This window comes from Polynucleobacter sp. AP-Nickl1-40-C4, assembly GCF_035012665.1.
Lineage (GTDB): Bacteria > Pseudomonadota > Gammaproteobacteria > Burkholderiales > Burkholderiaceae > Polynucleobacter.
Window position 1 is genome coordinate 57,672 of sequence record NZ_JAYGQR010000005.1, and the last position, 55,297, is coordinate 112,968.

Annotated in this window: 64 protein-coding genes, 7 tRNA genes, 3 rRNA genes and 1 pseudogene (1 of these 75 running past the window's edge); 61 read left to right on the top strand and 14 right to left on the bottom strand. The window is 46.4% G+C overall.

Annotation, left to right across the window (positions count from 1 at the left end; genetic code table 11):
- Nucleotides 1-300, top strand: the end of a protein-coding gene (priA, locus tag VC182_RS06915; RefSeq protein ID WP_323484929.1) for a replication restart helicase PriA. It extends 1,827 nt beyond the left edge of the window; 300 of the gene's 2,127 nt are visible here — the last part of the coding sequence; its start codon lies off the left edge, out of view; its stop codon occupies nt 298-300.
- A 13-nt stretch (nt 301-313) separates the two neighbouring features.
- Here priA and gcvH read toward each other — a convergent pair whose 3' ends face one another.
- Entirely contained in the window at nt 314-706 is a 393-nt protein-coding gene (gene gcvH / locus VC182_RS06920) for a glycine cleavage system protein GcvH (protein ID WP_323484930.1), read from the bottom strand.
- A 79-nt stretch (nt 707-785) separates the two neighbouring features.
- Between gcvH and VC182_RS06925 the strand changes: the two genes are divergently transcribed.
- Entirely contained in the window at nt 786-1,430 is a 645-nt protein-coding gene (locus VC182_RS06925) for an MBL fold metallo-hydrolase (protein ID WP_216860748.1), read from the top strand.
- A 40-nt stretch (nt 1,431-1,470) separates the two neighbouring features.
- On the opposite strand, the gene VC182_RS06930 is transcribed toward VC182_RS06925, so the two are convergent.
- The 3 genes from VC182_RS06930 to VC182_RS06940 form a co-directional block, all read right to left on the bottom strand.
- A complete protein-coding gene (locus VC182_RS06930) occupies nt 1,471-1,656 on the bottom strand; it encodes a hypothetical protein (RefSeq protein ID WP_041396810.1) in 186 nt (61 codons plus the stop codon).
- A gap of 40 nt (nt 1,657-1,696) precedes the next feature.
- The gene (locus VC182_RS06935; protein ID WP_323484931.1) at nt 1,697-2,839 is read right to left on the bottom strand and encodes a fatty acid desaturase; all 1,143 of its coding nucleotides are present in this window, start codon (nt 2,837-2,839) and stop codon (nt 1,697-1,699) included.
- Between the two features lie 82 nt (nt 2,840-2,921).
- A tRNA-Arg gene (locus VC182_RS06940) sits at nt 2,922-2,997 on the bottom strand.
- 104 nt (nt 2,998-3,101) lie between these two features.
- Between VC182_RS06940 and VC182_RS06945 the strand changes: the two genes are divergently transcribed.
- Nucleotides 3,102-3,329, top strand: a complete 228-nt coding sequence (locus VC182_RS06945; protein WP_236638845.1) for a hypothetical protein — start codon at nt 3,102-3,104, stop codon at nt 3,327-3,329.
- Between the two features lie 52 nt (nt 3,330-3,381).
- Here the strand turns inward: VC182_RS06945 and rsmI are convergent, their stop codons facing one another.
- Nucleotides 3,382-4,275, bottom strand: a complete 894-nt coding sequence (gene rsmI / locus VC182_RS06950; protein WP_071464425.1) for a 16S rRNA (cytidine(1402)-2'-O)-methyltransferase — start codon at nt 4,273-4,275, stop codon at nt 3,382-3,384.
- Between the two features lie 104 nt (nt 4,276-4,379).
- Between rsmI and VC182_RS06955 the strand changes: the two genes are divergently transcribed.
- Genes VC182_RS06955 through VC182_RS06965 form a run of 3 tightly spaced genes read left to right on the top strand, consistent with a single transcriptional unit; the run spans nt 4,380 to nt 6,039 of the window.
- Nucleotides 4,380-4,982 (top strand): phosphoheptose isomerase, encoded by a 603-nt coding sequence (locus tag VC182_RS06955; RefSeq protein WP_071464426.1) that lies wholly within the window; start codon nt 4,380-4,382, stop codon nt 4,980-4,982.
- Nucleotides 4,983-5,016: 34 nt separating this feature from the next.
- Nucleotides 5,017-5,667 (top strand): BON domain-containing protein, encoded by a 651-nt coding sequence (locus tag VC182_RS06960; protein ID WP_323484932.1) that lies wholly within the window; start codon nt 5,017-5,019, stop codon nt 5,665-5,667.
- Between the two features lie 18 nt (nt 5,668-5,685).
- Nucleotides 5,686-6,039 (top strand): c-type cytochrome, encoded by a 354-nt coding sequence (locus VC182_RS06965; protein WP_071464428.1) that lies wholly within the window; start codon nt 5,686-5,688, stop codon nt 6,037-6,039.
- 9 nt (nt 6,040-6,048) lie between these two features.
- Here VC182_RS06965 and VC182_RS06970 read toward each other — a convergent pair whose 3' ends face one another.
- Nucleotides 6,049-6,705: a GNAT family N-acetyltransferase gene (locus VC182_RS06970; protein ID WP_071464429.1), complete on the bottom strand. Its 657-nt coding sequence runs from the start codon at nt 6,703-6,705 to the stop codon at nt 6,049-6,051.
- Nucleotides 6,706-7,189: 484 nt separating this feature from the next.
- Between VC182_RS06970 and VC182_RS06975 the strand changes: the two genes are divergently transcribed.
- The 53 genes and pseudogenes from VC182_RS06975 (at nt 7,190) to dsbD (ending at nt 47,283) form a co-directional block, all read left to right on the top strand.
- Nucleotides 7,190-8,722 (top strand): 16S ribosomal RNA (locus tag VC182_RS06975).
- A 58-nt stretch (nt 8,723-8,780) separates the two neighbouring features.
- Nucleotides 8,781-8,857, top strand: a tRNA-Ile gene (locus VC182_RS06980).
- A gap of 30 nt (nt 8,858-8,887) precedes the next feature.
- Nucleotides 8,888-8,963 (top strand) — tRNA-Ala (locus tag VC182_RS06985).
- Between the two features lie 267 nt (nt 8,964-9,230).
- Nucleotides 9,231-12,104 (top strand): 23S ribosomal RNA (locus tag VC182_RS06990).
- A 106-nt stretch (nt 12,105-12,210) separates the two neighbouring features.
- Nucleotides 12,211-12,324: ribosomal RNA gene (rrf, locus tag VC182_RS06995) — 5S ribosomal RNA — on the top strand.
- Together the 16S, 23S and 5S rRNA genes with 5 tRNA genes alongside form the textbook arrangement of a ribosomal RNA operon.
- 105 nt (nt 12,325-12,429) lie before the next feature.
- A tRNA-Tyr gene (locus VC182_RS07000) sits at nt 12,430-12,514 on the top strand.
- Between the two features lie 5 nt (nt 12,515-12,519).
- Nucleotides 12,520-12,593 (top strand) — tRNA-Gly (locus VC182_RS07005).
- Between the two features lie 21 nt (nt 12,594-12,614).
- Nucleotides 12,615-12,689, top strand: a tRNA-Thr gene (locus VC182_RS07010).
- 64 nt (nt 12,690-12,753) lie between these two features.
- The gene (gene tuf / locus VC182_RS07015) at nt 12,754-13,944 is read left to right on the top strand and encodes an elongation factor Tu (RefSeq protein WP_071464430.1); all 1,191 of its coding nucleotides are present in this window, start codon (nt 12,754-12,756) and stop codon (nt 13,942-13,944) included.
- Nucleotides 13,945-13,971: 27 nt separating this feature from the next.
- A tRNA-Trp gene (locus VC182_RS07020) sits at nt 13,972-14,047 on the top strand.
- A gap of 20 nt (nt 14,048-14,067) precedes the next feature.
- Nucleotides 14,068-14,445 carry a preprotein translocase subunit SecE gene (secE, locus tag VC182_RS07025; protein WP_323484933.1) on the top strand — a complete coding sequence of 126 codons (378 nt, stop codon included), beginning with the start codon at nt 14,068-14,070 and terminating at the stop codon, nt 14,443-14,445.
- Between the two features lie 7 nt (nt 14,446-14,452).
- Nucleotides 14,453-15,025, top strand: coding sequence for a transcription termination/antitermination protein NusG (gene nusG / locus VC182_RS07030; RefSeq protein WP_072582060.1), 573 nt, complete (start codon nt 14,453-14,455; stop codon nt 15,023-15,025).
- Nucleotides 15,026-15,172: 147 nt separating this feature from the next.
- On the top strand, nt 15,173-15,604 hold the full coding sequence (gene rplK / locus VC182_RS07035) for a 50S ribosomal protein L11 (RefSeq protein ID WP_068320088.1): 432 nt from the start codon (nt 15,173-15,175) through the stop codon (nt 15,602-15,604).
- Nucleotides 15,605-15,606: 2 nt separating this feature from the next.
- Nucleotides 15,607-16,308 carry a 50S ribosomal protein L1 gene (gene rplA / locus VC182_RS07040; protein ID WP_071464433.1) on the top strand — a complete coding sequence of 234 codons (702 nt, stop codon included), beginning with the start codon at nt 15,607-15,609 and terminating at the stop codon, nt 16,306-16,308.
- Between the two features lie 238 nt (nt 16,309-16,546).
- Nucleotides 16,547-17,065: pseudogene (gene rplJ, locus VC182_RS07045) on the top strand (50S ribosomal protein L10); the annotation flags it as partial.
- Nucleotides 17,066-17,224: 159 nt separating this feature from the next.
- A complete protein-coding gene (rplL, locus tag VC182_RS07050; RefSeq protein WP_011901893.1) occupies nt 17,225-17,599 on the top strand; it encodes a 50S ribosomal protein L7/L12 in 375 nt (124 codons plus the stop codon).
- A 226-nt stretch (nt 17,600-17,825) separates the two neighbouring features.
- Nucleotides 17,826-21,926, top strand: coding sequence for a DNA-directed RNA polymerase subunit beta (rpoB, locus tag VC182_RS07055; protein ID WP_323484934.1), 4,101 nt, complete (start codon nt 17,826-17,828; stop codon nt 21,924-21,926).
- A 1-nt stretch (nt 21,927) separates the two neighbouring features.
- Nucleotides 21,928-26,190, top strand: coding sequence for a DNA-directed RNA polymerase subunit beta' (gene rpoC, locus VC182_RS07060; RefSeq protein ID WP_323484935.1), 4,263 nt, complete (start codon nt 21,928-21,930; stop codon nt 26,188-26,190).
- 177 nt (nt 26,191-26,367) lie between these two features.
- Complete coding sequence (gene rpsL, locus VC182_RS07065; protein ID WP_072582063.1) at nt 26,368-26,748, top strand: 30S ribosomal protein S12; 381 nt, start codon at nt 26,368-26,370, stop codon at nt 26,746-26,748.
- Nucleotides 26,749-26,909: 161 nt separating this feature from the next.
- Nucleotides 26,910-27,380: a 30S ribosomal protein S7 gene (gene rpsG, locus VC182_RS07070; protein ID WP_011901897.1), complete on the top strand. Its 471-nt coding sequence runs from the start codon at nt 26,910-26,912 to the stop codon at nt 27,378-27,380.
- Nucleotides 27,381-27,407: 27 nt separating this feature from the next.
- On the top strand, nt 27,408-29,510 hold the full coding sequence (gene fusA / locus VC182_RS07075; protein ID WP_323484936.1) for an elongation factor G: 2,103 nt from the start codon (nt 27,408-27,410) through the stop codon (nt 29,508-29,510).
- Nucleotides 29,511-29,560: 50 nt separating this feature from the next.
- The gene (gene tuf, locus VC182_RS07080; protein WP_071464430.1) at nt 29,561-30,751 is read left to right on the top strand and encodes an elongation factor Tu; all 1,191 of its coding nucleotides are present in this window, start codon (nt 29,561-29,563) and stop codon (nt 30,749-30,751) included.
- Between the two features lie 119 nt (nt 30,752-30,870).
- Nucleotides 30,871-31,182, top strand: coding sequence for a 30S ribosomal protein S10 (rpsJ, locus tag VC182_RS07085; RefSeq protein WP_011901899.1), 312 nt, complete (start codon nt 30,871-30,873; stop codon nt 31,180-31,182).
- A 197-nt stretch (nt 31,183-31,379) separates the two neighbouring features.
- Nucleotides 31,380-32,036 (top strand): 50S ribosomal protein L3, encoded by a 657-nt coding sequence (gene rplC, locus VC182_RS07090; protein ID WP_072582122.1) that lies wholly within the window; start codon nt 31,380-31,382, stop codon nt 32,034-32,036.
- An 11-nt stretch (nt 32,037-32,047) separates the two neighbouring features.
- Nucleotides 32,048-32,668: a 50S ribosomal protein L4 gene (gene rplD / locus VC182_RS07095; RefSeq protein ID WP_011901901.1), complete on the top strand. Its 621-nt coding sequence runs from the start codon at nt 32,048-32,050 to the stop codon at nt 32,666-32,668.
- Nucleotides 32,665-32,979 (top strand): 50S ribosomal protein L23, encoded by a 315-nt coding sequence (rplW, locus tag VC182_RS07100; protein WP_072582065.1) that lies wholly within the window; start codon nt 32,665-32,667, stop codon nt 32,977-32,979. Before rplD ends, rplW begins: the two co-directional genes overlap by 4 nt.
- A 2-nt stretch (nt 32,980-32,981) precedes the next feature.
- A complete protein-coding gene (rplB, locus tag VC182_RS07105; RefSeq protein WP_215321274.1) occupies nt 32,982-33,812 on the top strand; it encodes a 50S ribosomal protein L2 in 831 nt (276 codons plus the stop codon).
- A gap of 20 nt (nt 33,813-33,832) precedes the next feature.
- Nucleotides 33,833-34,111 (top strand): 30S ribosomal protein S19, encoded by a 279-nt coding sequence (gene rpsS / locus VC182_RS07110; protein ID WP_046329379.1) that lies wholly within the window; start codon nt 33,833-33,835, stop codon nt 34,109-34,111.
- 7 nt (nt 34,112-34,118) lie between these two features.
- Nucleotides 34,119-34,451, top strand: a complete 333-nt coding sequence (gene rplV / locus VC182_RS07115; RefSeq protein ID WP_202816811.1) for a 50S ribosomal protein L22 — start codon at nt 34,119-34,121, stop codon at nt 34,449-34,451.
- A gap of 8 nt (nt 34,452-34,459) precedes the next feature.
- Complete coding sequence (rpsC, locus tag VC182_RS07120) at nt 34,460-35,287, top strand: 30S ribosomal protein S3 (RefSeq protein WP_072582068.1); 828 nt, start codon at nt 34,460-34,462, stop codon at nt 35,285-35,287.
- Nucleotides 35,288-35,289: 2 nt separating this feature from the next.
- Entirely contained in the window at nt 35,290-35,703 is a 414-nt protein-coding gene (gene rplP, locus VC182_RS07125; protein ID WP_011901907.1) for a 50S ribosomal protein L16, read from the top strand.
- 14 nt (nt 35,704-35,717) lie between these two features.
- On the top strand, nt 35,718-35,912 hold the full coding sequence (gene rpmC / locus VC182_RS07130; protein ID WP_068320118.1) for a 50S ribosomal protein L29: 195 nt from the start codon (nt 35,718-35,720) through the stop codon (nt 35,910-35,912).
- Between the two features lie 12 nt (nt 35,913-35,924).
- On the top strand, nt 35,925-36,194 hold the full coding sequence (rpsQ, locus tag VC182_RS07135) for a 30S ribosomal protein S17 (RefSeq protein ID WP_011901909.1): 270 nt from the start codon (nt 35,925-35,927) through the stop codon (nt 36,192-36,194).
- Between the two features lie 183 nt (nt 36,195-36,377).
- Nucleotides 36,378-36,746, top strand: a complete 369-nt coding sequence (gene rplN, locus VC182_RS07140) for a 50S ribosomal protein L14 (protein ID WP_072582069.1) — start codon at nt 36,378-36,380, stop codon at nt 36,744-36,746.
- Between the two features lie 9 nt (nt 36,747-36,755).
- Nucleotides 36,756-37,064, top strand: coding sequence for a 50S ribosomal protein L24 (gene rplX / locus VC182_RS07145; RefSeq protein WP_011901911.1), 309 nt, complete (start codon nt 36,756-36,758; stop codon nt 37,062-37,064).
- A 16-nt stretch (nt 37,065-37,080) separates the two neighbouring features.
- Nucleotides 37,081-37,623: a 50S ribosomal protein L5 gene (gene rplE, locus VC182_RS07150; protein ID WP_323484937.1), complete on the top strand. Its 543-nt coding sequence runs from the start codon at nt 37,081-37,083 to the stop codon at nt 37,621-37,623.
- 9 nt (nt 37,624-37,632) lie between these two features.
- Nucleotides 37,633-37,938: a 30S ribosomal protein S14 gene (gene rpsN / locus VC182_RS07155; protein ID WP_011901913.1), complete on the top strand. Its 306-nt coding sequence runs from the start codon at nt 37,633-37,635 to the stop codon at nt 37,936-37,938.
- A gap of 24 nt (nt 37,939-37,962) precedes the next feature.
- The gene (rpsH, locus tag VC182_RS07160; protein ID WP_011901914.1) at nt 37,963-38,358 is read left to right on the top strand and encodes a 30S ribosomal protein S8; all 396 of its coding nucleotides are present in this window, start codon (nt 37,963-37,965) and stop codon (nt 38,356-38,358) included.
- A gap of 10 nt (nt 38,359-38,368) precedes the next feature.
- Entirely contained in the window at nt 38,369-38,902 is a 534-nt protein-coding gene (rplF, locus tag VC182_RS07165; RefSeq protein ID WP_071464447.1) for a 50S ribosomal protein L6, read from the top strand.
- A gap of 13 nt (nt 38,903-38,915) precedes the next feature.
- Entirely contained in the window at nt 38,916-39,269 is a 354-nt protein-coding gene (gene rplR / locus VC182_RS07170) for a 50S ribosomal protein L18 (RefSeq protein WP_046329386.1), read from the top strand.
- Nucleotides 39,270-39,287: 18 nt separating this feature from the next.
- Nucleotides 39,288-39,806 carry a 30S ribosomal protein S5 gene (gene rpsE, locus VC182_RS07175; protein WP_011901917.1) on the top strand — a complete coding sequence of 173 codons (519 nt, stop codon included), beginning with the start codon at nt 39,288-39,290 and terminating at the stop codon, nt 39,804-39,806.
- Nucleotides 39,807-39,829: 23 nt separating this feature from the next.
- Nucleotides 39,830-40,018, top strand: coding sequence for a 50S ribosomal protein L30 (gene rpmD / locus VC182_RS07180; RefSeq protein ID WP_046329387.1), 189 nt, complete (start codon nt 39,830-39,832; stop codon nt 40,016-40,018).
- 27 nt (nt 40,019-40,045) lie between these two features.
- Nucleotides 40,046-40,486 carry a 50S ribosomal protein L15 gene (gene rplO / locus VC182_RS07185; protein WP_071464448.1) on the top strand — a complete coding sequence of 147 codons (441 nt, stop codon included), beginning with the start codon at nt 40,046-40,048 and terminating at the stop codon, nt 40,484-40,486.
- A 17-nt stretch (nt 40,487-40,503) separates the two neighbouring features.
- Nucleotides 40,504-41,841, top strand: a complete 1,338-nt coding sequence (secY, locus tag VC182_RS07190; protein WP_072582070.1) for a preprotein translocase subunit SecY — start codon at nt 40,504-40,506, stop codon at nt 41,839-41,841.
- A 4-nt stretch (nt 41,842-41,845) separates the two neighbouring features.
- On the top strand, nt 41,846-42,064 hold the full coding sequence (gene infA / locus VC182_RS07195; RefSeq protein WP_068320132.1) for a translation initiation factor IF-1: 219 nt from the start codon (nt 41,846-41,848) through the stop codon (nt 42,062-42,064).
- A gap of 35 nt (nt 42,065-42,099) precedes the next feature.
- The gene (gene rpmJ, locus VC182_RS07200; RefSeq protein WP_012357167.1) at nt 42,100-42,216 is read left to right on the top strand and encodes a 50S ribosomal protein L36; all 117 of its coding nucleotides are present in this window, start codon (nt 42,100-42,102) and stop codon (nt 42,214-42,216) included.
- A gap of 24 nt (nt 42,217-42,240) precedes the next feature.
- Nucleotides 42,241-42,606, top strand: coding sequence for a 30S ribosomal protein S13 (gene rpsM / locus VC182_RS07205; RefSeq protein ID WP_071464450.1), 366 nt, complete (start codon nt 42,241-42,243; stop codon nt 42,604-42,606).
- Between the two features lie 18 nt (nt 42,607-42,624).
- Nucleotides 42,625-43,032, top strand: a complete 408-nt coding sequence (rpsK, locus tag VC182_RS07210) for a 30S ribosomal protein S11 (protein WP_011901923.1) — start codon at nt 42,625-42,627, stop codon at nt 43,030-43,032.
- 118 nt (nt 43,033-43,150) lie between these two features.
- The gene (gene rpsD, locus VC182_RS07215) at nt 43,151-43,774 is read left to right on the top strand and encodes a 30S ribosomal protein S4 (RefSeq protein WP_323484938.1); all 624 of its coding nucleotides are present in this window, start codon (nt 43,151-43,153) and stop codon (nt 43,772-43,774) included.
- A 23-nt stretch (nt 43,775-43,797) separates the two neighbouring features.
- Entirely contained in the window at nt 43,798-44,778 is a 981-nt protein-coding gene (locus tag VC182_RS07220; protein WP_215321281.1) for a DNA-directed RNA polymerase subunit alpha, read from the top strand.
- A 16-nt stretch (nt 44,779-44,794) separates the two neighbouring features.
- Nucleotides 44,795-45,187 carry a 50S ribosomal protein L17 gene (gene rplQ / locus VC182_RS07225; protein ID WP_072582073.1) on the top strand — a complete coding sequence of 131 codons (393 nt, stop codon included), beginning with the start codon at nt 44,795-44,797 and terminating at the stop codon, nt 45,185-45,187.
- Between the two features lie 69 nt (nt 45,188-45,256).
- On the top strand, nt 45,257-45,607 hold the full coding sequence (cutA, locus tag VC182_RS07230) for a divalent-cation tolerance protein CutA (protein WP_072582074.1): 351 nt from the start codon (nt 45,257-45,259) through the stop codon (nt 45,605-45,607).
- Nucleotides 45,604-47,283, top strand: coding sequence for a protein-disulfide reductase DsbD (gene dsbD / locus VC182_RS07235; RefSeq protein WP_323484939.1), 1,680 nt, complete (start codon nt 45,604-45,606; stop codon nt 47,281-47,283). The genes cutA and dsbD overlap by 4 nt, the downstream gene beginning before the upstream one ends.
- Nucleotides 47,284-47,300: 17 nt before the next feature.
- On the opposite strand, the gene hemB is transcribed toward dsbD, so the two are convergent.
- On the bottom strand, nt 47,301-48,335 hold the full coding sequence (gene hemB, locus VC182_RS07240; protein WP_323484940.1) for a porphobilinogen synthase: 1,035 nt from the start codon (nt 48,333-48,335) through the stop codon (nt 47,301-47,303).
- On the bottom strand, nt 48,313-48,978 hold the full coding sequence (gene yihA / locus VC182_RS07245; protein ID WP_072582077.1) for a ribosome biogenesis GTP-binding protein YihA/YsxC: 666 nt from the start codon (nt 48,976-48,978) through the stop codon (nt 48,313-48,315). The genes hemB and yihA overlap by 23 nt, the downstream gene beginning before the upstream one ends.
- A 114-nt stretch (nt 48,979-49,092) precedes the next feature.
- Between yihA and VC182_RS07250 the strand changes: the two genes are divergently transcribed.
- On the top strand, nt 49,093-49,818 hold the full coding sequence (locus tag VC182_RS07250; protein ID WP_083564188.1) for a c-type cytochrome: 726 nt from the start codon (nt 49,093-49,095) through the stop codon (nt 49,816-49,818).
- A 74-nt stretch (nt 49,819-49,892) separates the two neighbouring features.
- On the opposite strand, the gene lysA is transcribed toward VC182_RS07250, so the two are convergent.
- Complete coding sequence (gene lysA, locus VC182_RS07255) at nt 49,893-51,191, bottom strand: diaminopimelate decarboxylase (RefSeq protein ID WP_216120692.1); 1,299 nt, start codon at nt 51,189-51,191, stop codon at nt 49,893-49,895.
- Nucleotides 51,191-51,382, bottom strand: a complete 192-nt coding sequence (gene lptM / locus VC182_RS11575) for an LPS translocon maturation chaperone LptM (protein WP_072582079.1) — start codon at nt 51,380-51,382, stop codon at nt 51,191-51,193. The genes lysA and lptM overlap by 1 nt, the downstream gene beginning before the upstream one ends.
- A 2-nt stretch (nt 51,383-51,384) precedes the next feature.
- Between lptM and cyaY the strand changes: the two genes are divergently transcribed.
- On the top strand, nt 51,385-51,807 hold the full coding sequence (gene cyaY, locus VC182_RS07260) for an iron donor protein CyaY (RefSeq protein ID WP_237767698.1): 423 nt from the start codon (nt 51,385-51,387) through the stop codon (nt 51,805-51,807).
- Here the strand turns inward: cyaY and aroB are convergent.
- The 4 genes from aroB to VC182_RS07280 are packed head-to-tail and all read right to left on the bottom strand — an operon-like array spanning nt 51,804 to nt 55,286.
- Complete coding sequence (gene aroB, locus VC182_RS07265; RefSeq protein ID WP_237767701.1) at nt 51,804-52,886, bottom strand: 3-dehydroquinate synthase; 1,083 nt, start codon at nt 52,884-52,886, stop codon at nt 51,804-51,806. The genes cyaY and aroB overlap by 4 nt on opposite strands.
- A 16-nt stretch (nt 52,887-52,902) precedes the next feature.
- Nucleotides 52,903-53,427, bottom strand: a complete 525-nt coding sequence (locus VC182_RS07270; RefSeq protein ID WP_216241231.1) for a shikimate kinase — start codon at nt 53,425-53,427, stop codon at nt 52,903-52,905.
- A gap of 12 nt (nt 53,428-53,439) precedes the next feature.
- Nucleotides 53,440-54,561 carry a secretin and TonB N-terminal domain-containing protein gene (locus VC182_RS07275; protein WP_255538556.1) on the bottom strand — a complete coding sequence of 374 codons (1,122 nt, stop codon included), beginning with the start codon at nt 54,559-54,561 and terminating at the stop codon, nt 53,440-53,442.
- Entirely contained in the window at nt 54,558-55,286 is a 729-nt protein-coding gene (locus VC182_RS07280; RefSeq protein WP_323484941.1) for a hypothetical protein, read from the bottom strand. The genes VC182_RS07275 and VC182_RS07280 overlap by 4 nt, the downstream gene beginning before the upstream one ends.
- Between the last annotated feature and the right edge of the window lie 11 nt (nt 55,287-55,297).

Genomic DNA, 55,297 nt, shown 5'->3' on the forward strand with positions numbered 1-55,297 from the left:
ATCCATGCTGAGGCTAAAAGTTTAGATAAAGCAATTCAGTTTTTGAGTGGTTTGAAAGGATATTTAAAGTCTCGGGGCCACATCAATAAAGGCCTCAGAGTCTATGATCCAGTACCTAAGGCGATGATGCGAGTAGCTGGATCGGAGCGCGCTCAACTTCTGGTGGAGTCTGATGATCGAAAAACCCTGCAAGAAATCTTAGAGGCGATGGATCTTTATTTGCGAGAGAACTCTCAGGGGCGCATTAGTAAAGAAGGGCGCATTCGTTGGTTAATTGAGCGCGACCCTATTTCAATCTGATTGATTTCAGATATCAGGCGCCAGGGCCCGCGTTATATATTTCTGGGGTCAGGAGTTGATTGAGTTCTTCGTTAAGAATTTCATCGGAGGCGGGTTTGATTTTGAATAGCCAAACACCGTATGGATTTTCATTGACGATCTCGGGTGATGCATCCACTGCTTCATTGAGGGCAACAATCTCCCCGCTTATGGGTGCATGAATATCGCTAGCCGCCTTTACCGACTCAATAACGGCAATAGCCTCACCTTGCTTTACTTGTTGTCCAAGTTTTGGGGCTTGAAAGAACATCACATCACCTAGCGCTTCTTGCGCATGATTGCTAATGCCAACCCACACTAAACCGTCATTTTCCTGATCGGCCCATTCGTGAGTTTCTGCAAATTTAAATGTATCTTGGCTATTCATTGTTTTATCCTTTAGGTGCATTTTATGCCGACTCCCCTAAACTAGCTTTCCCCAATGATTCACTTAACTATTTGTACGTATGCCAATTAAATTAGGAATTGTTCCTGTTACTCCGTATGAGCAAAATTGCTCGATTTTGGTTTGCCAGGAGACTGGCGATGCTGCTGTCGTTGATCCTGGCGGGGATATTGAAAAGATCCTTGAGGGCGTTAAGCAGATGGGTGGCAAGGTTAAAAAGATATTACTGACGCATGGACATTTAGATCACTGCGCGGCCGCCAAAGACTTGGCTGATCAGCTTGGTGTGCCTATTGAGGGGCCACAAGAAGAGGAGCGTTTTTGGATTGATCAGCTGCCAGAACAAACAGTGCGTTTTGGTTTTGGGCATGCCAAAGTTTTCGAGCCTGATCGTTGGTTAAATAATGGCGATCATGTGCAGGTGGGAAATATTGATCTAGAGGTATTTCATTGCCCTGGTCACACACCTGGTCACGTTGTATTTTTTGACAAAGAAGATCGTCTTGCAATTGTGGGCGATGTTTTATTCGCGGGCTCAATTGGCAGAACTGATTTTCCGCGTGGTAATCATGCAGATTTAATTAATGCGATTAAAACCAAATTGTGGCCCTTGGGAGATGATGTACAGTTTGTTCCTGGTCACGGACCAATGTCGACGTTTGGTCAAGAGCGCAAAACGAACCCCTATGTGGGAGATGGCGCGTAGCTAATTAATGAATCTAGATATTTGAACTACAAGTGAGTAATTAGGTTTTTGCTGAACCGGTACGATGCGTACGGTTGTAGAGGCAACTTGCGCAAATCCAACGTTGTTTGCGATTGCTTGTCGGAATCCATGTGCCACCCTCAAGTCGTTTTTCACGGCTGCAAGAAGAGCAAAATTTCAGGCTCTGGGAGGTTTCTTGGGTAGCTGCTGGAGTCGATGTAGTCATGGGTAATCCGGGTAAGGCAAATCTTATACAGAGATCTATTTTACCCGTTTTGTCCCGCTGGGGCTGGGGTTAGCACAACCCGAACCGAATCAGCCGTTTTGTTGCCGTCAAAATCTAACCAGGCCTTGTTTTCAAAGTCATAGAGCTTGCACTTACGCGCAGTATCAAAATACCAGCTCCAAGAGAACTTTTGCACAAAAATACGATCTGGAAGGATCGTTTCTAGGGTCTGTTGGGCCTCTGGCAGGCGATAAAGCGGTACGCTCATATCCACATGGTGCGCAGTGTGCTCCATGATGTGGTGCATCAATTTGCCCCAAATCCAGTTAAAAGTCAGGTGAACGGTTGTGGATACAAACGGCTGGGCGCGTAACCACTCCGATTTCTTGTCATACCAAGAGACTTTTGGATGGGTATGGTGCACGTAAACCACAAATCCAATCATGCCGTTCCAGAACAAGAATGGCACCGCAAAGCCAGTGATCAAGCCAATCCAAATAGACTGCCCGGTAGCGATGGCTCCAGCAATTAAGCAACCAATCCAAATGATTGCAAATGCGGTAACAAGCAAATTGTCTTTTAAGAAAATGGGACGATCACCAGGTTTGTTTTTTGCATTTGGGAAGTACTCACGTCTCCACCAAATTTCAATGAGGTAATAAAAAACAGGGCCCCAGCCGCTACGGTAAAGGCGCTCTAGAGCCTTACGCAACGGGGGAAGTGCGTCGTATTCTGATTTTGATAGGGGTGCCCATACAAAATCAAAACCCTTTAGATTGGTTTGACCGTGATGTACAACGTTATGACCAACATCCCACAAGCTATATGGTGTGAGAGATGGCAAGAACGCAATACGACCTAACACTTTGTTCAGTTCGCGATTGGGTGTGTAACTTTGATGGCAAGCATCGTGACCCAATATAAAGATGCGACCTGTTACAAAACCGGCAATCAAACCAAAAACAATTTTGAGCAACACGCTCTCTACGAAGATTGTTCCTGCGATACAGCCAAGCCAGAGGAAGGCATCAATTGCTAGGAGCATGATTGCGCGCCCAGTTTCGCCCTGTGCCATCGGGATTAGCCAGCTTCGAATGATTTTTCGATGCGGTAATGGCGCCTCTGGGTGCAAAGGATTAGTTAGGGAAGGCTCTGAAAGGGCGGTATTTAGATGTGTAGACACGATAAGAATCAATAAGTTAGGTGCAAATGATAGCGGTTTTCGCAATTTCACGCATGATGTAGGTCAAAAACCCCTTGATTTTTGGCGCGCCCGGCAGGAATCGAACCTGCGACCCTTGGCTTCGGAGGCCAATACTCTATCCACTGAGCTACGGGCGCTAGTGGAAAAACTGGTTACCCCTCTATTGTAAGTGTCTATAACCCTTCTCTCTAGTTATAATCTCGACAAAACAACCCTGAAACCCGTCAAACGATAAATTCTTATGAGCAACGAGCACGGAAGTCTAATTAAGTCCCCAAAACAACTCATCATCATGGTGTTCGCAAGCTTTTTCGTGCCACTCATCATCATTTTGTTATTAATGGTGTTTGTGAACAATGGCAAGCGCGCAGATTCATCTGCATCTGCCGATCAAATTATTAAGCCAGTGGGGCAACTCAATTTTAAAGATGCTAGCGAGCCTGCGGCTCCTGCTACTAGCGCCAAATAAGTCTTTAGCGCATATTTAAAAGCTGGCCTTGTGCCAGCTTTTTTATTTTCATTTATTCACTCTTTGCATCTAAGGCAACTTGATAGGCTTCTTTTTTTGTGAGGCCTAAAGTTTGCGAAAGAACGGCAGCAATTTCTTTGCTCCCCATATAAGGGCTCAGCGCATTAGCCCACAACAAGAGAGCTGAATGCTCTGGAGTCTCATCGCTATTGGCTGATCGCCCTGCAACCACGATGACAAATTCACCCTTAAGGCTCTCTGCCACCTCTAGCCAGTGAGTAACGTCTTGCGCTTGAAGTGGCACTAGTTGCTCAAATTTTTTGGTTAACTCACGGCAGACTAAAAGCTGACGATCAGCCTCTAAATTTTTTGCAAGCAATGCAAGTGTTTCTTTAATGTGGTGCGGAGACTCGAAAAAGATGCTTGCCTTTTTGCTGCTGGAGATATCGTGCAGCAGAGCATCACGCTCTTTAGTTTTATTGGGCCAAAAACCTAAAAACTGAAAGCGTCCTTCCGAGTGATGCATCACTGAGCCGGCTGCTGAGATGGCGCTTGATACAGCGCTTGCGCCCGGAATGGGAATTACTCTTAGCCCTGCTTTTTGAACCTCATTTACCAGCTTTGCCCCTGGGTCCGAGACTCCCGGGGTTCCGGCATCTGAAATATAAGCCCAGCGCTCATTGTTCAAAAGGTGTTGTATGACTGTTTGAGCGCCGCCAATTTCATTGTGTTCGTGCAACGCTAAACATTTTTTATGAATGCCAAATTGTTGGAGTAATGCCGCACTATGTCTGGTGTCTTCACAAGCAATCCCATCGACTGAATTGAGAACATGCAGGGCGCGTAAAGTAATGTCGCCCAAATTGCCGATAGGTGTCGCAACCATATACAGAGCTCCTACAGGTAAATCCTGCTGCTTTAAGAAATCGAAAGAGCTAAGTTCCATGGGGGCTGCCTGCAAAAAGTTAAACAATTAGTAAGAGGATACGTTGCTTTTGGGATAAGCTGATTGCTACTGAAATTAGGACATCTTTGGCGCATAATATTGTTATGGAAAAAGATATCAACGAACGTTTGCGTCTGCGTGCCTCCCAGCATTTTCTGGACAGCATTGCCGTGAAACAAGAGGCTGAAAAACTGCTCCCCGAATCTGTTGCTAGGGGCGTACTGGCGATGGTCGATTGTTTGCGTGCCGGCGGTAAGATCATGGCCTGTGGCAATGGTGGTTCTGCAGCCGATGCGCAGCACTTTGCAGCAGAGCTCGTTGGTCGTTTTGAAAGGGAGCGCCAAGAGTTGGCTGCAATTGCTTTGACGACCGACACTTCAATTCTTACGGCCATTGGAAATGACTATAGCTACGATGAGATTTTTAGTAAGCAAGTTCGCGGTCTTGGGAAAAAAGGTGACATTCTGTTGGGTATTTCAACCTCAGGGAATTCGAAGAACGTGATTAAAGCCATTGAGGCTGCCAAAAAGCTCGGTATGAAAATTATTGCATTCACCGGCAATGGTGGCGGCAAGATAGCTCAGTTATTAGATAAAGATGATATTCACTTGTGCGCACCATCAACGCGTACAGCGCGCATTCAAGAAACGCATTTGGTTTTGCTGCATGCTTTATGTGATGGCGTAGATCATGTTTTGCTTGATTAAAAATTATTGATAGCTCACATTAGAAAACAGATCCATGAAAATTTTTTCCACGTTTAAATTACTTATTGTTTTACTCATAGTCACGCAGTTAACTGCGTGTGGGGTATTGGCTGTTGGCGGTGTTGCTGCTGGAGCAACAGTGCTCGCAGACCGTCGCACACCAGCCGTACAAGCAATCGATAAAGGAATTGAGTTAGAGGCAGAAAATGCGTTAGCAAAACGCTTTGGCGATAACGCACACATTAACGTGACTTCATTTAATCAAAAAGTATTGCTCACTGGCGAAGTGAAGGATGCTGATATTGAGGGTGAGGCAGGCGCTTATGTCAAGGCGATGAAAAATGCGCGAGCCGTGTTTAATGAATTGGTTATTGGACCCAACAGTAGCTACACATCACGTGCAAACGATTCTTATCTTGAATCTAAGATCAAAACACAAATGGTCTTTACAGATCAGTTGCCGTCAAACTCTATGGTTATAGTCGCAGAAAGTAGCAGCGTTTATCTTATGGGCATCTTGACTCAAAGTGAGGCTGACCTTGCTAAGAAAGTTGCGAGTAATGCAAATGGCGTAAAAGATGTTTACGTTTACTTTGACATCATTTCTGAAGAAGAAAAAGTGCGTCTAGAAAAGCAAGGCAAAGCAGATCAAACTCAACCTAGTAGCCCTCCAAAATTTCAATAATTTTTTCGTAGGTTGGTGATGTTTAAAAAGCGAGCGATTGTAAAAATAGTTTTTTTATTTACAGTGCTCGCTTATTTCTTGCCTACTGCGCAGGCGAATATTCAAGACGAGAATGCATTCGCACTTGCAAAACAAAATGCTTGCTTGGGCTGCCATGCAATCAATAAAAAAATTGTTGGCCCTAGTTTTCAAGCGGTGGCAGAAAAATATAAGAGCGACCCCAATGCTCAAGCATTTTTAAAAAATAAAATTGCTAAAGGAGGGTCTGGTTCTTGGGGCATTGTGCCTATGCCGGCCAACTCAAAATTGAGTGATGCGGATTTATCTACATTAACTAGCTGGATATTGCGTGGCGCACCCAACAAAAACTAAGGCTAGAAGTTAAGGCGCTAGACCGGGTCTTCCTAAGAGCCACCACCAGGCTTGATTAGAGCGTTTGAGGTTTTCTTTTAGGGCGTAGTCCATGCCAGCCCACTGCGCATTGGCAGCCTCTTCCACAATAGTCGCGGGATTTGCTGGGGGCAACTTAAGGCAAGCATCAGCATCGCCATAGGCGTATTCAACGGTCATCCCTGCCTTTTGAGCCAAATGCATCATGGCTTTGTTATTGGCAAGACAATGAACGTAAAGGGTTTCAATGCTGGTATTGCGTGAGTGAACGGCTGAGCGTTGTAACAACGCTGTGCCCAGGCCCTGGGAGCGCCCTTCTGGTAACACAGACACACCAAATTCAGCAGCTCGCGCCTCACCCTTATGCTCAGGCAAATAGGCTAGATGGGCCATACCAACTAGCTTCAGATCTAAATTGAAAACACCAAAAATGACATCCCGATTGAAATCAAGACCTTCTACATAGTGACGAATCACCTCATCAGGAGTCTGGGTGCCAAACCGTAGCCGCCTATCTTCATCATTTAGTTGTAGTAAATGATTCAATATTTCCTGTCTATATCCAGCGTGAAGTTCGCGAACGGGTACAGCCTGCCCAGCCATATATGGGCTTGAAGGTAAGTGACTATTCGCTAATTTATTGTGCATAGCAATATTTTAGCAGGGATAGCTAAAAATTACAGGGTTTTCCCTAAGTTTGTTGCAAATAGGCCAAATCAGCATCAAAAAACAGCGTAATTTTTGGTTTGTTTAGGGCTAAACCTTAAAAAATAAGAAATTTCGAAAAAAAGTTGAAATTTTTTTCGAAATATAACCCATTGTTTTAATTGGATATATTTTTAAACTAAGAAAAAACTTAGCCTTTTTTAAGTAAAAGAGTACGAAAGGTGTTGACGACCCTAAAAATGTGGGATATAGTCTCACCTCTCTGCTGAATGTTTTACGAAATACGAAAAACAAGTCAGCCCTCTTTAAAAATTAGTCAACCGATAATTGTGGGTACTAAGTGAAAGCATCCAGTCCTTCGGGACAGATGTAAATAAATAGTACTCATAGACAGTAAAAAGATTTGGTTTTATTACCAAGTCAATTTCTTGAATGAGTGCGACGATCCGCAAGGATCACAGGAATTGAACTGAAGAGTTTGATCCTGGCTCAGATTGAACGCTGGCGGCATGCCTTACACATGCAAGTCGAACGGCAGCACGGGTGCTTGCACCTGGTGGCGAGTGGCGAACGGGTGAGTAATACATCGGAACGTACCTTATCGTGGGGGATAACGCAGCGAAAGCTGTGCTAATACCGCATACGCCCTGAGGGGGAAAGCGGGGGATCGAAAGACCTCGCGCGATTAGAGCGGCCGATGCCTGATTAGCTTGTTGGTGGGGTAAAAGCCCACCAAGGCGACGATCAGTAGCTGGTCTGAGAGGACGATCAGCCACACTGGGACTGAGACACGGCCCAGACTCCTACGGGAGGCAGCAGTGGGGAATTTTGGACAATGGGGGAAACCCTGATCCAGCAATGCCGCGTGAGTGAAGAAGGCCTTCGGGTTGTAAAGCTCTTTTGTCAGGGAAGAAACACCGGCTCTAACACAGTCCGGGAATGACGGTACCTGAAGAATAAGCACCGGCTAACTACGTGCCAGCAGCCGCGGTAATACGTAGGGTGCAAGCGTTAATCGGAATTACTGGGCGTAAAGCGTGCGCAGGCGGTTATACAAGACAGGCGTGAAATCCCCGGGCTTAACCTGGGAATGGCGCCTGTGACTGTATAGCTAGAGTGTGTCAGAGGGGGGTAGAATTCCACGTGTAGCAGTGAAATGCGTAGATATGTGGAGGAATACCAATGGCGAAGGCAGCCCCCTGGGATAACACTGACGCTCATGCACGAAAGCGTGGGGAGCAAACAGGATTAGATACCCTGGTAGTCCACGCCCTAAACGATGCTGACTAGTTGTTCGGGATTTACATCCTGAGTAACGTAGCTAACGCGTGAAGTCAGCCGCCTGGGGAGTACGGTCGCAAGATTAAAACTCAAAGGAATTGACGGGGACCCGCACAAGCGGTGGATGATGTGGATTAATTCGATGCAACGCGAAAAACCTTACCTACCCTTGACATGTCACTAACGAAGTAGAGATACATTAGGTGCTCGTAAGAGAAAGTGAACACAGGTGCTGCATGGCTGTCGTCAGCTCGTGTCGTGAGATGTTGGGTTAAGTCCCGCAACGAGCGCAACCCTTGTCTTTAGTTGCTACGCAAGAGCACTCTAAAGAGACTGCCGGTGACAAACCGGAGGAAGGTGGGGATGACGTCAAGTCCTCATGGCCCTTATGGGTAGGGCTTCACACGTCATACAATGGTGCATACAGAGGGTTGCCAACCCGCGAGGGGGAGCTAATCTCAGAAAATGCATCGTAGTCCGGATCGTAGTCTGCAACTCGACTACGTGAAGCTGGAATCGCTAGTAATCGCGGATCAGAATGTCGCGGTGAATACGTTCCCGGGTCTTGTACACACCGCCCGTCATACCATGGGAGTGGGTTTTGCCAGAAGCCGTTAGCCTAACCGCAAGGAGGGCGACTGCCACGGCAGGGTTCATGACTGGGGTAAAGTCGTAACAAGGTAGCCGTATCGGAAGGTGCGGCTGGATCACCTCCTTTCTAGAGAAAAGATGCTGAATCCTAGTGCCCACACTTATCGGTTGACAATAAAAGCCACGGGTCTGTAGCTCAGCTGGTTAGAGCACTGTGTTGATAACGCAGGGGTCGTAGGTTCAAGTCCTACCAGACCCACCACCAGCCAGAAACAAGACTTAGTGGGACGTTGGGGGATTAGCTCAGCTGGGAGAGCACCTGCTTTGCAAGCAGGGGGTCGTCGGTTCGATCCCGTCATCCTCCACCATCATCTAAATGTCAAAACTAAGCGAATATTTAATCGTTTAGTTTTGCCATTTATGGCTGTTCTTTAAAAATTTGAGTAAGCAAAGTGTCAAATGTTTCTTTGAGAGGACATTTGACAATGTAATAAGGGTAAAGATTGAATCATCAATCAGTAATACAAACGAGTTTTACCAAGTTCTTAACAAAGTACTTACAGTTTGGATTACGGCAAACATGTCAGAAGTAGAAGTAAACCTGTAACAGGTACTAGCAATGGTGCTCGTTATAGGATCAAGTGAATAAGTGCACATGATGGATGCCTTGGCGATTACAGGCGACGAAAGACGTTATAACCTGCGATAAGCCCCGGGGAGCTGGTAAATAAGCTTTGATCCGGGGATTTCTGAATGGGGAAACCCACCACTTTTGTGGTATCCATACCTGAATACATAGGGTATGAGAAGCGAACCTTGTGAACTGAAACATCTAAGTAGCAAGAGGAAAAGACATCAACCGAGATTCCCAGAGTAGTGGCGAGCGAAATGGGAAGAGCCTTCTAGTGATATCTCAGTAATTAACAGAATGGAATGGAAAGTCCAACAATAAAGGGTGATAGTCCCGTATGTGAAAATTATTGAGTGGTACTAGGCTAGAGACAAGTAGGGCGGGACACGTGAAATCCTGTCTGAATATGGGGGGACCATCCTCCAAGGCTAAATACTCGTAATCGACCGATAGTGAACAAGTACCGTGAGGGAAAGGCGAAAAGAACCCCGGGAGGGGAGTGAAATAGATCCTGAAATTGTGTGCATACAAACAGTAGGAGCCTCGTAAGGGGTGACTGCGTACCTTTTGTATAATGGGTCAGCGACTTACATTCAGTAGCAAGCTTAACCGAATAGGGAAGGCGTAGCGAAAGCGAGTCCGAATAGGGCGCTAGTTGCTGGGTGTAGACCCGAAACCAGTTGATCTATCCATGGCCAGGTTGAAGGTGCGGTAACACGTACTGGAGGACCGAACCCACTAACGTTGAAAAGTTAGGGGATGAGCTGTGGATAGGGGTGAAAGGCTAAACAAAACTGGAAATAGCTGGTTCTCTCCGAAAACTATTTAGGTAGTGCCTCGTGTATCACTGTAGGGGGTAGAGCACTGTCATGGTAGTGGGGTCCATTGCGGATTACTGCGCCATAGCAAACTCCGAATACCTACAAGTGCAAGCACGGGAGACAGACATCGGGTGCTAACGTCCGGTGTCAAGAGGGAAACAACCCAGACCGCCAGCTAAGGTCCCTAATATATGCTAAGTGGGAAACGAAGTGGGAAGGCTAAAACAGTCAGGAGGTTGGCTTAGAAGCAGCCATCCTTTAAAGAAAGCGTAATAGCTCACTGATCGAGTCGTCCTGCGCGGAAGATGTAACGGGGCTAAGCATATAACCGAAGCTGCGGATCACAGCAATGTGATGGTAGGAGAGCGTTCTGTAAGCCTGTGAAGGTGTCTTGTAAAGGATGCTGGAGGTATCAGAAGTGCGAATGCTGACATGAGTAGCGATAAAGGGGGTGAAAAGCCCCCTCGCCGTAAGCCCAAGGTTTCCTGTTCAACGTTCATCGGAACAGGGTGAGTCGGCCCCTAAGGCGAGGCAGAGATGCGTAGCTGATGGGAACAAGGTTAATATTCCTTGACCATTGTTAGATGCGATGGGGGGACGGATCGCGGAAAGTTGTCCGGGTGTTGGAAGTCCCGGTTCTTACGTTGGAGATGGCTATTAGGTAAATCCGGTAGCGTAATTCAAGGGCGTGAGACGAGCGAATTTATTCGCGAAGCAATTGGAAGTGGTTCCAAGAAAAGCCTCTAAGCTTCAGTCTAACAAGACCGTACCGCAAACCGACACAGGTGGGCGAGATGAGTATTCTAAGGCGCTTGAGAGAACTCAGGAGAAGGAACTCGGCAAATTTGTACCGTAACTTCGGGATAAGGTACGCCCTGGTAGTTTGACCCTGTACAAGGGGAGGACGAAAGGGTTGCAATAAAAAGGTGGCTGCGACTGTTTAATAAAAACACAGCACTCTGCAAACACGAAAGTGGACGTATAGGGTGTGACGCCTGCCCGGTGCTGGAAGATTAAATGATGGGGTGCAAGCTCTTGATTGAAGTCCCAGTAAACGGCGGCCGTAACTATAACGGTCCTAAGGTAGCGAAATTCCTTGTCGGGTAAGTTCCGACCTGCACGAATGGCGTAACGATGGCCACACTGTCTCCTCCTGAGACTCAGCGAAGTTGAAATGTTTGTGATGATGCAATCTACCCGTGGCTAGACGGAAAGACCCCATGAACCTTTACTGTAGCTTTGCATTGGACTTTGAATCGGTCTGTGTAGGATAGGTGGGAGGCGTTGATAACAGGATGCTAGTTCTGTTGGAGCCAACCTTGAAATACCACCCTGATTTATTTGAGGTTCTAACCTTGGCCCGTTATCCGGGTCGGGAACAGTGCATGGTAGGCAGTTTGACTGGGGCGGTCTCCTCCCAAAGTGTAACGGAGGAGTACGAAGGTACGCTTGGTACGGTCGGACATCGTACCTAAAGTGCAATGGCAAAAGCGTGCTTAACTGCGAGACCGACAAGTCGAGCAGGTGCGAAAGCAGGTCATAGTGATCCGGTGGTTCTGTATGGAAGGGCCATCGCTCAACGGATAAAAGGTACTCTGGGGATAACAGGCTGATACCGCCCAAGAGTTCATATCGACGGCGGTGTTTGGCACCTCGATGTCGGCTCATCTCATCCTGGGGCTGTAGCCGGTCCCAAGGGTATGGCTGTTCGCCATTTAAAGAGGTACGTGAGCTGGGTTTAAAACGTCGTGAGACAGTTTGGTCCCTATCTGCCATGGGCGTTGGAGATTTGACGGGGGCTGCTCCTAGTACGAGAGGACCGGAGTGGACATTCCGCTGGTGTACCTGTTGTTTCGCCAGAAGCATCGCAGGGTAGCTATGAATGGGAGAGATAACCGCTGAAAGCATCTAAGCGGGAAACTTGCCTGAAGATGAGATCTCCCGTAGGTTTAACCTACATAAAGGGTCGTTGAAGACCACAACGTTGATAGGTCGGGTGTGGAAGTGCAGTAATGCATTAAGCTAACCGATACTAATTGCCCGTTAGGCTTGATCCTATAACCAGCACTATTGTGTTGGATGTTTGCCAGATTTAATCTGCATCCTTATTACATGCTTACTCAAATAGAGTTGTTGATTTAATCAGCAACTCGACCCTCTACGCCCGGTGACCATAGCAAGTTGGAACCACTCCTTCCCATCCCGAACAGGACAGTGAAACGACTTTACGCCGATGATAGTGCGGATTACCCGTGTGAAAGTAGGTAACTGCCGGGCACCAATGCGACGCCCAGACCCTCTTAGGTCTGGGCGTTTTTACTTGTGCAAAGCGTTTAGAGATATTGACAGAAACTCCATTTGGAGTCAGAATATTGGGTTCGCGGAGGGGTGTCCGAGCGGCTAAAGGAGGCAGACTGTAAATCTGTTGGCTATGCCTACGTAGGTTCGAATCCTACCCCCTCCACCAGATGTGCGGGATTAGTTTAATGGTAAAACAGCAGATTTCCAATCTTCGGTCAAGAGTTCGATTCTCTTATCCCGCTCCAGAATTTGTTGCATTAGATTTCGCCCATGTGGCTCAGTGGTAGAGCACTCCCTTGGTAAGGGAGAGGTCGGCAGTTCGATCCTGCCCATGGGCACCATGTTTGATTTTATTAATTGTGTATTTCGTGTTTGGTTTAAGAGTTAACTAAAGGCAGATTAAAAATGGCAAAAGAAAAATTCGAGCGGACAAAACCGCACGTAAACGTAGGCACCATCGGTCACGTTGACCACGGTAAAACTACATTGACAGCAGCAATTGCAACCGTGCTTTCTAAAGCATTCGGTGGCGAAGCTAAAGCATATGATCAGATCGATGCTGCTCCTGAAGAAAAAGCACGTGGTATTACGATTAATACTGCGCACGTTGAGTACGAGACTGCAAACCGTCACTACGCACACGTGGATTGCCCAGGACATGCTGACTACGTGAAGAACATGATTACTGGTGCTGCTCAGATGGACGGCGCTATTTTGGTTTGTTCTGCTGCTGACGGCCCAATGCCACAAACTCGTGAACACATCCTCTTGGCACGCCAAGTGGGTGTTCCTTACATCGTGGTGTTCTTGAACAAATGCGACATGGTTGATGACGCTGAATTGTTAGAACTCGTTGAAATGGAAGTTCGTGAGCTTTTATCTAAGTACAACTTCCCTGGCGATGACACACCAATCATCCAAGGTTCTGCTAAGTTAGCTTTAGAAGGCGACGAAGGCCCATTGGGTAAAGAAGCCATCATGAAATTGGCTGAAGCATTAGATACTTATATCCCAACTCCAGAGCGTGCTGTTGACGGCGCGTTCTTGATGCCAGTAGAAGACGTGTTCTCTATCTCCGGTCGCGGTACTGTTGTGACTGGTCGTATCGAGCGCGGTATCGTTAAAGTAGGCGAAGAGATCGAAATCATCGGTATCAAGCCAACACTCAAGACCACTTGTACTGGTGTTGAAATGTTCCGTAAATTGCTCGACCAAGGTCAAGCAGGCGATAACGTTGGTATCTTGTTACGCGGTACAAAACGTGAAGAAGTTGAGCGCGGCCAAGTATTGGCTAAGCCAGGTTCAATCACCCCACATACTCACTTTACAGCCGAGGTGTACATCTTGGGTAAAGACGAAGGTGGTCGTCATACACCATTCTTTAACAACTATCGTCCACAGTTTTACTTCCGCACAACGGACGTAACTGGTTCAATCGAGTTGCCAAAAGACAAAGAAATGGTCATGCCTGGCGATAACGTCACGATTACCGTAAAACTCATCGCGCCAATCGCGATGGAAGAAGGTTTACGTTTTGCGATCCGTGAAGGTGGCCGCACTGTTGGCGCCGGCGTGGTTGCAAAGATTTTGGCTTAAGTAGTAAGTTTTAATTAGTTTTTATAAAGGGGTGTAGCTCAATTGGCAGAGCGTTGGTCTCCAAAACCAAAGGTTGGGGGTTCGATGCCCTCCGCCCCTGCCACGATTTGAACTGAAAGCAAAATGTCTCATCAAACAGCAAGTCATACTGAAGAAAAAAGCAGCTGGGTCACTGTACTCGCTGCTTTAATCGTCGTTGCAGCGTTAGTTCTGTACTACACGCTCGCTGATCAATCTATTTTGATTCGTCTTGCTGTTTTATTTGGCGGCATTGCAGCTGCAGTTTTGATTGTGGCAATTTCTCCTGATGGGCGTCGTTTCATCGCCTACGCAAAAGATTCTTGGTATGAAGTAAAAAAGGTTGTTTGGCCAACTCGTAAAGAGACTACCCAAATGACTCTAGTCGTATTTGGCTTTGTTCTGATCATGTCCTTGTTTTTGTGGACTGCAGACAAATTGATTGAATGGCTAGTTTTTTCAGTCTTTTTGGGCTGGAAGTGAGTAAAAAATGATTGATTCTGAAGTAGCTACTAATCCACAAGCTATCGGCAATATGCGCTGGTACGTCATTCATGCTTATTCCGGAATGGAAAAGAGCGTGAAAAGAGGCCTTGAAGAGCGTATTGCTCGCTCTGGAATGCCTGAGAAATTTGGCCGTATTTTGGTCCCTTCCGAAGAGGTTGTAGAGATCAAGTCCGGCACCAAGTCAGTTTCCGAGCGTCGTTTCTTCCCAGGATATGTCCTGATTGAGATGGAAATGACCGATGAGAGCTGGCATTTGGTGAAGAACACACCAAAAGTAACCGGTTTCGTAGGCGGCGTTCGTAATCGTCCAAGCCCAATTTCTACGGCTGAAGTAGCCAAAATCATGGATCAAATGCAGGCTGGGGTGGATAAACCTAAGCCTAAGACCCTATTTGAGGTTGGCGAGATCGTGCGAGTTAAAGAAGGCCCATTTGTTGATTTCAACGGAAATATCGAAGAAGTCAATTATGAGAAGTCAAGATTGCGCGTTTCTGTTACAATTTTTGGCCGCGGTACCCCAGTTGAGCTGGAGTTCGGCCAGGTAGAAAAGATGTAAAAACAAGGACTTAGTCCTGGTTTTAGTAGTTAGTAGTTAAGTGGTTAGCAATAACCGAGGAGCGGAGCTAGAAAGCCAAAAACTAGCGAAGCGTTTACTCAACAGCGGTCTTTCCTAATGAGGTTAGGCGCGCTTTAAGGAGCACACATGGCAAAGAAGATTATTGGCTTTATTAAGCTGCAGATCCCTGCAGGTAAAGCAAATCCATCACCACCCGTAGGTCCAGCATTGGGTCAACGCGGCCTTAACATTATGGAATTCTGTAAGGCGTTCAATGCTCAAACTCAGAGCATGGAACCAGGCCTTCCAATTCCAGTCGTGATTACAGCGTTTGCTGATAAGAGCTTCACATTCATCATGAAGACTCCTCCAGCAACCATCATGATTAAGAAGGCTGCGAAGATTGAAAAAGGATCACCACGTCCTCATACCGATAAAGTGGGTTCAATTACTCGTGCTCAAGCGGAAGAAATCGCTAAAGCAAAAATGCCAGATTTGACAGCAGCCGATATGGACGCAGCTGTTAGAACAATCGCTGGTAGCGCCCGTTCCATGGGCATCACTGTGGAAGGTCTCTAATCATGACTAAATTATCTAAACGCGTAAAAGCAATTCAATCTAAAGTTGATCGCAACAAGTTCTATTCATTAGATGACGCATTGAACCTTGTTAAAGAGTGTGCAACTGCTAAGTTTGATGAGTCTATTGACGTTGCTGTTCAGTTGGGTATTGATGCTAAGAAATCTGACCAAGTTGTGCGTGGCGCAGTAGTGCTCCCGGCTGGTACAGGTAAGCATGTTCGTGTAGCTGTTTTTGCTCAAGGCGAGAAGGCTGAACAAGCTAAAGCCGCTGGTGCAGAAATTGTTGGCATGGAAGAGCTTGCTGAACAAATTAAAGGCGGCAAAATTGATTTCGATATTTTGATCGCATCTCCAGACACAATGAAAATTGTTGGTACTTTAGGTCAAGTATTGGGCCCACGTGGTTTGATGCCGAATCCAAAAGTTGGAACAGTGACTCCTGACGTTGCTACTGCAGTTAAAAATGCAAAAGCTGGTCAAGTTCAGTTCCGTGTGGACAAAGCCGGTATCGTGCACGCAAGCATTGGCCGTCGTTCATTCGAGCCAACTGCATTGAAATCCAACTTGCTCGCATTGCTCGAGGCTTTGAATAAAGCGAAGCCACCTGCATCTAAGGGTATTTATTTAAAGAAGGTTGCCGTAAGCAGCACCATGGGTGCAGGCGTACGCGTAGACCAAGCATCGTTACAGGCAGCAGCTTAATTAGCCTGTAGCAAAAAAGAACTTTGGGTCGACTCCCACTCTTTGAGTGAGAGTCGAACATCAAAGACCGTTGGTGAATGAGTTTGCTTTTATAGGGATGAATTCTTAATCGTTACGAAAGTAATAGCCAGCGCAGATGGCGACCCTGAAAAGATTTTCACAAGAACCTTGTGAACAAATGATCAGACGCTGGTGTGTAACCCCAACTGGAAACAGTTGGTTTTTTAGGAGTTAAACCGTGCCTTTGAATGTACAAGACAAAAAAGCGATTGTTGCTGATGTCGGCGCTCAATTGGCTGGAGCCCAAACTGTCGTGCTCGCTGAATACCGTGGTATTCCAGTAGAGCAGTTGACAAAGCTACGTGCTAGCGCACGTGACCAAGGTGTATATCTTCGCGTTTTGAAGAACACATTGGCACGCCGTGCTGCACAAGGCACACAGTTTGAGCCTCTTGCCGATTCGATGGTTGGCCCCTTGATCTACGGCATTTCTGCTGATCCGATTGCTTCGGCAAAAGTATTGCAGAACTTTGCTAAGACTCAAGACAAGCTGGTCATTACTGCTGGCTTATATAACGGCAAGTTGTTGGACGTAGCGGGTGTTAAATCCCTCGCGTCTATTCCAAGCCGCGACGAGTTGTTATCTCAGCTGTTGGGCGTGATGTTGGCCCCAGTTTCTGCGATGGCTCGCGTATTGGGTGCAGTAGCAGCACAAAAGGCAGAAGGAGCACCTGCTCCTGTTGCAGCACCGGTAGCAGAAGTAGCAGCAGCCCCAGCAGAAGTAGTTGCTGAAGCCGCCGCTCCAGAAGCAAGTGCTGAGCCTGCAGCCGCAGCCCCAGAAGCTGGAACAGAAACACCTGAAACCCCTGCCGCTGAATAAGCGACAGATTAACTATTTAAGTATTAGGAGCTAAAAATGGCGATTACTAAAGAAGAAATCATTGATGCAGTAGGTAGCATGTCCGTTATGGATTTGAACGACTTGGTTAAAGCATTCGAAGAGAAGTTTGGCGTATCAGCTGCAGCGATGGCTGTTGCTGGTCCTGCTGGTGCAGCTGGCGGCGCTGCTGCTGAAGAGCAAACAGAATTCACTGTTAACTTGCTCGAAGCTGGCGCAAACAAAGTTTCAGTAATTAAGGCAGTTCGCGAAATTACTGGTCTTGGCTTGAAAGAAGCTAAGGACTTGGTTGACGGTGCACCGAAGCCAATCAAAGAAGCTGTTGATAAGAAGACGGCTGAAGAAGCTAAGAAGAAGCTTGAAGAAGCTGGCGCTAAAGCAGAACTCAAGTAATACATACAATGCTGGCGCCTCTCAAAAAGGGGCGTTAGCCATGTTGGGTTTGACCTCTAGAGGTCAAACCCGATTTCATTTCTGATTGAAATCGGGTTTGCCTTCTGATACGACTGCAGAATGCAAGTTTGGTCGGACACTAGATCTATCGGTTTAGTGTTGTCCGCCAGTGATTGGTAGTGGCCAATCGCCAAATCTTTGTACAGTCGCTGAATTCGGAGATGAAATGAACTATAGCTTCACCGAACGCAAGCGAGTCCGTAAAAGCTTTGCTAAGCGAGTAAATAACCACCAGGTTCCGTACCTGATCGCAACGCAGCTGGAATCCTACGCTAAATTTTTACAGGCTGAAAAGCCAGCAATGTCTCGTCTTACTGAGGGACTTCAAGCTGCCTTTACATCAGCATTCCCAATTGTGTCTAACAACGGCTATGCACGTATGGAATACGTGTCTTACCAGTTATCACAGCCACCATTTGACGTTAAAGAATGTCAACAGCGTGGTTACACATACCACTCTGCCTTGCGCGCAAAAGTTCGCTTGATTATTTATGATCGCGAAGCGCCTACTAAGGTTAAAGAGGTAAAAGAGAGCGAAGTCTACATGGGTGAAATTCCACTCATGACAGAAAATGGCTCTTTTGTGATCAATGGTACTGAGCGCGTGATCGTTTCTCAGTTGCACCGTTCCCCAGGCGTGTTCTTCGAGCACGATAAGGGTAAAACACATAGCTCAGGTAAGTTGCTGTTCTCAGCACGCATCATTCCTTACCGTGGTTCATGGCTCGATTTCGAGTTTGATCCGAAAGACATTCTCTATTTCCGCGTTGACCGTCGTCGTAAGATGCCTGTCACCATTTTGCTCAAAGCAATTGGTTTAAACAACGAACAGATTCTTGCTAACTTCTTTAACTTTGACCATTTCTCATTAGCTGCTAACGGCGGTTCAATGGAATTTGTGCCAGAGCGTTTGCGTGGTCAGTTGGCTAGCTTTGATGTGCTCGACAAGAATGGCGTTGTTGTCATTCAAAAAGACAAGCGTATCAATGCAAAGCATATTCGTGAACTCGAAGCTGCTAAAACTAAAACAATCGCTGTACCAGACGACTATTTAATTGGTCGTGTAGTGGCACGCAATATTGTTGATCCAGATTCTGGTGAAATCTTGGCCTACGCTAATGATGAAATCACTGAAGAGGTATTGGCTACATTGCGCGATGCAGGCATCAAGCAATTAGAAACTATCTACACCAATGATTTGGATTCTGGTGCATACATTTCTCAGACATTGCGTACTGATGAAACAGCGGATCAAATGGCTGCTCGTATCGCCATCTACCGCATGATGCGTCCTGGTGAGCCTCCAACAGAAGATGCTGTAGAAGCCTTGTTCCAGCGCTTGTTCTACAACGAAGATACTTACGATTTGTCACGCGTTGGCCGTATGAAGGTCAACAGCCGTTTGAACCGTCCAGAAATGGAAGGCCCAATGGTTCTGTCAAACGAAGATATTCTCGACACCATTAAGTCCCTCGTAGATTTGCGTAACGGCAAAGGCGAAGTAGACGATATCGATCACTTAGGTAATCGTCGTGTACGTTGCGTTGGCGAATTGGCTGAAAACCAATTCCGTGCTGGTTTGTCACGTGTTGAGCGTGCGGTTAAAGAACGTCTCGGCCAAGCCGAAACAGAAAACCTCATGCCGCATGACTTGATTAACAGTAAGCCAATCTCTTCTGCGATTCGTGAGTTCTTCGGTTCTTCACAGTTGTCCCAGTTTATGGACCAAACCAACCCGCTTTCAGAGATCACGCACAAGCGTCGTATTTCTGCGTTGGGACCTGGTGGTTTGACCCGCGAGCGCGCAGGCTTTGAAGTGCGCGACGTGCATCCAACTCACTATGGACGTGTTTGCCCAATTGAAACTCCCGAAGGACCAAACATTGGTTTGATCAACTCACTCGCGTTATTTGCGCGTTTGAATGAGCATGGTTTCTTAGAAACCCCATACCGTAAAGTTTCCAATAGCAAGGTAAGCGATGAAGTGGTTTACCTCTCTGCGATTGAGGAAGCAAAGTATGTGATTGCTCAGGCAAACGCAACAATCGACAAGAGCGGTAAGTTGGCCGACGAATTAGTTTCTGCTCGTCAAGCTGGTGAAACCATGATGGTTAGCCCAGAGCGCATCGATTTCATCGACGTTGCTCCTAGCCAGATCGTTTCTGCTGCCGCTTCACTCGTTCCATTCTTAGAACACGATGATGCAAACCGTGCGTTGATGGGTGCGAACATGCAGCGTCAAGCAGTTCCTTGCTTGCGTCCGGATAAGCCATTGGTTGGTACAGGTTTAGAGCGTATTGTTGCGGTTGACTCCGGCACAGTTATTTTGGCGTCTCGCGGCGGTATCGTTGATTATGTTGACGCTAACCGTGTTGTGATTCGTGTAAACGATGATGAGACAGCTGCTGGTGAAGTTGGTGTGGATATTTATAACCTCATCAAGTACACCCGTTCAAACCAAAACACCAACATTAACCAACGTCCTATCGTTCAGGCTGGTGATCGCGTAGCGCGTGGTGACGTTGTTGCTGACGGCGCATCTACCGATTTGGGTGAATTGGCTTTGGGTCAAAACATGACTGTGGCATTTATGCCATGGAACGGTTACAACTTCGAAGATTCAATCTTGATTTCTGAGAAAGTTGTTGCTGACGACCGTTACACCTCTATTCATATTGAAGAGTTGTCAGTGGTTGCGCGTGATACCAAGCTTGGTTCAGAAGAAATTACTCGCGATATCTCCAATTTGGCAGAGTCACAACTCTCCCGTTTGGATGAGAGCGGTATTGTGTACATCGGTGCTGAAGTTGAAGCTGGCGACGTATTGGTTGGTAAGGTAACTCCAAAGGGCGAGACTACTCTCACTCCGGAAGAGAAGTTGCTGCGTGCGATCTTCGGTGAAAAAGCATCTGACGTTAAAGATACTTCTTTGCGCGTTCCTTCAGGAATGATCGGTACTGTTATTGATGTTCAAGTCTTCACCCGTGAAGGTATTGAGCGCGATGCACGTGCACAAGCAATTATTCAAGAAGAATTACAACGCTATCGTTTGGACTTGAACGACCAGTTGCGTATTGTTGAGGGCGATGCCTTCATGCGTTTAGAAAAACTGTTGATTGGTAAAGTTGCCAATGGTGGTCCTCAGAAATTAGCTAAAGGCACTAAGATTGACAAGGAATACCTTGCCAGCTTAGATAAATACCATTGGTTTGACGTTCGTCCAGCAGATGATGAGGTTGCCTCACAAGTTGAAGCAATTAAATCTTCTATCGAAGCGAAGCGTAAGCAATTTGATGAGGCTTTTGAAGAGAAGCGCACCAAGCTTACCCAGGGCGATGATTTACAGCCTGGCGTAACAAAGATGGTTAAGGTGTACTTGGCCGTTAAGCGTCGTTTACAGCCTGGTGACAAGATGGCCGGTCGTCACGGTAACAAAGGTGTGGTTTCTAAAATCGCCCCAGCTGAAGATATGCCATTTATGGCTGACGGACGCCCTGTTGACATCGTCTTGAACCCATTGGGTGTTCCTTCCCGTATGAACGTTGGCCAGATCTTGGAAACCCATTTAGGTTGGGCTGCCCAAGGTATTGGTAAGCGTATTGACGAGATGGTTCGTGAGCACGCTAAGCAAACTGAATTACGTAAGTTCTTCAAGCAGCTTTATAACGAAACAGGTCGTGTTGAAGACATCGACAACTTCACTGATGAGCAGATCAATGTTTTGGCTGAGAATCTCCGCCAAGGCTTGCCATTTGCTACTCCAGTGTTTGATGGTGCTACTGAAGCTGAAATCGGACGCATGCTCGAGTTGGCGTATCCAGAAGATGTTGCTAAATCTTTGAAGATGACCCCTTCACGTCAGCAAATGATTTTGTGCGACGGCCGAACTGGCGACCAATTTGAGCGTCCAGTCACTGTTGGCGTAATGCACGTCTTGAAACTCCACCATTTGGTCGATGACAAGATGCATGCACGTTCAACCGGACCTTACTCTTTAGTAACGCAACAGCCATTGGGCGGTAAAGCTCAGTTCGGTGGTCAGCGCTTTGGTGAGATGGAAGTCTGGGCCCTCGAAGCATACGGTGCTTCATATGTCTTGCAGGAAATGCTGACAGTGAAGTCCGATGACGTCGCAGGCCGTACCAAGGTTTATGAAAACATCGTCAAGGGCGAGCACACGATTGATGCTGGCATGCCCGAATCCTTCAACGTGCTGGTAAAAGAAATCCGTTCGTTGGGTATTGACATTGACATGGAGCGCAACTGATATGAAAGCATTGCTCGATTTATTTAAGCAAACGCAGGGCGAAGAGCAGTTTGATGTCATCAAAATTGGTCTCGCATCTCCTGAGAAAATTCGCTCATGGTCTTTTGGTGAAGTACGCAAACCAGAAACCATCAACTACCGGACTTTTAAGCCCGAGCGTGATGGTTTGTTCTGCGCCAAGATTTTTGGACCAACCAAAGACTACGAGTGCTTATGCGGTAAGTACAAGCGTTTAAAGTTCCGTGGCGTAATCTGCGAGAAGTGCGGCGTTGAAGTTACTCTCGCTAAGGTACGTCGTGAGCGCATGGGCCATATTGAGTTGGCAGCCCCTGTAGCGCACATCTGGTTCTTGAAGTCCTTGCCATCCCGCTTGGGTATGGTTCTCGATATGACATTGCGTGATATCGAGCGCGTTCTCTACTTTGAAGCATATGTAGTGGTTGATCCTGGCATGACTCCTGAAGGCGCGATGAAGCGTGGTCAGATCATGTCTGAAGACGAATACATTGCTAAGACTGAAGAGTATGGTGATGGTGCATTTACTGCCATCATGGGCGCGGAAGGTATTCGTGATCTCTTGCGTTCGATTGATATCGATCGTGAAGTAGAGACTATTCGTGCTGACTTAAAAGCCACTGGTAGCGATGCCAAGATCAAGAAATACGCTAAGCGCTTAAAAGTGCTCGAGGCGTTCCAGACTTCAGGCATCAAGCCTGACTGGATGATCATGGAAGTATTGCCAGTATTGCCACCTGAATTGCGCCCATTGGTGCCATTGGATGGCGGTCGCTTTGCTACTTCAGATTTGAACGACCTCTACCGTCGTGTGATCAACCGTAACAACCGTTTAAAGCGTTTGTTAGAGTTGCGCGCACCAGAGATCATCGTTCGTAACGAAAAACGGATGTTGCAAGAAGCGGTTGACTCATTGCTCGACAACGGTCGTCGCGGTAAGGCTATGACTGGCGCTAACAAGCGTCCTCTCAAGTCCTTGGCCGAGATGATTAAAGGTAAGAGCGGTCGTTTCCGTCAAAACTTGTTGGGTAAACGTGTTGACTACTCTGGTCGTTCAGTCATCGTGGTTGGCCCTACATTGAAGTTGCATCAGTGCGGCTTACCAAAATTAATGGCCTTGGAATTATTCAAGCCATTCATTTTCAACAAGCTTGAGACTTTGGGTATTGCAACCACGATTAAGGCTGCAAAGAAAGAAGTTGAAAGCCAGACTCCAATCGTTTGGGACATTCTCGAAGAAGTCATTCGTGAACATCCAATCATGTTGAACCGTGCGCCTACATTGCATCGCCTTGGTATTCAGGCTTTCGAGCCAATGCTGATTGAAGGTAAAGCAATCCAATTGCACCCATTAGTCTGCGCGGCATTTAATGCGGACTTTGACGGTGACCAAATGGCGGTTCACGTTCCTTTGTCGCTCGAAGCGCAAATGGAAGCACGTACATTGATGTTGGCTTCGAACAACGTATTGTTCCCAGCTAACGGCGAGCCATCAATCGTTCCGTCACAGGACGTGGTGTTGGGTCTGTACTACGCTACACGTGACAAGATCAACGGTAAAGGCGAAGGCATGGTTTTCGCTAACATTACTGAAGTAGTACGTGCATACGAAGCAGGTCAAGTTGAATTGGCTTCTCGTGTTGCTGTTCGTATTACTGAGTTTGAGATTGTGGACAAGAAGGCAGAGGGCGATGCCCGTTTTGCTGAAAAGACCAAGATCTATCAAACATCAGTTGGCCGTGCAATCTTGTCTGAGATTTTGCCTAAAGGCATGTCTTTCGAGGAAATTAACAAGCCTTTGAAGAAAAAAGAAATCTCACGCTTGATCAACACTTCATTCCGTAAGTGCGGTTTACGTGAAACTGTGATTTTTGCCGACCGCCTCTTGCAGTCTGGTTTCCGTTTGGCAACCAACGCTGGTATCTCAGTTGCGATCGACGATATGCTGATCCCAACTTCTAAAGAGCGCATCATCACTGAGGCATCTGCCAAGGTTAAGGAGTATGACAAGCAGTTCATGTCAGGTCTCGTAACCAATCAAGAGCGTTATAACAACGTGGTTGATATTTGGGGTGCTGCAGGCGACCAAGTTGGTAAAGCAATGATGGATGAGTTGTCACACGTTGACGTACTCGATCGTAACGGTAAGACTGTGCGTCAAGAATCCTTTAACTCCATCTACATGATGGCGGATTCTGGTGCGCGTGGATCTGCAGCGCAGATTCGTCAGTTGGCTGGTATGCGTGGTTTGATGGCTAAGCCGGATGGCTCCATCATTGAAACCCCAATTACTGCGAACTTCCGTGAAGGTTTGAACGTATTGCAGTACTTCATCTCAACCCACGGCGCTCGTAAAGGTCTGGCAGATACAGCGTTGAAGACAGCGAACTCGGGTTACTTGACACGTCGTTTATGCGACGTCACTCAAGATCTCGTGGTGATCGAAGATGATTGCGGCGCAACTAATGGTGTAACCATGAAGGCGCTGGTTGAAGGCGGCGAAATTATCGAAGCATTGCGTGACCGCATTTTGGGTCGTGTATGTATCGGTGACATCGTTCATCCTGACACACAAGAAGTCATTGTTCCGAACGACACCTTGCTCGACGAAGATCACGTTGATCAAATCGTTGCATTGGGTATCGACGAAGTTAAAGTTCGCACAGTATTGTCTTGCTTAACTCGCTTTGGTTTGTGCGCGAAGTGCTACGGACGCGATCTAGGTCGCGGTGGTTTGGTAAACGTTGGTGAAGCAGTTGGCGTGATCGCTGCTCAGTCCATCGGCGAGCCAGGCACACAGTTGACTATGCGTACTTTCCATATTGGTGGCGCAGCGTCACGTGCATTGGTTGCAAGCAACATCGAAGCTAAGTCTAATGGTGCTTTGAAATTCTCTGCCACGATGCGTGTTGTCAAGAATGCGAAGGGTGAGCAGATCGTGATTTCACGTTCTGGCGAAGCCTTGATCGTTGATGAGAATGGTCGTGAGCGCGAGCGTCATAAAGTGCCTTATGGTGCAACTCTCTTGTTGAAAGAAGATGCAGCTGTTAAGGCTGGCGCAAGCTTGGCGACTTGGGACCCATTAACACGTCCGATTATTTCTGAGTACGCTGGTATCGCCCGCTTCGACAACGTTGAAGAAGGTGTAACCGTTGCTAAGCAGGTAGACGAAGTTACCGGTCTTTCCACCTTGGTGGTAATTGACGGTAAGCGTCGTTCTGCAGCAAGCAAAGGCGTTCGCCCAATGATCAACTTGGTTGATGACAAGGGTAACGAAGTCATGATCGCCGGTACTGATCATCCGGTAAACATTGGCCTCCAAGTAGGCGCTTTGATTACTGTTAAGGATGGTCAGAAAGTCGAAGTTGGTGAAGTATTGGCCCGTATTCCAATCGAATCACAGAAGACTCGCGACATTACCGGTGGTTTGCCACGTGTTGCAGAATTGTTCGAAGCACGTTCACCTAAAGACGCAGCTGTCTTGGCGAAAGTTACTGGAACAGTTTCCTTCGGTAAAGAAACCAAAGGTAAACAGCGTTTGGTGATTACCGATATGGACGGCGAAGCCAATGAATTCTTGATTCCTAAAGAGAAGCAAGTTCTCGTTCATGACGGTCAAGTTGTGAACAAGGGCGAGATGATTGTGGAAGGCCCAGCTGATCCACATGACATCTTGACTCTCAGAGGTATTGAAGAGTTGGCGATCTATATCGTTGATGAAGTTCAAGACGTTTACCGTTTGCAAGGCGTGAAGATTAACGACAAGCACATTGAAGTGATCGTGCGTCAAATGTTGCGTCGTGTGCAGATCACTGATGGCGGCGATACCGCTTACATCACTGGTGAGCAAGTTGAGCGTTCAAAACTGTATGACGCTAACGATTTAGTGATTGCCGCAGGTAAGCGCCCAGCTCAGTTCGAAAACGTGCTGTTGGGTATTACTAAAGCATCCTTGTCGACCGACAGCTTCATTTCAGCGGCTTCTTTCCAAGAAACCACCCGTGTATTGACCGAAGCCGCCATTATGGGCAAGACCGATACACTCCGTGGCCTCAAGGAAAACGTCATTATTGGTCGTCTGATTCCTGCTGGTACCGGCTTGTCTTACCGCCGTGCACGCAAGGTCAGAGAGCAATTCGAGCGTGACCGCGCTCAAATGATTGCCGCCGAAGAGGAAGCAATAGCCAATATGCCTGTAGAAATAGAGGCTGAAGTCGTTGCTCCTGCTGGGGAGGCTGATCCGAGCTAATTTGGTAATTCTGGCCAGAAATGGCCAGTTTTTTCCCCATTTGGTTGACGGAAAAGGCTGGCCAAGCTAGAATGCTGAGTTCTACTGATTCAGAAGAGGGTCTTTTTGACCTAGAAATTCTCTAAGTCATTGATTTTCTTGAAGAAAGCAACAAAGAAGTACTAACCGAGCTATTTTATGCCAACAATTAATCAATTAATACGTAAGCCAAGATCCAGGCTGATCGTTAAAAGCAAGAGCCCTGCACTGGAAAACAGTCCGCAGCGCCGTGGTGTTTGTACACGTGTGTACACCACTACTCCTAAAAAGCCTAACTCTGCGCTTCGTAAAGTAGCCAAAGTTCGCTTAACCAATGGTTTTGAAGTTATTTCATACATTGGCGGTGAAGGCCATAACCTCCAGGAACACTCGGTAGTGTTGATTCGTGGTGGTCGTGTAAAGGATTTGCCAGGTGTTCGTTACCACATCGTTCGTGGCTCACTTGACTTGCAAGGTGTTAAAGACCGTAAGCAGTCACGTTCCAAGTACGGTGCTAAGCGCGCTAAGAAATCTGCTTAATCTTTCAATAGATTTTTGCTGAAGTATTTGTAGTAAGTCTTCGTTTGTCAGACTTAAAAGACAAGTAAGTGGTTGTCCCGTCTAAGAATCTTCTTAGATAGTAGGGCAACCGGAGCGGGTGATCCATGTGGGTCGCCCCTAACTGAACTGAAGGAGTAGTTATGCCACGTCGTCGTGAAGTTCCCAAACGGGAAATTTTGCCGGATCCAAAATTCGGTAATGTAGAAGTAGCTAAATTCATGAACGTCCTCATGTTGGACGGCAAGAAATCGGTTGCAGAGCGTATCGTTTACGGTGCCTTTGATCACATCGAGAAAAAAGCAAACAAAGAACCACTCGAAATTTTCTCAACAGCTATGGGCAACGTTAAGCCAATGGTTGAGGTGAAGAGCCGTCGTGTTGGTGGCGCTAACTACCAGGTTCCTGTTGAAGTTCGCCCATCACGCCGTTCTGCTTTGGCAATGCGCTGGGTGCGCGAAGCCGCTAAAAAGCGCGGTGAGAAATCTATGGCTCAACGTTTGGCCAACGAATTATTAGAAGCTGCAGAAGGTCGCGGCGGAGCAATGAAGAAGCGTGAAGAAGTTCACCGTATGGCAGAAGCTAACAAAGCTTTCTCACATTTCCGCTTCTAATCGCACAGCAAAGAAAAGGTACCAACAGTGGCACGTAAAACCCCCATCGACAGATACCGCAATATTGGTATCTCTGCGCACATTGACGCAGGCAAGACAACAACTACAGAACGCGTTTTGTTCTACACCGGTGTTAATCATAAGATTGGTGAAGTACATGATGGCGCTGCAACCATGGACTGGATGGAGCAAGAGCAAGAGCGTGGTATCACGATTACTTCTGCTGCTACTACAACGTTCTGGAAGGGAATGGCTGGAAATTTCCCAGAGCATCGCATCAATATTATTGATACCCCAGGACACGTAGACTTCACTATTGAAGTTGAGCGTTCAATGCGCGTATTGGATGGTGCTTGCATGGTTTACTGTGCGGTAGGTGGTGTACAGCCACAATCTGAAACTGTTTGGCGTCAAGCTAACAAATATCAGGTTCCACGTTTAGCGTTCGTAAACAAGATGGACCGTACCGGCGCAAACTTCTTCAAGGTCTACGACCAAATGAAGATGCGCCTCAAAGCAAATCCTATCTTGATTCAAATTCCAATTGGCGCTGAAGAAAACTTTAAGGGCGTTGTGGACTTGGTAAAAATGAAGGCCATCTATTGGGATGAGGCTTCACAAGGTACGAAGTTTACTTACGAAGAGATTCCTGCTGAATTGCAAGCATCTGCTGAAGAGTGGCGCGAGAAGTTGCTAGAGGCGGCTGCTGAAAGCTCAGAAGAATTGATGGAAAAGTATCTCGGCGGCGAAGCCTTGACCGAAGAAGAAATCAAAAAAGCATTGCGTCAACGCACTATTGCTAATGAAATCGTTCCAATGTTGTGCGGAACAGCTTTCAAAAACAAAGGCGTTCAGGCGATGTTGGATGCAGTAGTTGAGTTGTTGCCATCCCCATTGGATGTTCCACCAGTTCCTTGCGAATTGGAAGATGGGACTCCTACAACACGTAAAGCTGATGATGCTGAGAAGTTCTCTGCGTTAGCATTTAAGATCATGACTGACCCATTCGTTGGTCAGCTTATCTTCTTCCGCGTTTACTCAGGTGTAATGAAATCTGGTGACACAATCTACAACCCAATTAAGGGTAAGAAAGAGCGTGTTGGTCGTTTGTTGCAGATGCATGCAAACCAACGTGAAGAAATTAAAGAAGTGTACGCAGGCGATATCGCTGCTGCGGTTGGTCTGAAAGACGCAACTACTGGCGAAACATTGTGTGATCCAGACAGCATCGTGATTTTGGAGCGCATGGTCTTCCCAGAGCCAGTGATTTCTCAAGCTGTTGAGCCAAAGACAAAAGCTGACCAAGAAAAAATGGGCCTTGCTTTGAATCGCTTGGCACAAGAAGATCCATCTTTCCGTGTTAAGACTGACGAAGAATCTGGTCAAACGATTATTTCTGGAATGGGCGAGCTCCACTTAGAAATTCTGGTTGACCGTATGAAGCGTGAGTTCAGCGTTGAAGCAACTGTTGGTAAGCCACAAGTTGCGTACCGCGAAACGATTCGCAAGGTTTGCGAAGAGATCGAAGGTAAATTCGTTAAGCAGTCTGGTGGTCGTGGTCAATATGGTCACGTGGTATTGAAGTTAGAGCCACAAGCTCCAGGCAAAGGTTTTGAATTCGTTGACGCAATTAAAGGCGGTGTAGTTCCACGTGAATACATCCCTGCAGTTGAAAAAGGCATCATCGAAACATTGAACTCCGGTATTTTGGCTGGTTATCCAGTTGTAGATATCAAAGCAACATTGTTCTTCGGTTCATACCATGACGTTGACTCCAATGAAAACGCATTTAAGATGGCGGGTTCTATGGCATTCAAAGACGGTATGCGTAAAGCAGCACCAGTATTGCTTGAGCCGATGATGGCTGTTGAAGTAGAAACACCAGAAGATTTCATGGGTAACGTAATGGGTGATCTCTCATCCCGTCGCGGTATTTTGCAAGGTATGGATGACATTCCAGGCGGCGGCAAGATCGTTCGTGCTGAAGTGCCATTGGCAGAGATGTTTGGTTACTCAACTGGCTTGCGCTCGTTGACCCAAGGTCGCGCTACTTACACCATGGAATTTAAGCATTATTCCGAAGCACCGAAGAACGTTGCTGAAGCAGTTATGGCTGCTAAAGCGAAGTAATTTATCCACATTAATTTTGAATATTGACTAGCTAAAGAAGGCAGACAAAAATGGCAAAAGAAAAATTCGAGCGGACAAAACCGCACGTAAACGTAGGCACCATCGGTCACGTTGACCACGGTAAAACTACATTGACAGCAGCAATTGCAACCGTGCTTTCTAAAGCATTCGGTGGCGAAGCTAAAGCATATGATCAGATCGATGCTGCTCCTGAAGAAAAAGCACGTGGTATTACGATTAATACTGCGCACGTTGAGTACGAGACTGCAAACCGTCACTACGCACACGTGGATTGCCCAGGACATGCTGACTACGTGAAGAACATGATTACTGGTGCTGCTCAGATGGACGGCGCTATTTTGGTTTGTTCTGCTGCTGACGGCCCAATGCCACAAACTCGTGAACACATCCTCTTGGCACGCCAAGTGGGTGTTCCTTACATCGTGGTGTTCTTGAACAAATGCGACATGGTTGATGACGCTGAATTGTTAGAACTCGTTGAAATGGAAGTTCGTGAGCTTTTATCTAAGTACAACTTCCCTGGCGATGACACACCAATCATCCAAGGTTCTGCTAAGTTAGCTTTAGAAGGCGACGAAGGCCCATTGGGTAAAGAAGCCATCATGAAATTGGCTGAAGCATTAGATACTTATATCCCAACTCCAGAGCGTGCTGTTGACGGCGCGTTCTTGATGCCAGTAGAAGACGTGTTCTCTATCTCCGGTCGCGGTACTGTTGTGACTGGTCGTATCGAGCGCGGTATCGTTAAAGTAGGCGAAGAGATCGAAATCATCGGTATCAAGCCAACACTCAAGACCACTTGTACTGGTGTTGAAATGTTCCGTAAATTGCTCGACCAAGGTCAAGCAGGCGATAACGTTGGTATCTTGTTACGCGGTACAAAACGTGAAGAAGTTGAGCGCGGCCAAGTATTGGCTAAGCCAGGTTCAATCACCCCACATACTCACTTTACAGCCGAGGTGTACATCTTGGGTAAAGACGAAGGTGGTCGTCATACACCATTCTTTAACAACTATCGTCCACAGTTTTACTTCCGCACAACGGACGTAACTGGTTCAATCGAGTTGCCAAAAGACAAAGAAATGGTCATGCCTGGCGATAACGTCACGATTACCGTAAAACTCATCGCGCCAATCGCGATGGAAGAAGGTTTACGTTTTGCGATCCGTGAAGGTGGCCGTACTGTTGGCGCCGGCGTGGTTGCAAAGATTTTGGCTTAAGTAGTAAGTTTTAATAAAAATATTTAGCGGTTTGCTAACCGGTGACATCAGTGCTGCTGATGTCACCGAGCTCTTTAGATGTATAACGTGGCAGCACCACAACGCTCTTTGGAATTAATATGCAAAACCAAAAAATTCGTATTCGCCTTAAAGCATTTGATTACCGTTTAATCGACCAGTCTGCAGCTGAAATCGTTGATACAGCTAAGCGTACTGGTGCAGTTGTTAAGGGTCCAGTACCTTTGCCAACCCGTATTGAGCGTTTTGATATCTTGCGTTCACCACACGTGAACAAGACATCCCGTGATCAGTTAGAGATCCGCACCCATCTCCGTTTGATGGATATCGTTGATCCTACAGAGAAAACTGTAGATGCTTTGATGAAATTAGATCTCCCAGCAGGTGTGGACGTCGAAATTAAGTTGCAGTAATTTGATGTTTCCGGTCTTTTTGCTTGTCAAGACTGGGTTTTCGGGATAGAATTTAAGGCTTCGCTTAATTATTTGGGCGAAAATCTTAGTTTTATCAGCACTAAAAACGTTGTAAGTTATTGATTTAGAAGTACTTTTACTTGTAAATCACTTAAATTAATTTTGCCGACCAATCGAAGTCGGCGTGGAGCATGAATATGAGCTTAGGCTTAATCGGCCGCAAGGTCGGCATGACCCGTCTATTTACGGACGAAGGGGATTCAATCCCTGTGACCGTAATTGACGTGAGCGACAACAGAATCGCTCAAATCAAGACCCAGGCAACTGATGGCTATGATGCTATCCAGTTAGCACATGGCACACGTAGAGCTACTCGCGTTACTAAGGCAATGGCTGGTCACTTCGCCAAAGCTGGTGTGATGGCAGGTAACGGCCTCAACGAATTCCAATTAGACGCAGCAAAAATCGCAGAAATGACGCCAGGACAAGTAATTCCTGCTGACACTGCATTTACTGCTGGTCAAAAAGTGGACGTACAGGGCGTGTCTATCGGTAAGGGCTACGCAGGTACCATCAAGCGTTATCACTTCGCTTCTGGTCGTGCATCCCACGGTAACTCACGTTCACATAACGTACCAGGCTCAATCGGTATGGCGCAAGATCCAGGTCGTGTTTTCCCTGGTAAGCGTATGACCGGTCACTTGGGTGACGTTACACGTACAGTTCAAAATTTAGTCATCGCACGCATTGATTCAGAACGTAATCTGATCATGGTTAAAGGCGCTATTCCAGGTGCCCCAGGCGGTAAAGTTATTGTTACTCCAGCGGTTAAAACACCGTTGAAGAAGAAATAAGGAGAGCGAATATGGAACTTAAGCTTCTCCAAGACAACGGTACTTTAGGTGCAGGCGTACAAGCTTCACCAGAAGTATTCGAACGTGAATATAACGAAGCATTGGTACACCAAGTTGTAGTGGCTTACCAAGCTAATGCACGTAGCGGTAACCGTGCACAAAAAGACCGTGAGCAAGTTAAGCACACAACCAAGAAACCTTGGCGTCAAAAAGGTACTGGTCGTGCACGTGCTGGTATGAGCTCTTCCCCGCTGTGGCGTGGAGGTGGCCGTATATTCCCGAATTCTCCAGAAGAGAATTTCAGCCAAAAAGTAAACAAGAAAATGTACCGCGCTGGTATGAGATCTATTTTGTCTCAGTTAGCTCGCGAAGGTCGTTTGAATGTTGTTGATCAATTTTCTCTTGACGCTCCAAAGACTAAAGTTTTAGCTGACAAAGTTAAAGCAATGGGCCTGGATTCAGTCTTGATTATTGTTGATCAGGTTAGCGAGAATTTGTACTTGGCATCACGTAACTTGCATAAAGTTGCTGTATGTGAGCCACAGCACGCTGATCCGTTAGCTTTGGTCCAATACAAAAAAGTATTGGTTAGCAAAGCTGCGATCGCAAAAATTGAGGAGTTGCTGAAATGAGCCAAGTCCGTAAAAATGATCACAATCTAATGAGGGTTCTGCTTGGACCGGTTATCTCTGAAAAAGCCACTATGGTTGCAGAGAAAAACGAACAAGTAGTTTTCCAAGTAGCTCGCGACGCAAATAAGCTCGATGTAAAACAAGCAGTTGAATTGCTCTTCAAAGTGCAAGTTGACTCTGTTCAGATCGTGAATCAAAAGGGTAAGCCTAAGCGCTATGGCCGTTTTGAGGGTCGTCGTGACCACACTAAGAAGGCCTACGTAAGCTTGAAGCCAGGTCAAGAAATTAACTTTGAAGCGGAGGCGAATTAATCATGCCTTTGATGAAGACAAAACCGACCTCACCAGGTCGTCGTTCAATGGTCAAGGTGGTAAATCCTGACCTGCACAAGGGCAAACCTTTTGCAGCGTTGGTAGAGCCACAATTCCAAAAAGCGGGTCGTAACAATAATGGTCACATCACTACCCGTCATAAAGGTGGTGGTCATAAGCATCACTATCGTGTTGTTGATTTCAAACGCAATGACAAAGACGGTATTCCAGCAAAAGTTGAACGCTTGGAATACGATCCAAACCGTAGTGCAAATATTGCATTGATCGTGTTTGCTGATGGTGAGCGCCGCTACATTCTGGCAGCTAAAGGAATGACTGTTGGTCAAGCCTTGATGAGTGGTTCAGAGGCTCCAATTAAGTCTGGCAATAACTTGCCAATCCGTAATATTCCTGTTGGTAGCACAATTCACTGTGTAGAAATCATGCCAGGTAAGGGTGCTCAAGTAGCGCGCTCAGCCGGTGGTTCAGCGGTGTTGCTAGCCCGTGAAGGCGTATACGCTCAAGTGCGTTTGCGCTCAGGCGAAGTGCGTCGTGTTCTGATTGAGTGCCGCGCCACTATTGGTGAAGTTGGTAACGAAGAGCACAGCTTGCGTGTTATCGGTAAAGCTGGTGCAAATCGCTGGCGTGGTATTCGCCCAACCGTTCGCGGTGTGGCAATGAACCCAGTAGATCACCCACATGGTGGTGGTGAAGGTAAAACTGGCGAAGGCCGTGTACCAGTATCTCCATGGGGCACTCCAACCAAAGGTTATCGTACACGTCGTAACAAGCGTACAACATCGATGATCGTTCAACGTCGTCAAAAGCGTTAAGCGATTAAGGAAAAATAGATATGACACGTTCAGCTAAAAAAGGCCCATTTTGCGAAGCCAGCTTGGTAAACAAGGTTGAAGTCGCACAAGCCAACAAAGACAAAAAGCCGATCAAAACTTGGTCACGCCGTTCAACAATCCTCCCAGACTTCATTGGTCTGACGATTGCTGTGCATAACGGTCGTCAACACGTTCCGGTTTATGTATCAGAAAACATGGTGGGTCATAAGTTAGGCGAATTTGCCTTGACCCGTACTTTCAAAGGTCACGCTGCTGACAAGAAAGTAACGAAGAAGTAAGGGGATGATGATGGAAGTTAAAGCTATTCACAAGAGCGCCCGCATTTCTGCGCAAAAGACACGTTTGGTCGCAGACCAAATTCGTGGTTTGCCAATTGCACGCGCATTAAACATTTTGAATTTCAGCCCCAAGAAAGCTGCCTTCATTGTGAAAAAAGTTGTTGAGTCTGCAGTGGCCAACGCTGAACACAATAAAGGTGCTGATATTGATGAGCTCAAGGTTTCAACAATTATTGTTGATAAAGGCACTTCCTTGAAGCGCTTCACAGCACGCGCCAAGGGTCGTGGTAATCAAATTGAAAAACAAACATGTCACATTACCGTGACCTTGAGTAACTAAGGAAAGATATGGGACAAAAGATAAACCCAACCGGATTCCGACTCGCGGTAACGAAGAATTGGACATCACGTTGGTATGCAAACAATACTGACTTCGCGAAGATGTTGAAAGAGGACGTAGATGTCCGCATCTATCTCAAGAAGAAGTTGAAGAATGCATCCGTAAGTAAGGTTGTGATTGAGCGTCCTGCAAAGAATGCCCGTATTACTATCTATAGCTCACGTCCAGGCGTTGTAATCGGTAAAAAAGGCGAAGATATTGAAGTGCTCCGCCGCGAATTACAAAAGCGTATGGGTGTTCCAGTCCACGTAAACATTGAAGAAATTCGTAAGCCAGAAGTTGATGCGCAATTAATTGCTGACTCAATTACTCAGCAACTCGAAAAACGTATCATGTTCCGTCGTGCGATGAAGCGTGCAATGCAAAATGCAATGCGCCTTGGCGCACAAGGCATCAAGATCATGTCATCAGGTCGTTTGAATGGTGCTGAGATTGCTCGTCGCGAATGGTATCGCGAAGGTCGCGTTCCACTTCATACATTGAAGGCTGATATTGATTACGCTACATCAGAAGCTGAAACAACATACGGCATCATTGGTGTAAAAGTTTGGGTATACAAAGGCGACACATTGGGTCGTGGTGCAGAAGCTCAAGTAGCTGCTCCATCCGCTGAACCAGCTGCCGAAGAAAAGAAAACTCGTCGTGCCCCAAGCAAGACAGCTGCTCGTAAACCAGCCGCTGGCACAGACAAGCCATTAGTTGCTGCTAAGCCAGCAGTAAAGCGTGTGCGTAAGGTTGAAACACCTGCCGCAGATACGCAGAAGTCAGGAGAGTAAGCATGCTACAACCAAAGCGTCGCAAGTATCGTAAGGAACAAAAAGGTCGTAACACTGGCGTGGCAACACGTGGTAGTTCCGTAGCCTTTGGTGACTTTGGATTGAAGGCCGTTGGCCGTGGTCGTTTGACTGCTCGTCAAATCGAGTCAGCACGTCGTGCAATGACTCGTCACATTAAACGTGGTGGCCGTATTTGGATTCGTATTTTCCCAGATAAGCCAATTTCACAAAAACCTGCTGAAGTACGTATGGGTAACGGTAAAGGTAATCCAGAGTACTACGTAGCTGAAATTCAACCAGGCAAAGTGCTCTACGAGATGGACGGTGTTGACGAGCAATTGGCGCGCGAAGCTTTCAAGCTTGCTGCTGCTAAGTTGCCTTTACAGACCACTTTCGTGATTCGCCACTTAGGTTGATCGGGATAGAGATTATGAAAAATACAGAATTAGCTTCAAAAGATCTGAATGCATTGAATGCAGAGTTAACCGAGTTGCTAAAGACCGGTTTCAAGCTCCGTATGCAAAAAGGCACTCAGCAACTCACAAATACCAGCCAATTGGGTAAAAATAAGCGCGACATCGCTCGTGTGAAGACTTTTATCGCCCAAAAGACTGCACAGAAATAAGGAAAAAGGGATATGACAGAATTATCTAAACCCTTGCGCCGCACCCTCGTGGGACGCGTTGTTAGCGACAAAATGCAAAAAACTGTGACGGTGTTGGTTGAGCGTCAAGTTAAGCATCCAGTGATTGGTAAATACGTTGGCCAATCTAAAAAGTACCACGCTCATGACGAAGCTGGCACATACAAGATGGGTGATACCGTTGAAATTGCTGAATCTAAGCCAATTTCACGCACTAAATCTTGGGTTGTGACCCGTTTGGTTGAGGCTTCAAAGGGTATTTAAAGAAATATTGGGGATTTTGGTGAAGATTCTTCCCAAATCCCTTTTTTACGTAGTAGAATAGAAGGCTTCTCTGGTTTTATTGGAGAAGCAGTGTTTTTCATTAATTCCGGGTTTTAACTCTCGTTAAAGCCCATAGACGGAACCAAGACTGTTTGCCTTTGGCCAATAAGTTGGGGATTAGAAATGATACAAACCGAAAGTAGATTACAGGTTGCCGATAACACAGGCGCCAGTGAAGTGTTGTGCATCAAGGTATTGGGCGGCTCTAAGCGTCGTTACGCCAGTATCGGTGATGTCATCAAAGTCAGCGTTAAGTCTGCTGCTCCACGTGGCCGTGTTAAAAAAGGTGACATTTATAACGCCGTAGTAGTGAGAACTGCTAAGGGTGTTCGCCGTCCAGATGGTTCATTGATTAAGTTCGATGGCAACGCTGCGGTATTGCTCAACGCTAAGTTAGAGCCAATTGGCACACGTATCTTTGGACCAGTGACGCGAGAGTTGCGTACTGAAAAGTTCATGAAGATCGTTTCTCTCGCCCCCGAAGTTATTTAAGAGGCTGATATGAAAAAGATTCGTAAAGGTGATTCCGTAGTTCTGTTGACTGGTCGCGATAAGGGCAAGCAAGGAACTGTTACAGCCGTTCTCGAGAACAAGTTAGTGATCGAAGGCGTAAACATTTATAAAAAGAGCGTTAAGCCAAATCCAGCGGCCGGTGTTACTGGCGGCATGATTGACAAGACGATGCCTGTTCACATTTCTAATGTGGCTGTGGTTGACGGTAACGGCAAGCCATCACGTGTTGGTATCAAACTCGTTGATGGTAAAAAGCAGCGTTTCCTCAAAACCACTGGCGCAACTTTAAGCGCATAAGGGGCACGGAGAAATTATGAGCACACGTTTTCAAGAACACTATCAAGCTAAAGTTGTTGCAGATTTGATCGCCAAATTTGGTTACAAATCTGTAATGGAAGTTCCACGTATCACCAAAGTTACCCTGAACATGGGCTTGGGTGATGCAGTGAACGATAAGAAAATTATCGAAAATGCAGTTGGCGATTTAACTAAAGTTGCGGGCCAAAAGTCAGTTGTAACTAAAGCCAAAAAAGCGATTGCAGGTTTCAAAATTCGTCAAGGCTACCCAATCGGTGCCATGGTGACATTGCGTGGTGCACGCATGTACGAATTCTTGGATCGTTTCGTTACTGTTGCATTGCCACGAGTACGTGACTTCCGCGGTATCTCTGGTAAAGCATTTGACGGCCGTGGTAACTACAACATCGGCGTTAAAGAACAAATCATTTTCCCTGAAATCGAATACGACAAGATTGATGCCCTCCGCGGTCTCAATATCAGTATTACGACGACTGCTAAAACCGACGAAGAAGCAAAAGCTTTGTTGGCAGCATTCAAATTCCCTTTCCGCAATTAAGAGGCTAACGTGGCAAAACTATCCCTAATTGAGCGCGAGAATAAGCGCGCAAAAACTGTAGAGAAGTACGCTGTAAAGCGTGCCGAACTCAAAGCGATCATTGCTGATCAGTCACGCAGCGATGAAGAGCGCTATGAAGCTCGCTTGAAGCTACAGGCACTTCCACGTAACGCAAGCCCGATTCGTCAAAGAAATCGTTGTTCATTAACCGGTCGACCACGTGGCACATTCCGTAAATTCGGTTTGGCTCGTAGCAAGATTCGTGAAATCGCCTTCCGTGGCGAAATCCCCGGTTTAACCAAGGCCAGCTGGTAAGCGGCGAAAGAATTAGGAGAACTCATGAGTATCAGCGATCCAATCGCCGACATGTTGACAAGGATCCGCAATGCGCAAGCAGTGCAGAAACCCGTAGTCTTGATGCCGTCGTCAAAAGTAAAAGTAGCCATCGCAAAAGTTTTGCAAGATGAAGGCTATATCGAAAGTTTTGAAATCAAAGGTGAAGCAGCTAAGCCAGTGCTCCACATCGATCTCAAATACTATGCAGGCCGTCCTGTTATTGAGCGTATTGACCGTGTATCAACACCAAGTCTACGTATCTATAAAGGCCGTCATGACATTCCAGAGGTAATGAATGGCTTGGGCATTGCAATTATTTCAACCCCTCAAGGCGTAATGACAGACCGTAAAGCACGTGCAACAGGCGTGGGCGGCGAAGTTATTTGCTACGTAGCTTAAGGAGCGAAATATGTCCCGCGTAGGTAAATCACCAATTACAGTTCCCAAGGGCGCTGAAATCAGCATCAACGGTGCAAACGTTACTGTTAAAGGCCCATTGGGTACTTTGACACACAATTTGCATCCTTCTGTTGGTTTGAAACAAGAAGATGGCGTATTGACAGTTGTTTTAAATAACGACTCACCAGAAGCTGGTGCACAGTCAGGTACAGCCCGTGCTTTGGTTAACAACATGGTTGTTGGCGTAACTGCTGGCTTTGAGCGCAAGCTCAGCTTGGTAGGTGTTGGTTATCGTGCTGCTGCTCAAGGCGAAACATTGAAATTGCAGTTAGGTTTCTCACACGACATTATTTACAACCTGCCAAAGGGTGTGAAGGCTGAGACTCCAACTCAAACTGAAATCATTATCAAAGGTTCCAACAAGCAGCAAGTTGGCCAGGTCGCAGCTGAAGTTCGCGCATACCGTTCACCAGAGCCATACAAAGGCAAAGGCGTTCGCTACGTGGATGAGGTTGTGCATCTGAAAGAAACTAAGAAGAAGTAAGCGAGATTAAAAAATGAATAAAGACGAATCCAGACAAAGACGCGCTAGGCAGACTCGTATTCGCATTGCCGAAGCTTTGGCAAATCGCTTAACAGTTATCCGTAGCAATACTCATATTTCTGCCCAGGTTTATAGCCCATGCGGAACCAAAGTTGTAGCAGCTGCTTCAACAATGGAAAAAGATTTGCGCCAAGCAATCAAAAACGGCGGCAACGCTGAAGCGGCAAAACAAATCGGCAAGTTAGTTGCTGAGCGTGCTGTTAAGGCAGGCATTGTTGATGTTGCATTTGATCGCTCCGGTCATCGTTACCACGGCCGTATTAAGGCCTTAGCTGAAGCTGCGCGTGAAGCCGGCCTGAAGTTCTAATAGGGTTTAGGAAAAAACATGGCAAAAATGCAAACTAAGATGCAAAACGAAGAGCGTGATGATGGTCTTCGCGAGAAGATGATTGCTGTTAATCGTGTAACTAAAGTGGTAAAGGGTGGTCGTATTCTCGGCTTCGCTGCACTCACTGTAGTTGGCGATGGCGATGGCCGCATCGGCATGGGTAAAGGCAAATCAAAAGAAGTTCCAGTTGCAGTTCAAAAAGCAATGGACGAAGCTCGTCGCAAGATGATCAAGGTAACTTTGCGTAAAGGTACTTTGCAGCACACTGTTACTGGCCAACATGGCGCATCACGCGTTTTGATTTCTCCAGCTAAAGACGGTACTGGAATTATCGCTGGTGGCCCAATGCGCGCAATTTTCGACGTAATGGGCGTAACAAACGTGGTTGCTAAGTCACTTGGCTCTACAAACCCATACAACTTGGTTCGTGCAACCATTGATGGTTTGAGCAAAATGAGTACTCCTGCTGAGATTGCTGCTAAGCGCGGTAAGTCAGTTGAAGAGATTCTCGGCTAAGACCAAAAATTAGGAATCTACAAATGACAACAACTAACTCCAAAGTCAAACTGCAATTAGTACGCAGCTTGATCGGTACACGCGAAAGCCACCGTGCAACTGTACGAGGCTTAGGCCTTCGTCGCATCAATTCAGTTTCTGAATTGGAAGACACTCCAGCTGTTCGCGGCATGATTAATAAAGTTTCTTATCTAGTTAAAGTCGTTGGCTAATAACTAGCAAGTAAATAGGCGAAGAATATGCAACTCAACACAATTAAACCTGCAGAAGGCTCCAAGAAAAACCGTCGTCGCGTTGGACGCGGCATTGGTTCTGGTCTTGGTAAAACTGCTGGCCGTGGTCACAAAGGTCAAAAATCCCGTTCTGGTGGTTTCCACAAGGTTGGATTTGAAGGCGGTCAGATGCCTATGTATCGTCGTTTGCCAAAACGCGGTTTCGTGTCTTTGACACGTCGTCACGTTGGTCAAATTACATTGAACGATTTAGCAAAAATCAATTTGCCAGAAGTGGACTTATTGGTATTGAAGGCACACGGCTTTGCTGGTGAGCAAATCAATGCAGTTAAGGTTATCAAGACTGGCGAACTCAAGATTGCTGTAACCCTCAAGGGTATTACAGCAACTGCCGGCGCAAAAGCAGCTATCGAAGCAGCCGGCGGCAAATTGGTTGAATTAGTTTAATAGGTCTTTTAGTAGATATGGCATTAGCACCTACCAATAACGCAAGCACTGCAGCAACAGGTGGTAAGTTTGGCGAATTACGCCAACGCTTAGTCTTCCTGGTGTTGGCTTTGCTCGTGTTCCGTTTGGGTGCCCATATTCCAGTCCCTGGAATCGATCCAGATCAATTGGCACAGTTGTTCTCTGGCCAAAAAGATGGCATCTTGGGAATGTTCAACTTGTTCTCTGGTGGCGCCTTATCTCGCTTCACTGTCTTTGCTTTGGGAATCATGCCGTACATTTCTGCATCGATCATCATGCAGTTAATGACGATTGTTGTGCCTTCTCTAGAGTCTTTGAAAAAAGAAGGCCAAGCAGGTCAACGCAAGATTACTCAGTACACGCGCTACGGCACTGTATTCTTGGCTACATTCCAAGCATTAGGTATTTCTGTTGCTTTGCAGGCTCAACCAGGTTTAGTTATAAACCCAGGTTTAATGTTTGAATTGAATACAGTAGTTACTTTGGTAACAGGCACAATGTTCTTAATGTGGTTGGGTGAGCAAATTACTGAGCGTGGCTTGGGTAATGGCATCTCCATCATCATTTTTGGCGGTATTGTTTCTGGTTTACCAAATGCATTGGCAAGCTTGTTAGAGTTGGTACGTACTGGCTCAATGAATATTATTTCCGCTCTCTTGATCGTTGTGATCGTAGTAGCGGTAACTTATTTTGTGGTGTTTGTAGAGCGTGGTCAGCGCCGGATCTTGGTGAACTACGCCAAGCGTCAAGTTGGTAATAAGATTTACGGCGGCCAATCTTCTTACTTCCCATTGAAGTTAAACATGGCAGGTGTTATTCCTCCGATTTTTGCTTCATCGATTATTTTGTTCCCCGCAACGATTGCTGGCTGGTTTACATCAGGTGAGCCAACCAATATGTTCAGCAGAATTATTAAAGACTTAGCAGCGACTTTAGCTCCCGGTCAACCTGTGTACACCATTTTGTACGCAGCAGCGATTATTTTCTTCTGTTTCTTCTATACCGCATTGGTATTTAACAGCCGTGAAACTGCTGAGAACTTGAAGAAAAGTGGCGCATTTGTTCCTGGTATTCGTCCGGGCGACCAAACAGCGCGTTATATCGATAAGATCTTGGTGCGCTTAACTTTGGCCGGTGCAATTTATATGGTTTTGGTTTGCTTGTTGCCAGAATTCTTAGTATTGAAGTACAACGTGCCGTTCTATTTCGGCGGTACTTCATTGTTAATTATTGTGGTTGTTGCAATGGATTTCATGGCTCAAGTCCAGTCATTCGTGATGCAGCAGCAGTACGGCTCTTTGATGAAGAAAGCCAACTTTAAGATGGGCGCTTAACTGAATGTCTAAAGACGATGTAATTCAGATGGCGGGAGAAGTTGTAGAGAATTTGCCGAACGCGATGTTTCGCGTGAAGCTGGAAAACGGACATGTGGTTCTAGGGCACATTTCCGGAAAGATGCGGATGCATTACATCCGTATTTTGCCGGGAGACAAGGTGACGGTGGAGATGACTCCTTACGACCTAACGCGCGCCAGAATCATTTTCCGTGCGAAGTAAAGATTAAGAAGTACCAATTTTTTTAGAGGTGAGTTATGAAAGTTTTAGCATCCGTTAAGTGTATTTGCAGAAATTGCAAGATCATTAAGCGCAAACGCGTTGTTCGCGTGATCTGTTCTTCAGACGCACGTCATAAGCAGCGTCAAGGCTGATCTGGTTAATTAAGAGGAAATCTCATGGCACGTATCGCTGGGGTAAACATCCCAAATCATCAACATACTGTTATCGGTTTAACAGCTATTTTTGGCATTGGCACAACTCGTGCTAACAAAATTTGTCAAACCACAGGTGTTGCAATCAATAAAAAAGTTAAAGATCTTACTGACGCTGACTTGGAAAAGTTACGTGATGAAGTAGGTAAGTTCATCACTGAAGGTGACCTTCGTCGTGAAGTAACTATGAGCATCAAGCGTTTGATGGACTTAGGTTGCTACCGTGGCGTACGTCATCGTAAGGGCTTGCCTGTACGTGGTCAACGTACTAAGACAAACGCTCGTACCCGTAAGGGCCCGCGTAAGTCTGGCGTGCAACTGAAGAAATAATCAAGAAAGTTTATTGACATGGCAAAACAACAATCCGCTTCCGCCGCTTCACAGCGCGCTCGTAAGAAGGTTAAAAAGAACGTTGCTGACGGTATTGCACACGTTCACGCTTCTTTTAATAACACCATTATTACGATCACTGATCGTCAAGGAAATGCGCTTTCATGGGCAACTTCTGGCGGCCAGGGTTTCAAGGGCTCACGTAAATCAACACCTTTTGCTGCTCAGGTAGCTGCAGAAGTTGCTGGTAAAGCAGCTGTTGAATGCGGCATCAAGAACTTGGAAGTTCAGATCAAAGGCCCAGGCCCAGGTCGTGAATCAGCAGTTCGTGCATTGAACTCATTAGGTATCAAGATCACTGAGATTCAAGACGTAACTCCAGTTCCACATAATGGTTGCCGTCCTCCTAAGCGTCGTCGTATTTAAGCTTGGAAGTTGGCAGTACAACAGTTTCAGTAGTTTTTTATTAAAGCCCACTGTTCGCCTGTTTTAAAAGGCGAACTCACCGTCGGTCGTAAGACTGCGGCAAAGAAAGGAAAGCATCGTGGCACGTTACTTAGGGCCTAAGGCCAAATTAGCACGTCGGGAAGGTACCGATTTATTTTTAAAGAGCGCACGTCGCGCCCTGTCAGACAAGTGCAAGTTAGATACTAAGCCTGGTCAACATGGCCGTACATCTGGCTCAAGAACATCTGATTACGGCAATCAATTGCGTGAAAAGCAAAAGGTTAAGCGTATGTACGGAATTTTGGAGCGTCAGTTCCGTCGTTACTTCGCAGAAGCTGAGCGTCGTAAGGGCAACACTGGCGAAACATTGCTCCAGTTACTTGAGTCACGTTTAGACAACGTGGTGTATCGCATGGGTTTTGGCTCTACACGCGCTGAAGCACGTCAGTTGGTTTCTCACTGTGCAATTTTGCTTAATGGCAGCCCTGTCAATATTCCATCAATTCAGGTTAAGCCTGGTGATGTAGTTGCGATTCGTGAAAAAGCGAAGAAGCAAGCACGTATTACAGAATCACTCAATTTGGTTGGACAAATGGCAGCCGTTACTTGGGTTTCAGTTGACGCAGCTAAGCTCGAGGGAACATTTAAGCAAGTGCCTGACCGAGAAGATATTAGCGGTGAAATTAATGAAAGTTTGATCGTCGAATTGTATTCACGCTAATTAGGCACTCTCAAGGAAAAAATATGCAAACAAATTTGCTCAAGCCAAAGATTATTTCTGTTGAAGCGCTTACCGCCAACCAAGCTAAGGTTGTTATGGAGCCGTTCGAGCGTGGCTATGGCCACACACTCGGAAATGCATTACGTCGCGTACTCTTGTCCTCGATGGTTGGTTATGCGCCAACTGAAGTAGCTATTGCCGGTGTTGTTCATGAGTACTCCACATTGGATGGAGTTCAAGAGGACGTAGTAAACCTCTTGTTGAACCTCAAAGGTATCGTATTTAAATTGCAGTCACGTGATGAAGTTACTATCAATTTGCGTAAAGAAGGCCCAGGCGTTGTTACAGCAAAAGATATCGACTTGCCACATGATGTAGAAATCATGAACCCTGATCATGTGATCGCTCACTTGTCAGCTGGTGGTAAGTTGGACATGCAGATCAAGGTTGAAAAAGGCCGTGGTTATGTACCTGGTAACGTTCGTCAGTACAGCGACGAAGCTACTAAGATCATTGGTCGTATTGTGTTGGATGCCTCATTCAGCCCTGTAAGTCGTGTTAGCTATGCTGTTGAGTCTGCTCGTGTTGAGCAACGTACCGACCTCGATCGTTTAGTAATGACGATTGAAACTAACGGTGTGTTGTCTCCTGAAGAAGCAATTCGTCAAGCAGCTAGCATCTTGGTTGATCAATTGGTTGTATTCGCGGCTCTTGAGAGCAGCGAAGTTTCTGGTGATTTAGCACCAAGCCGCTCATCAATGGTTGATCCAATGTTGATGCGTCCGGTTGATGATCTCGAGCTCACAGTTCGCTCTGCAAACTGCTTGAAGGCTGAGAACATTTACTACATCGGTGACTTGATTCAACGTACTGAGAATGAATTGTTGAAGACGCCTAATCTGGGTCGCAAATCTTTGAATGAAATCAAAGATGTATTGGCTGCTCGTGGCTTAAGTCTTGGCATGAAACTCGAAAGCTGGCCTCCAGCGAACCTCGAGAAATAATTAGAAAGGAAGCATCATGCGTCACGGAAACGGCTTACGCAAACTAAACAGAACATCATCACATCGCCTAGCGATGCTGCGCAACATGTCCAATTCACTTTTGGAGCACGAAGTCATTAAAACGACTTTGCCAAAAGCAAAAGAATTGCGCATGGTTGTTGAGCCCTTGATTACCTTAGGTAAAAAAGACAACTTAGCAAACCGTCGCTTAGCATTCAATCGCACACGTGATCGCGATATCGTAGCTAAACTCTTCACAGAGCTCGGCCCACGTTACGCAACACGTCCAGGTGGCTACCTTCGTATTTTGAAGTTTGGCTTCCGTCATGGCGACAATGCACCAATGGCTTTGGTTGAGTTGGTAGATCGCCCAGAAGTTGAAGAAACAGCAGTAACTGAAGAGGCTTAAGTCTCGGTGTTACGGTAAAAAGCCAGGCTTCGGTCTGGCTTTTTTCATTTATCAGGTTATAAATACACAATGTCTGAAAACTCTCCAGCCAATTCCAGTAAGCTTTTGGTAGTGCTTACGAGTCTTCCCAATCTGGAGGCTGCCACAGCCTTGGCAAGAGCCTTGGTGGAGAGAAAATTCGCCGCTTGTGTGCAGCTTACAAACGGCATTCAATCGATTTATCGCTGGGAGGGTAAAGTTTGCGAGGAGCATGAAGTATTGCTTTCTGCAAAAACGACTGAATCAAAGTGGTCTGAAATTTCAGCCTTTATTCAAAGCGCGCATCCTTATGACTTACCAGAAATATTGGCCTTTTTTCCAGAGCAATATGAAAAGCAATACGGCAAGTGGGTACAGTCTGAGGTAAATTCGAAGTCATGAGAATGCATTCCTTTGTAGCAAAGATCTTTGCCCTATTTTTATTCCTGTCCGCGCAAGTTTTTGCTGCGCCGGATTTCTTGCCCCCAGAGAAAGCGTTCCGAGTGGAGGCTACTTGGTTGGAAAATTCCAATCAAGTGGAGCTGGAATTTTTGCCTACTAAAGGCTATTACATCTATCAAGAATCTTTAAAGTTTCAAGCGGGCGCGCAGGCCGAGAAGCTAATCAATATAAGGCCTTCATTGCCAACGGGTGTGGTGAAGTTTGATGAGACTTTTCAGAAAAAACTGCAAGTTTATAAAGAATCCTTCCTAGTACTTTTAGATATAAAGCCTGCCGATGGCAAGCCGATCCATGCAGCTGTAACACTGCAAGGTTGCGCGGAGGCAGGCATTTGCTATCCACCTATGACCCTGAAATTTTTACTCGCAGGTCCCGGGGTTAAAGTAGCCCCTATTCCAGATGCTTTAGATGGCATGCCTTTATCTAGCCCCCAGGCTAGTGGCGAATTCAGCTTGGCTGATTTATGGCGTGAGCGTGATGACGTCAATGCTATTGCTCGCTTTTTAGAAAGCACTTCAACTGCTTATTTATTGCTAGCTTTCTTTGTATTGGGGCTTGCGCTCGCTTTTACACCCTGCGTCCTTCCCATGTTGCCTATTTTGTCGAGCGTTATCTTTGGCACTCAAGACGGTAAGGCTGTAACCAAGGGGCGTGCCAGCATCTTAGCGCTGGCCTATGTTTTTGGTATGGCATTGGTATACGCCTTGGCAGGAGTGCTTATGGCAGCCCTTGGTGGGAGCGTACAGCGGGCTTTGCAGAGTCCCTTCGCATTAGCTGCTTTTGCCCTATTACTTTTAGCCCTTTCAGGCAGTTTATTTGGCTTATATGACCTTCGGTTGCCGCAATCATGGCATCACCATGTAGATCGGTTGGCAGGGCGTCAAAAGGGCGGCAATGTGTTTGGCGCTTTTGCTTTGGGGGGTATTTCTACTTTAGTGGCCAGCCCCTGTATTACTGCGCCCCTAGCGGGCGTTTTGGCCTTTATTGCGCAAACCGGCTCTATGAGCCTAGGCGCAGGACTCCTTTTTGTAATGGCCCTAGGAATGGGTTTGCCACTATTTTTTATTGCGATTGAGGCCCGTATTCTGATTCCATCCACGGGTATTTGGATGGTTTATTTGCAGCGTACCTTGGGAGTTCTTCTGGTCGCCACGGCAGTATGGATTGCCTCGCCATTGATCCAGAAAAATGATCTTGCGGGAACCACAAAAACAGTCAATGGCCAGAGTATTCATCAAGTAGGTGATTTATCTTTTGTGGTGATTCATTCGCCTGCGGAGTTGGATGCGCAATTAAGCAAAGCCAAAGAGGAGAAGAAAGCGGTCCTCCTAGATTTTTATGCGGACTGGTGTATTAGCTGTAAGGAGATGGAAGTAAGTACCTTTACAAATCCAGAGGTAAGTAAAGAGCTAAAACAGTTTGTCTTATTGCAAGCGGACGTTACTGCAAACAGCCCGGAGAACCAGGTATTACTGAAGCGCTTCGGTTTATTTGGTCCCCCAGGAATTCTGATCTTTAATCAAAATTCAGAAGAGCTAAAAGACCAACGTGTGATTGGCTACATGCCACCCCAGCGTTTTATTGAACGATTAAAACAAGCAGCAAGCACTAAATAAAAAATCAAATTTGTTTTTTATTTGCCTGCTGCGTTTCTTTTAAGTAGACGCGCTGCTTCGAGTGCAAAGTAAGTCAAAATACCATCAGCACCTGCGCGTTTAAATGCGAGCAGCGATTCCATCATCACAGCATCGTGATCTAGCCAGCCATTTTGTGCGGCAGCCTTGAGCATGGCATATTCACCGCTTACTTGATAGGCATAGGTGGGGTAGTCAAACTCTTCACGGACGCGACGCACGATATCCAAATAAGGCATACCGGGCTTCACCATGACCATATCTGCTCCTTCGCTGATATCAAGAGCAACCTCCCGCAAAGCCTCGTCGCTATTGGCGCAATCCATTTGATATGTTTTTTTATCGGCCTTACCTAGGTTTTTTGCAGAACCAACTGCATCTCTAAAGGGGCCATAAAAGGCAGAGGCATATTTAGCTGAGTAAGCCATGATTCGGGTGTGAATTAAATTCTTTTGCTCGAGCGCTTCACGAATTTTTCCGATGCGCCCATCCATCATGTCTGATGGTGCAACAATATCAACACCAGCTTCTGCTTGTGTGAGCGCTTGCTGAACTAAGATCGCGGTTGTTTCATCATTCAGAATACGACCTTGCTCATCGAGCACGCCATCTTGACCATGGCTTGTATATGGATCAAGTGCTACATCAGTCATGATGCCTAAATTGGGGAAACGTTTTTTGAGTTCGCGAACAGCCGTAGGAATAAGCCCTTTTGGATTAAAGGCCTCCTTGCCATCGGGCGTTTTTAACGCCGCATCAATGACAGGAAAAAGCGCAAGTACCGGAATGCCTAAATCTACACATTCTTGAGCGACCGACATGAGTAAGTCTAATGAAAGGCGGTTAACACCAGGCATAGAGGCAACTGCTTCGGATTTGCCTTGACCTTCAAGTAAAAAGACGGGGTAGATTAAATCATTGGCCGAAACATTGTTCTCTTGCATGAGGCGACGTGACCAATCATCACGACGCATACGGCGAGGACGGTGGTCTGGAAAATTAAGCAATGGGTTAGCTGGTGATTTCATCTTCATGAGTTTCTGCTTCAAATAGCCATTTAATAATTAAATTATCTGCCTCTTCTAGGCCAATCCGTTTGGTGCTTGAAAATAATTGTGCCGTAAGTTGCTTGGAGTCACCTGTTCCATCCGGTAGGGCTGGGTCATACTGCTGCAGTCGCTTAGTGACCGCCTCAAGAGCATGCTTACACTCGCTTTTATTCAATTTGTCGCACTTACTCAGCAAAACATGAATTGGTTTGCCGGTAGGTACAAACCATTGAATCATTTGCTCATCCAGGTCGGTTATTCCGCGTCTAGAGTCCACAATCAGGATCATGCCTACTAACTGCTCCCGCTCTTGTAGATAGTCACTTAGAAGGGCATTCCAGTGGTATTTGGTCTCGTGATTGACTGCTGCATAACCATAGCCTGGTAAGTCAACCAAATAAGCCAGCAGGTCATCTTTTGCAAAAACACCGAAATAGTTGATATGTTGGGTGCGTCCAGGCGTTTTACTGGCAAAAGCTAGCCTTTTTTGGTTGCAAAGGATGTTAAGGGCGCTAGATTTGCCCGCATTTGAGCGGCCGGCGAAGGCCACCTCTCGCAGCGGGGTGGCAGGCAGACAATGGGTGTCATTGACTGTAGTGGCGAATCGGGCTTGAAAGAGTTTAGACATGTCCAGAAGCTATTGTAAAATCACGCAAAATCATGAAATATCTCATGGTGTTGGGTAAAAGGTTGTAAATGCAGGGCCCAAACACTTTTAGGAATTTTTGCCAAGGTAAACATAATGCGTCAAACCTCTCAAATCTCCAAATTAACTAGCTTACGGGCTGGTTTTGCGGTTCTCTCCATTTTCGCTCTGATCGGCGTATCTGGTGCAGCTTTTGCTGCCGATGCTGCTCCTATGGCAGCCGCTCCAGAAGCTAAAGCAGAAGTTCCAGGTAAGCCTAAGGTTGATCCGGCCGCGGGTGAAGCACTGTATTCAAATGGTGATGCAACTCGTGGCGTAACCGCCTGTATCACTTGCCATGGCCCTAAAGGTCAAAGTGCGATTGGTACATGGCCAAAGCTTTCCGCACAGCATGCTGCATACCTCACAAAGCAGTTGAAAAACTTTAAAGAAGGCACTCGCGCAAATCCAATCATGATGGGTATGGCCGCCACTTTGACTCAAGAAGATATGCAAAATATCTCCGCTTTTTTATCTAAGCAGCCAATCTCCCAGGGTGTTGCTCAAGATAAAGAAACAATCGCATTAGGCCAAAGTATTTATCGTGGCGGTATTGCAGCAAAAGGCGTTCCAGCTTGTGCTGCCTGCCACAGCCCAACAGGCGCTGGTATTCCTGCTCAGTACCCGCTCCTAGGTGGTCAATGGGCTGAATACAGTAATGCCCAGTTGCTAGCGTTCCGTGAAGGCGTGCGCACCAACAGTAGTCAAATGACAACGATTGCTTCAAAGCTTTCGGATAAAGAAATGAAAGCGGTGGCCGATTACATCGCAGGTTTGCATTAATAAGCTAAAGCATTAAAACAAAAAACCCCGCTACTTCAGCGGGGTTTTTTATTGTCTAAAACTTTTGCGGATTATTAATTTGGCAAAACTGTTTCTGATGAAAACAAGTCAGTAGTTTTTTCACGGGCACGAATCACGTAAGCATTTTTTCCGTCAACCATAATCTCTGCAGGTTTAGGGCGTGTGTTGTAGTTGGACGCCATTACAAAACCATAAGCGCCAGCAGACAGAATAGCCAGAAGGTCACCCTCTTCTACTGCAAGATGGCGATCTCTTCCCAGCCAGTCGCCAGATTCGCAAACAGGACCAACGATGTCATAGGTCAATGCTTTTGCTACCTTCTTTTGTACGGGCACTATTCCATGATGTGCTTCATATAGGGCGGGGCGCATCAGTTCGGTCATAGCGGCATCAACAATGCAGAAGTTCTTTTCAGCGCCAGGCTTTAAATACTCCACGGTGGTTAGTAACACGCCAGCATTGCCCACCAATGATCTGCCTGGCTCAAGCACAACGTCTAGGTGACCAAAACCACGCTCAGCCACTCGATTCAACAGGGTGTTCGTAAAGTCAGTAATGTCTGGCGGAGTTTCATCGCTATAAGAAATGCCAAGACCACCACCGAGATCAAGATGGTGAATGACAATGCCTTCCTTCTTTAACTGCGCGACAAGATCTAAGACTTTATCCAGCGCGTCTAAATAGGGGGCGGTAGTAGTGATCTGTGAACCAATATGACAATCAATACCCACAACATCAATTTGAGAGAGTTGCGATGCTTCGCGATAGGTTTTTAAAACCTCGTGATAGGCGATACCAAATTTATTGCCCTTAAGTCCAGTAGAAATATAGGGATGGGTTTGTGCATCTACATCAGGATTAACACGCAAAGAAATTGGGGCGCGGCAATTGAGTTCAGTGGCTACGCGATTAATTTTGTGTAGTTCAGCAATCGATTCTACGTTGATGCATTTGACGCCAGCCTTGAGGGCAGTGGCGATCTCGGCGGCAGATTTACCTACGCCGGCAAATACCAAGCTCTTTGGATCTGCGCCAATTGCTAATGCACGAGCTAACTCACCGCCACTCACTAAGTCGAATCCGGCGCCCAGTTTTTTAAAGCAATCAATCACCGCTAAATTGCTATTGGCTTTCATGGCGTAGTGCACGCGAGCACGACGTTTACCACTGCCATCAACACAGGCCTTATCGTAGGCCTGGTAGGCTTCAGTCAATGCTTTTTTGCTATAGATATACAGCGGCGTACCAAATTCTTGTGCTAAATCTGCGAGCGGAATTTCTTCGGCGTACCAATTGCCATCGCGTTCAGTAAACCCAGATAACTTAGGAAGGGGAATTGCTTTGCTTGTCATTACTTGGCCGATGAAGAGTTGCTTGGGCTAGCAGAGGTTTGAGGTGGGTATAGCTTGCCTTTGGGTTCTGGCTCTGAAGGAGCAGGCGGAACTGGCGGCACATTTGGCATATATAGAGGTCCCCTTACCCCACACCCAAAAAGGGATATTAGAAGGCTAAAGCAGAGGGTTCTATTAAGAATCGCTATCATGAATGTCTCTAAAACGAATGATTGAATATAGCATGCAGGACTCCGGTATGAATCCAAATAATCCAGGCGTAGAAACCATTGATGACAAGCAGTTTTATCAGCTAGGAAGCAATTTATTGCAATCTATAGAGGTGGCATTGGAGGCTGCTGATGATGCGTTGGATCTTGACTTGGATATCGAGCGCCAGGGTGGGAATGTGATCAATATTCGTTTTAAGGATAAAAGTGTCATTGTGATCAATACCCAACCACCTTTGCATGAGATTTGGGTTGCTGCCAAATCTGGCGGTTATCACTATCGCTGGGCTGGCACGATGGCACAACCCTTGTGGCTGGATACCAAGACAGGGAAAGAGTTATTGAGCGACTTGACTGAGTTTGCGAGCGCTCAAGCTGGTCAAGCACTCAAAATTGGCTTGATTTAAGCTGCGCCAGTAGCACTTAGAGTTTCAATCACTTGCGCATCCGCTACGCTTTTAATCTGGGCTTTACCAATTTTTTCTAAAACGACGTAACGGATTTGCCCACCCTCAGTTTTTTTATCAACTTGCATGAGCTCCATATAGCGCCCCGCACCAAACTTTGGCGGTGTAATGGGTAAATTCATAGATTGGATGATTTTGGTGAGGCGCTGAACATCAGCGTCGCTAATGTAATTGAGTCGACGCGATAGATCTGCTCCCATCACCATGCCGCATCCAACAGCTTCACCATGTAACCATTCTCCGTAGCCCATACCCGCTTCAATTGCGTGACCAAAGGTATGACCAAAATTGAGAGTTGCACGGATACCGCCCTCTCTTTCATCGGCAGAAACCACTGCCGATTTAATTTCACAGGAACGTAAAACGGCATGCCCCATTGCTTCTGTGTCGCAGGCAAGCAGTGGGGCTGCATTGGATTCAATCCATTCTAAGAATTGGGCATCGGCAATAGCACCATGCTTTACAACTTCAGCAAGACCAGCAGACAGCTCTCTCGGAGGTAGAGTCTTTAAAGTATTTAGATCGGCAATCACAGCGGCCGGCTGATGAAAGGCGCCAATCATATTTTTACCTAGCGGATGATTGATACCAGTCTTGCCCCCAACGGAAGAGTCCACCTGAGCAAGCAAGGTAGTGGGAACTTGGATAAAGCGAATGCCGCGCATAAAGCTAGCGGCAGCAAATCCAGTCATATCGCCTATTACGCCACCACCCAAAGCAACCAACATGGTATGGCGATCAGCGCCAAATTTTAAAAGGTCATCAAAAATCAACTGCAGATTTTTCCAGTCTTTATATGACTCGCCATCAGGTAGAACAATTGTTCTAACAGGCTTCCCAAAAGTGCTGAGCGTTTCAGTCAGGCGCTCGGCATAGAGAGGAGCAACCGTAGTGTTACTTACGATGTAAATAGAAGTTGCTTTTTCGCAGGCCTTAAATAAGCTTGCTTGATCAATCAGATCTTTGCCAATATAAATTGGGTAACTGCGATTCCCAAGATCAACTTCAAGTGTTTTCATCATAGTGCCAATGTATTTAAGCGGAAAGTTCAAGCTGCATGATTAAGGTGTTGACTAGTTGATTAACGCTGGGCTTGCCAGTCTCAATCACATGGTCAGCGATTTGACGATACAAAGGATCGCGAACGGCATACAGGTTTTCTAAAATCTTTTTGGCATCCCCATTTTTTAATAAGGGGCGACCCTCGCCACCTTTGGTGCGATGCCAAAGTTCAATTGGGTTTGCGTGAAGATAAATCACGGTGCCACCTTCACTTAATGCCTGCCGATTTTCTGGTGAGAGAACAGCGCCACCGCCGGTTGCCAAAATAATATCTTGCTCGGCAGTAATTTCACGGATGGCTTGCGCCTCTCTTTTGCGAAATCCTTCCTCACCTTCCATTTCAAAGATGACCGGGATTTTTACGCCACAGCGCTCTTCAATGACATGGTCGGCATCTAGAAAGCGACGACCTAATTTTTTTGCCAAGACTTTACCGACGGTCGACTTCCCAGCGCCCATGAGGCCGATTAGAAAGATATTGTTTGTCGAGGAGTTCACCCTCCGATTTTATTAGGGTTTGTCGAGAACGGTCGGAGTTAAAAAGACAAGTAGCTCGGTTTTATCTTGTAATTTAGATTTATGGCGAAAAAAATGACCAATGAGGGGTATATCGCCTAAGAGTGGGATTTTGACTTCGTCTTCCCGTTCGGTAGTTTGGAAAATGCCGCCAATGATGGCTGTCCCGCCATTTTCAACGGTGACCTCTGAGCTCAGGCTTTTGGTGTCAATGGCATATCCCTGTTCTGTTTTCATGCCTACAGTGTCCTTATTAATGCCCACTAGCATTGATATCTTTCCGTCTGGATGGATTTTTGGCAAAACCTCTAGACGAAGGTTTGCCTTTCTAAATTGCAACTTGCTGCCATTTTGATTCGAGGTTTGATAGGGCAGTTCTGTGCCTTGCTCAATGGTTGCCTTTACTTGGTCGCCAGTCATGATGCGAGGGTTGGAAAGAATCTTTCCCTGACCTTCAGATTCAAGCGCAGATAGTTCTGCCTGCAGAATACGGCTCCCATTTCTCGAGACTAAGGTTGCGGCCATGGTTGCTGGATTAAAACCACTCAAACCAGCGCCACCCAGATCCATGCTGCCAATCAATTTTTGATCTGCTTTATCCCCAACACCATTAGCTTGATATCCCAGCTTGACCCCTAGCTCACGGGCAAAGCGTTCATCAGCCTCAACTATTCGAGCTTCTATGAGGATTTGCCTTGGACTATTAATGTGGTCTCCACCAAAAGGAAGGGCGGCATCTTCACGCCGGAACTTCTGAAAGGCTTGGATTTCTGCGTGAGGCCCAATCCAGTAGATTTCTCCGTTGCGCACCAGTCGTAAGCCGCGGCTCGCCAGAATGGAGTGAAGGGCTGTTTGCCAGGGTGTATTTCTAAGGTCTATAGAGATCTTCCCCTTAATGGATTCGCTTAATAAGAAATTGGTATTACCCAATTTCGCCATAGTTTCTAAAAGTTCAGTTAATTCAATATCGGTAAATTGCAGGCTAATAGGGGTCATGAAATGATTTTGTGAAGGCGTATTACTCATTGCTGTATTGCTGGATAAAAGCATCAATACAGCTAACCAACAGGTGAGCAGTTTGAAGTATTTCTGGGGGTTATTTAGGCTGAGCTTCATTCGCTTTTTGAAGCCCTCAGAACCACAGATTTGCCTTGGGGATGCATTAGGGTCACTAGTGATTTTTCGATAGAACTTAGGCGCCATTCCCCTAAAACCTGCGCCCCCTTCTCAAAGGCAAGTTGGCTTTTCCCTGTATGAAAATAGGCTTGCTGGGCATTGCCTATTTGGGATGTGCCAAGGTAGCGCCAGCGGTGTAGCTCCGACTCATGGGTTGGTGCTTGCGGCCTGTTCGGGGCTCTTGTTTCAGTCTTTCTTTCATTTAAAGAGTGAATACTTACTTCTATTTCATCAATTGCTAGATATAGCTCATCCTGATTTTGGTTAATTTGATCGCGCGTTAATAGTATCTCTTTTTTCAATTCCGAAAGCTGTTGTTGGGATGCCTCCAAAGCATCTTGGGATTGCTTATTCAGTGAGGTGTAGGTCACAAAAAATCCCATAATTGCTGCCAGCAAGACGCCAATCAAGGCGATTGGAAGTGCAATTCCTTGGAGTGAATTGCGGATCTGAATAGGATTTAAGGACTCCGTAAAGGGATTGCTTTTGCCTTCGCTTGGAGCTCTATGGGGTGCGCCTTGTTGGGGAGGGGGCTTGCGTATTCCATGGGGGTCGGGGATGGCTGGATCATCGCCGAGATCACTCAGAATTTCATCAAAAGATTGGCTGGAAATATGGCGCGCAGGCATTCCCATATTCTTCTGTTTTGGGTGCTGAAAATCCATCAGCCTAGATT

Coding starts and splice junctions, on each gene's coding strand:
- gcvH (WP_323484930.1), bottom strand. CDS start 706: ATGAATAGCCAAGATACATTTAAATTTGCAGAAACTCACGAATGGGCC.
- VC182_RS06925 (WP_216860748.1), top strand. CDS start 786: ATGCCAATTAAATTAGGAATTGTTCCTGTTACTCCGTATGAGCAAAAT.
- VC182_RS06930 (WP_041396810.1), bottom strand. CDS start 1,656: ATGACTACATCGACTCCAGCAGCTACCCAAGAAACCTCCCAGAGCCTG.
- VC182_RS06945 (WP_236638845.1), top strand. CDS start 3,102: ATGAGCAACGAGCACGGAAGTCTAATTAAGTCCCCAAAACAACTCATC.
- rsmI (WP_071464425.1), bottom strand. CDS start 4,275: ATGGAACTTAGCTCTTTCGATTTCTTAAAGCAGCAGGATTTACCTGTA.
- VC182_RS06955 (WP_071464426.1), top strand. CDS start 4,380: ATGGAAAAAGATATCAACGAACGTTTGCGTCTGCGTGCCTCCCAGCAT.
- VC182_RS06960 (WP_323484932.1), top strand. CDS start 5,017: ATGAAAATTTTTTCCACGTTTAAATTACTTATTGTTTTACTCATAGTC.
- VC182_RS06965 (WP_071464428.1), top strand. CDS start 5,686: ATGTTTAAAAAGCGAGCGATTGTAAAAATAGTTTTTTTATTTACAGTG.
- VC182_RS06970 (WP_071464429.1), bottom strand. CDS start 6,705: ATGCACAATAAATTAGCGAATAGTCACTTACCTTCAAGCCCATATATG.
- tuf (WP_071464430.1), top strand. CDS start 12,754: ATGGCAAAAGAAAAATTCGAGCGGACAAAACCGCACGTAAACGTAGGC.
- secE (WP_323484933.1), top strand. CDS start 14,068: ATGTCTCATCAAACAGCAAGTCATACTGAAGAAAAAAGCAGCTGGGTC.
- nusG (WP_072582060.1), top strand. CDS start 14,453: ATGATTGATTCTGAAGTAGCTACTAATCCACAAGCTATCGGCAATATG.
- rplK (WP_068320088.1), top strand. CDS start 15,173: ATGGCAAAGAAGATTATTGGCTTTATTAAGCTGCAGATCCCTGCAGGT.
- rplA (WP_071464433.1), top strand. CDS start 15,607: ATGACTAAATTATCTAAACGCGTAAAAGCAATTCAATCTAAAGTTGAT.
- rplL (WP_011901893.1), top strand. CDS start 17,225: ATGGCGATTACTAAAGAAGAAATCATTGATGCAGTAGGTAGCATGTCC.
- rpoB (WP_323484934.1), top strand. CDS start 17,826: ATGAACTATAGCTTCACCGAACGCAAGCGAGTCCGTAAAAGCTTTGCT.
- rpoC (WP_323484935.1), top strand. CDS start 21,928: ATGAAAGCATTGCTCGATTTATTTAAGCAAACGCAGGGCGAAGAGCAG.
- rpsL (WP_072582063.1), top strand. CDS start 26,368: ATGCCAACAATTAATCAATTAATACGTAAGCCAAGATCCAGGCTGATC.
- rpsG (WP_011901897.1), top strand. CDS start 26,910: ATGCCACGTCGTCGTGAAGTTCCCAAACGGGAAATTTTGCCGGATCCA.
- tuf (WP_071464430.1), top strand. CDS start 29,561: ATGGCAAAAGAAAAATTCGAGCGGACAAAACCGCACGTAAACGTAGGC.
- rpsJ (WP_011901899.1), top strand. CDS start 30,871: ATGCAAAACCAAAAAATTCGTATTCGCCTTAAAGCATTTGATTACCGT.
- rplC (WP_072582122.1), top strand. CDS start 31,380: ATGAGCTTAGGCTTAATCGGCCGCAAGGTCGGCATGACCCGTCTATTT.
- rplD (WP_011901901.1), top strand. CDS start 32,048: ATGGAACTTAAGCTTCTCCAAGACAACGGTACTTTAGGTGCAGGCGTA.
- rplW (WP_072582065.1), top strand. CDS start 32,665: ATGAGCCAAGTCCGTAAAAATGATCACAATCTAATGAGGGTTCTGCTT.
- rplB (WP_215321274.1), top strand. CDS start 32,982: ATGCCTTTGATGAAGACAAAACCGACCTCACCAGGTCGTCGTTCAATG.
- rpsS (WP_046329379.1), top strand. CDS start 33,833: ATGACACGTTCAGCTAAAAAAGGCCCATTTTGCGAAGCCAGCTTGGTA.
- rplV (WP_202816811.1), top strand. CDS start 34,119: ATGATGGAAGTTAAAGCTATTCACAAGAGCGCCCGCATTTCTGCGCAA.
- rpsC (WP_072582068.1), top strand. CDS start 34,460: ATGGGACAAAAGATAAACCCAACCGGATTCCGACTCGCGGTAACGAAG.
- rplP (WP_011901907.1), top strand. CDS start 35,290: ATGCTACAACCAAAGCGTCGCAAGTATCGTAAGGAACAAAAAGGTCGT.
- rpmC (WP_068320118.1), top strand. CDS start 35,718: ATGAAAAATACAGAATTAGCTTCAAAAGATCTGAATGCATTGAATGCA.
- rpsQ (WP_011901909.1), top strand. CDS start 35,925: ATGACAGAATTATCTAAACCCTTGCGCCGCACCCTCGTGGGACGCGTT.
- rplN (WP_072582069.1), top strand. CDS start 36,378: ATGATACAAACCGAAAGTAGATTACAGGTTGCCGATAACACAGGCGCC.
- rplX (WP_011901911.1), top strand. CDS start 36,756: ATGAAAAAGATTCGTAAAGGTGATTCCGTAGTTCTGTTGACTGGTCGC.
- rplE (WP_323484937.1), top strand. CDS start 37,081: ATGAGCACACGTTTTCAAGAACACTATCAAGCTAAAGTTGTTGCAGAT.
- rpsH (WP_011901914.1), top strand. CDS start 37,963: ATGAGTATCAGCGATCCAATCGCCGACATGTTGACAAGGATCCGCAAT.
- rplF (WP_071464447.1), top strand. CDS start 38,369: ATGTCCCGCGTAGGTAAATCACCAATTACAGTTCCCAAGGGCGCTGAA.
- rplR (WP_046329386.1), top strand. CDS start 38,916: ATGAATAAAGACGAATCCAGACAAAGACGCGCTAGGCAGACTCGTATT.
- rpsE (WP_011901917.1), top strand. CDS start 39,288: ATGGCAAAAATGCAAACTAAGATGCAAAACGAAGAGCGTGATGATGGT.
- rpmD (WP_046329387.1), top strand. CDS start 39,830: ATGACAACAACTAACTCCAAAGTCAAACTGCAATTAGTACGCAGCTTG.
- rplO (WP_071464448.1), top strand. CDS start 40,046: ATGCAACTCAACACAATTAAACCTGCAGAAGGCTCCAAGAAAAACCGT.
- secY (WP_072582070.1), top strand. CDS start 40,504: ATGGCATTAGCACCTACCAATAACGCAAGCACTGCAGCAACAGGTGGT.
- infA (WP_068320132.1), top strand. CDS start 41,846: ATGTCTAAAGACGATGTAATTCAGATGGCGGGAGAAGTTGTAGAGAAT.
- rpmJ (WP_012357167.1), top strand. CDS start 42,100: ATGAAAGTTTTAGCATCCGTTAAGTGTATTTGCAGAAATTGCAAGATC.
- rpsM (WP_071464450.1), top strand. CDS start 42,241: ATGGCACGTATCGCTGGGGTAAACATCCCAAATCATCAACATACTGTT.
- rpsK (WP_011901923.1), top strand. CDS start 42,625: ATGGCAAAACAACAATCCGCTTCCGCCGCTTCACAGCGCGCTCGTAAG.
- VC182_RS07220 (WP_215321281.1), top strand. CDS start 43,798: ATGCAAACAAATTTGCTCAAGCCAAAGATTATTTCTGTTGAAGCGCTT.
- rplQ (WP_072582073.1), top strand. CDS start 44,795: ATGCGTCACGGAAACGGCTTACGCAAACTAAACAGAACATCATCACAT.
- cutA (WP_072582074.1), top strand. CDS start 45,257: ATGTCTGAAAACTCTCCAGCCAATTCCAGTAAGCTTTTGGTAGTGCTT.
- dsbD (WP_323484939.1), top strand. CDS start 45,604: ATGAGAATGCATTCCTTTGTAGCAAAGATCTTTGCCCTATTTTTATTC.
- hemB (WP_323484940.1), bottom strand. CDS start 48,335: ATGAAGATGAAATCACCAGCTAACCCATTGCTTAATTTTCCAGACCAC.
- yihA (WP_072582077.1), bottom strand. CDS start 48,978: ATGTCTAAACTCTTTCAAGCCCGATTCGCCACTACAGTCAATGACACC.
- VC182_RS07250 (WP_083564188.1), top strand. CDS start 49,093: ATGCGTCAAACCTCTCAAATCTCCAAATTAACTAGCTTACGGGCTGGT.
- lysA (WP_216120692.1), bottom strand. CDS start 51,191: ATGACAAGCAAAGCAATTCCCCTTCCTAAGTTATCTGGGTTTACTGAA.
- lptM (WP_072582079.1), bottom strand. CDS start 51,382: ATGATAGCGATTCTTAATAGAACCCTCTGCTTTAGCCTTCTAATATCC.
- cyaY (WP_237767698.1), top strand. CDS start 51,385: ATGTCTCTAAAACGAATGATTGAATATAGCATGCAGGACTCCGGTATG.
- aroB (WP_237767701.1), bottom strand. CDS start 52,886: ATGAAAACACTTGAAGTTGATCTTGGGAATCGCAGTTACCCAATTTAT.
- VC182_RS07275 (WP_255538556.1), bottom strand. CDS start 54,561: ATGAAGCTCAGCCTAAATAACCCCCAGAAATACTTCAAACTGCTCACC.
- VC182_RS07280 (WP_323484941.1), bottom strand. CDS start 55,286: ATGGATTTTCAGCACCCAAAACAGAAGAATATGGGAATGCCTGCGCGC.